The organism is Nonomuraea sp. KM90 (assembly GCF_052246675.1).
Lineage (GTDB): Bacteria > Actinomycetota > Actinomycetes > Streptosporangiales > Streptosporangiaceae > Nonomuraea.
In genome coordinates, this window is the sequence record NZ_JBQQCB010000044.1 from 1 (window position 1) to 56,876 (window position 56,876).

General features: G+C 71.8%; 46 protein-coding genes and 1 rRNA gene (1 of these 47 running past the window's edge). 22 read left to right on the forward strand and 25 right to left on the reverse strand.

What is annotated here, in order from left to right:
* Positions 1–3 precede the first annotated feature (3 nt).
* Together rrf and ACTWPW_RS33240 are read left to right on the forward strand one after the other, a co-directional pair.
* Positions 4–120: ribosomal RNA gene (gene rrf, locus ACTWPW_RS33235) — 5S ribosomal RNA — on the forward strand.
* A gap of 1,078 nt (positions 121–1,198) precedes the next feature.
* Entirely contained in the window at positions 1,199–4,324 is a 3,126-nt protein-coding gene (locus ACTWPW_RS33240) for a tetratricopeptide repeat protein (protein ID WP_443170960.1), read from the forward strand.
* A gap of 65 nt (positions 4,325–4,389) precedes the next feature.
* On the opposite strand, the gene ACTWPW_RS33245 is transcribed toward ACTWPW_RS33240, so the two are convergent.
* Positions 4,390–5,031, reverse strand: coding sequence for a LysE family translocator (locus ACTWPW_RS33245; protein ID WP_375119371.1), 642 nt, complete (start codon positions 5,029–5,031; stop codon positions 4,390–4,392).
* 99 nt (positions 5,032–5,130) lie between these two features.
* Between ACTWPW_RS33245 and ACTWPW_RS33250 the strand changes: the two genes are divergently transcribed.
* The gene (locus ACTWPW_RS33250; protein WP_375119370.1) at positions 5,131–5,589 is read left to right on the forward strand and encodes an Lrp/AsnC family transcriptional regulator; all 459 of its coding nucleotides are present in this window, start codon (positions 5,131–5,133) and stop codon (positions 5,587–5,589) included.
* A 79-nt stretch (positions 5,590–5,668) separates the two neighbouring features.
* Here the strand turns inward: ACTWPW_RS33250 and ACTWPW_RS33255 are convergent, their stop codons facing one another.
* Positions 5,669–7,138: a phosphodiester glycosidase family protein gene (locus tag ACTWPW_RS33255; RefSeq protein ID WP_443170917.1), complete on the reverse strand. Its 1,470-nt coding sequence runs from the start codon at positions 7,136–7,138 to the stop codon at positions 5,669–5,671.
* A gap of 260 nt (positions 7,139–7,398) precedes the next feature.
* Between ACTWPW_RS33255 and trpS the strand changes: the two genes are divergently transcribed.
* Positions 7,399–8,361, forward strand: a complete 963-nt coding sequence (trpS, locus tag ACTWPW_RS33260; protein ID WP_375119368.1) for a tryptophan--tRNA ligase — start codon at positions 7,399–7,401, stop codon at positions 8,359–8,361.
* Here trpS and ACTWPW_RS33265 read toward each other — a convergent pair.
* The 5 genes from ACTWPW_RS33265 to ACTWPW_RS33285 all read right to left on the reverse strand — a co-directional run bounded on the left by ACTWPW_RS33265 (position 8,324) and on the right by ACTWPW_RS33285 (position 13,821).
* On the reverse strand, positions 8,324–9,370 hold the full coding sequence (locus tag ACTWPW_RS33265; RefSeq protein ID WP_443170918.1) for a methyltransferase: 1,047 nt from the start codon (positions 9,368–9,370) through the stop codon (positions 8,324–8,326). The two genes, trpS and ACTWPW_RS33265, sit on opposite strands and share 38 nt — an antisense overlap.
* Before the next feature lie 22 nt (positions 9,371–9,392).
* Entirely contained in the window at positions 9,393–9,776 is a 384-nt protein-coding gene (locus tag ACTWPW_RS33270; RefSeq protein WP_364131748.1) for a cupin domain-containing protein, read from the reverse strand.
* Positions 9,777–9,794: 18 nt separating this feature from the next.
* The gene (locus tag ACTWPW_RS33275) at positions 9,795–11,411 is read right to left on the reverse strand and encodes a PucR family transcriptional regulator (RefSeq protein ID WP_375119366.1); all 1,617 of its coding nucleotides are present in this window, start codon (positions 11,409–11,411) and stop codon (positions 9,795–9,797) included.
* 66 nt (positions 11,412–11,477) lie between these two features.
* Complete coding sequence (locus ACTWPW_RS33280; RefSeq protein ID WP_443170919.1) at positions 11,478–13,106, reverse strand: AMP-binding protein; 1,629 nt, start codon at positions 13,104–13,106, stop codon at positions 11,478–11,480.
* Between the two features lie 13 nt (positions 13,107–13,119).
* Positions 13,120–13,821, reverse strand: a complete 702-nt coding sequence (locus tag ACTWPW_RS33285; RefSeq protein WP_443170920.1) for a TetR/AcrR family transcriptional regulator C-terminal domain-containing protein — start codon at positions 13,819–13,821, stop codon at positions 13,120–13,122.
* A 55-nt stretch (positions 13,822–13,876) separates the two neighbouring features.
* Here ACTWPW_RS33285 and ACTWPW_RS33290 point away from each other — a divergent pair, with 55 nt between their 5' ends.
* Positions 13,877–15,325: an MFS transporter gene (locus ACTWPW_RS33290; protein ID WP_443170921.1), complete on the forward strand. Its 1,449-nt coding sequence runs from the start codon at positions 13,877–13,879 to the stop codon at positions 15,323–15,325.
* On the opposite strand, the gene ACTWPW_RS33295 is transcribed toward ACTWPW_RS33290, so the two are convergent.
* Positions 15,322–16,020, reverse strand: coding sequence for an alternative oxidase (locus ACTWPW_RS33295; RefSeq protein ID WP_375115673.1), 699 nt, complete (start codon positions 16,018–16,020; stop codon positions 15,322–15,324). The genes ACTWPW_RS33290 and ACTWPW_RS33295 overlap by 4 nt on opposite strands.
* Before the next feature lie 234 nt (positions 16,021–16,254).
* On the opposite strand from ACTWPW_RS33295, the gene ACTWPW_RS33300 reads away from it, so the two are divergent.
* The 3 genes from ACTWPW_RS33300 to ACTWPW_RS33310 all read left to right on the forward strand — a co-directional run bounded on the left by ACTWPW_RS33300 (position 16,255) and on the right by ACTWPW_RS33310 (position 20,289).
* Complete coding sequence (locus ACTWPW_RS33300) at positions 16,255–17,535, forward strand: aspartate aminotransferase family protein (protein ID WP_375115674.1); 1,281 nt, start codon at positions 16,255–16,257, stop codon at positions 17,533–17,535.
* A complete protein-coding gene (locus tag ACTWPW_RS33305) occupies positions 17,532–19,040 on the forward strand; it encodes a CoA-acylating methylmalonate-semialdehyde dehydrogenase (protein WP_375115675.1) in 1,509 nt (502 codons plus the stop codon). Before ACTWPW_RS33300 ends, ACTWPW_RS33305 begins: the two co-directional genes overlap by 4 nt.
* Before the next feature lie 85 nt (positions 19,041–19,125).
* On the forward strand, positions 19,126–20,289 hold the full coding sequence (locus ACTWPW_RS33310) for an extracellular solute-binding protein (RefSeq protein ID WP_443170922.1): 1,164 nt from the start codon (positions 19,126–19,128) through the stop codon (positions 20,287–20,289).
* 112 nt (positions 20,290–20,401) lie between these two features.
* Here ACTWPW_RS33310 and ACTWPW_RS33315 read toward each other — a convergent pair whose 3' ends face one another.
* On the reverse strand, positions 20,402–20,602 hold the full coding sequence (locus ACTWPW_RS33315) for a hypothetical protein (protein WP_443170923.1): 201 nt from the start codon (positions 20,600–20,602) through the stop codon (positions 20,402–20,404).
* Between the two features lie 208 nt (positions 20,603–20,810).
* Complete coding sequence (gabT, locus tag ACTWPW_RS33320; RefSeq protein WP_443170924.1) at positions 20,811–22,139, reverse strand: 4-aminobutyrate--2-oxoglutarate transaminase; 1,329 nt, start codon at positions 22,137–22,139, stop codon at positions 20,811–20,813.
* 92 nt (positions 22,140–22,231) lie between these two features.
* Here gabT and ACTWPW_RS33325 point away from each other — a divergent pair, with 92 nt between their 5' ends.
* Complete coding sequence (locus ACTWPW_RS33325; protein WP_443170925.1) at positions 22,232–23,953, forward strand: PucR family transcriptional regulator; 1,722 nt, start codon at positions 22,232–22,234, stop codon at positions 23,951–23,953.
* Here the strand turns inward: ACTWPW_RS33325 and ACTWPW_RS33330 are convergent.
* On the reverse strand, positions 23,919–24,545 hold the full coding sequence (locus ACTWPW_RS33330) for a TetR/AcrR family transcriptional regulator (RefSeq protein WP_364131778.1): 627 nt from the start codon (positions 24,543–24,545) through the stop codon (positions 23,919–23,921). The two genes, ACTWPW_RS33325 and ACTWPW_RS33330, sit on opposite strands and share 35 nt — an antisense overlap.
* 293 nt (positions 24,546–24,838) lie before the next feature.
* On the opposite strand from ACTWPW_RS33330, the gene ACTWPW_RS33335 reads away from it, so the two are divergent.
* Positions 24,839–26,266, forward strand: a complete 1,428-nt coding sequence (locus ACTWPW_RS33335; RefSeq protein ID WP_443170926.1) for an aldehyde dehydrogenase family protein — start codon at positions 24,839–24,841, stop codon at positions 26,264–26,266.
* Between the two features lie 51 nt (positions 26,267–26,317).
* Here the strand turns inward: ACTWPW_RS33335 and ACTWPW_RS33340 are convergent, their stop codons facing one another.
* Complete coding sequence (locus ACTWPW_RS33340) at positions 26,318–27,400, reverse strand: trypsin-like serine peptidase (RefSeq protein WP_375115680.1); 1,083 nt, start codon at positions 27,398–27,400, stop codon at positions 26,318–26,320.
* Positions 27,401–27,455: 55 nt separating this feature from the next.
* Positions 27,456–28,454, reverse strand: coding sequence for a peptidase (locus tag ACTWPW_RS33345; protein WP_375115681.1), 999 nt, complete (start codon positions 28,452–28,454; stop codon positions 27,456–27,458).
* A 196-nt stretch (positions 28,455–28,650) separates the two neighbouring features.
* Between ACTWPW_RS33345 and dxr the strand changes: the two genes are divergently transcribed.
* Both dxr and ispG read left to right on the forward strand, forming a co-directional pair.
* Positions 28,651–29,841, forward strand: coding sequence for a 1-deoxy-D-xylulose-5-phosphate reductoisomerase (gene dxr / locus ACTWPW_RS33350; protein WP_375115682.1), 1,191 nt, complete (start codon positions 28,651–28,653; stop codon positions 29,839–29,841).
* 39 nt (positions 29,842–29,880) lie between these two features.
* Positions 29,881–31,044 carry a flavodoxin-dependent (E)-4-hydroxy-3-methylbut-2-enyl-diphosphate synthase gene (gene ispG, locus ACTWPW_RS33355; RefSeq protein WP_375115683.1) on the forward strand — a complete coding sequence of 388 codons (1,164 nt, stop codon included), beginning with the start codon at positions 29,881–29,883 and terminating at the stop codon, positions 31,042–31,044.
* A gap of 54 nt (positions 31,045–31,098) precedes the next feature.
* Here the strand turns inward: ispG and ACTWPW_RS33360 are convergent, their stop codons facing one another.
* A complete protein-coding gene (locus tag ACTWPW_RS33360) occupies positions 31,099–32,265 on the reverse strand; it encodes a hypothetical protein (protein WP_443170927.1) in 1,167 nt (388 codons plus the stop codon).
* A gap of 239 nt (positions 32,266–32,504) precedes the next feature.
* On the opposite strand from ACTWPW_RS33360, the gene ACTWPW_RS33365 reads away from it, so the two are divergent.
* From ACTWPW_RS33365 to ACTWPW_RS33375, 3 genes are all read left to right on the forward strand, one after another.
* Complete coding sequence (locus ACTWPW_RS33365; RefSeq protein WP_375115685.1) at positions 32,505–34,094, forward strand: alpha/beta hydrolase; 1,590 nt, start codon at positions 32,505–32,507, stop codon at positions 34,092–34,094.
* Between the two features lie 72 nt (positions 34,095–34,166).
* Positions 34,167–35,009 (forward strand): GNAT family N-acetyltransferase, encoded by an 843-nt coding sequence (locus tag ACTWPW_RS33370; RefSeq protein ID WP_364131834.1) that lies wholly within the window; start codon positions 34,167–34,169, stop codon positions 35,007–35,009.
* 10 nt (positions 35,010–35,019) lie between these two features.
* The gene (locus ACTWPW_RS33375; protein WP_443170928.1) at positions 35,020–35,847 is read left to right on the forward strand and encodes an NAD(P)H-binding protein; all 828 of its coding nucleotides are present in this window, start codon (positions 35,020–35,022) and stop codon (positions 35,845–35,847) included.
* An 83-nt stretch (positions 35,848–35,930) separates the two neighbouring features.
* On the opposite strand, the gene ACTWPW_RS33380 is transcribed toward ACTWPW_RS33375, so the two are convergent.
* The 6 genes from ACTWPW_RS33380 to ACTWPW_RS33405 all read right to left on the reverse strand — a co-directional run bounded on the left by ACTWPW_RS33380 (position 35,931) and on the right by ACTWPW_RS33405 (position 40,281).
* The gene (locus ACTWPW_RS33380) at positions 35,931–36,308 is read right to left on the reverse strand and encodes a DUF3037 domain-containing protein (RefSeq protein ID WP_443170929.1); all 378 of its coding nucleotides are present in this window, start codon (positions 36,306–36,308) and stop codon (positions 35,931–35,933) included.
* A complete protein-coding gene (locus tag ACTWPW_RS33385) occupies positions 36,305–37,117 on the reverse strand; it encodes a HipA family kinase (RefSeq protein WP_375115687.1) in 813 nt (270 codons plus the stop codon). Before ACTWPW_RS33385 ends, ACTWPW_RS33380 begins: the two co-directional genes overlap by 4 nt.
* A gap of 77 nt (positions 37,118–37,194) precedes the next feature.
* Positions 37,195–37,497, reverse strand: a complete 303-nt coding sequence (locus tag ACTWPW_RS33390; RefSeq protein WP_375115688.1) for a winged helix-turn-helix domain-containing protein — start codon at positions 37,495–37,497, stop codon at positions 37,195–37,197.
* Positions 37,497–37,967, reverse strand: a complete 471-nt coding sequence (locus ACTWPW_RS33395) for a hypothetical protein (protein WP_443170930.1) — start codon at positions 37,965–37,967, stop codon at positions 37,497–37,499. Before ACTWPW_RS33395 ends, ACTWPW_RS33390 begins: the two co-directional genes overlap by 1 nt.
* A gap of 197 nt (positions 37,968–38,164) precedes the next feature.
* Entirely contained in the window at positions 38,165–39,037 is an 873-nt protein-coding gene (locus tag ACTWPW_RS33400) for a TIGR03619 family F420-dependent LLM class oxidoreductase (protein ID WP_443170931.1), read from the reverse strand.
* Positions 39,034–40,281, reverse strand: a complete 1,248-nt coding sequence (locus tag ACTWPW_RS33405) for an LLM class flavin-dependent oxidoreductase (protein WP_375115691.1) — start codon at positions 40,279–40,281, stop codon at positions 39,034–39,036. Before ACTWPW_RS33405 ends, ACTWPW_RS33400 begins: the two co-directional genes overlap by 4 nt.
* Positions 40,282–40,371: 90 nt before the next feature.
* Here ACTWPW_RS33405 and ACTWPW_RS33410 point away from each other — a divergent pair, with 90 nt between their 5' ends.
* The 4 genes from ACTWPW_RS33410 (at position 40,372) to ACTWPW_RS33425 (ending at position 45,443) form a co-directional block, all read left to right on the forward strand.
* Positions 40,372–41,181, forward strand: coding sequence for a TIGR03619 family F420-dependent LLM class oxidoreductase (locus ACTWPW_RS33410; RefSeq protein ID WP_375115692.1), 810 nt, complete (start codon positions 40,372–40,374; stop codon positions 41,179–41,181).
* 41 nt (positions 41,182–41,222) lie between these two features.
* Positions 41,223–42,893, forward strand: coding sequence for a serine/threonine-protein kinase (locus ACTWPW_RS33415; protein WP_443170932.1), 1,671 nt, complete (start codon positions 41,223–41,225; stop codon positions 42,891–42,893).
* A gap of 107 nt (positions 42,894–43,000) precedes the next feature.
* Positions 43,001–45,217, forward strand: coding sequence for a protein kinase domain-containing protein (locus tag ACTWPW_RS33420; protein ID WP_443170933.1), 2,217 nt, complete (start codon positions 43,001–43,003; stop codon positions 45,215–45,217).
* Positions 45,218–45,254: 37 nt separating this feature from the next.
* On the forward strand, positions 45,255–45,443 hold the full coding sequence (locus ACTWPW_RS33425; RefSeq protein WP_443170934.1) for a DUF6203 family protein: 189 nt from the start codon (positions 45,255–45,257) through the stop codon (positions 45,441–45,443).
* A 605-nt stretch (positions 45,444–46,048) separates the two neighbouring features.
* On the opposite strand, the gene ACTWPW_RS33430 is transcribed toward ACTWPW_RS33425, so the two are convergent.
* Both ACTWPW_RS33430 and ACTWPW_RS33435 read right to left on the reverse strand, forming a co-directional pair.
* Positions 46,049–48,064: a hypothetical protein gene (locus ACTWPW_RS33430; protein ID WP_443170935.1), complete on the reverse strand. Its 2,016-nt coding sequence runs from the start codon at positions 48,062–48,064 to the stop codon at positions 46,049–46,051.
* Between the two features lie 114 nt (positions 48,065–48,178).
* A complete protein-coding gene (locus tag ACTWPW_RS33435) occupies positions 48,179–49,462 on the reverse strand; it encodes a Gfo/Idh/MocA family protein (RefSeq protein ID WP_443170936.1) in 1,284 nt (427 codons plus the stop codon).
* A 100-nt stretch (positions 49,463–49,562) separates the two neighbouring features.
* On the opposite strand from ACTWPW_RS33435, the gene ACTWPW_RS33440 reads away from it, so the two are divergent.
* Positions 49,563–50,660, forward strand: a complete 1,098-nt coding sequence (locus ACTWPW_RS33440; protein ID WP_443170937.1) for an ROK family transcriptional regulator — start codon at positions 49,563–49,565, stop codon at positions 50,658–50,660.
* A gap of 26 nt (positions 50,661–50,686) precedes the next feature.
* On the opposite strand, the gene ACTWPW_RS33445 is transcribed toward ACTWPW_RS33440, so the two are convergent.
* A complete protein-coding gene (locus ACTWPW_RS33445; protein WP_364131824.1) occupies positions 50,687–51,211 on the reverse strand; it encodes a helix-turn-helix domain-containing protein in 525 nt (174 codons plus the stop codon).
* A 100-nt stretch (positions 51,212–51,311) separates the two neighbouring features.
* On the opposite strand from ACTWPW_RS33445, the gene ACTWPW_RS33450 reads away from it, so the two are divergent.
* Positions 51,312–53,528, forward strand: coding sequence for an MMPL family transporter (locus ACTWPW_RS33450; protein WP_443170938.1), 2,217 nt, complete (start codon positions 51,312–51,314; stop codon positions 53,526–53,528).
* Positions 53,529–53,615: 87 nt separating this feature from the next.
* Here ACTWPW_RS33450 and ACTWPW_RS33455 read toward each other — a convergent pair whose 3' ends face one another.
* A complete protein-coding gene (locus tag ACTWPW_RS33455) occupies positions 53,616–54,272 on the reverse strand; it encodes a response regulator transcription factor (RefSeq protein ID WP_375115700.1) in 657 nt (218 codons plus the stop codon).
* Positions 54,260–55,489, reverse strand: coding sequence for a sensor histidine kinase (locus ACTWPW_RS33460; RefSeq protein ID WP_443170939.1), 1,230 nt, complete (start codon positions 55,487–55,489; stop codon positions 54,260–54,262). Before ACTWPW_RS33460 ends, ACTWPW_RS33455 begins: the two co-directional genes overlap by 13 nt.
* A 229-nt stretch (positions 55,490–55,718) precedes the next feature.
* Here ACTWPW_RS33460 and ACTWPW_RS33465 point away from each other — a divergent pair, with 229 nt between their 5' ends.
* On the forward strand, positions 55,719–56,876 hold the 5' portion of the coding sequence (locus tag ACTWPW_RS33465; RefSeq protein WP_443170940.1) for an alpha/beta fold hydrolase. 240 nt of this gene lie beyond the right edge of the window; the window shows 1,158 of its 1,398 coding nt (coding positions 1–1,158); it begins with the start codon at positions 55,719–55,721; its stop codon lies beyond the right edge, outside the window.

Below are 56,876 nucleotides of genomic sequence, written 5' to 3' on the forward strand. Positions count from 1 at the left end.
GGTTACGGCGGTTATGGCGGGAAGGAAACACCCGGTTACATTCCGAACCCGGAAGTTAAGCTTCTCAGCGCCGATGGTACTGCACTCGGGAGGGTGTGGGAGAGTAGGTCACCGCCGGACAATCTTTATAGAAAGAGCCCCGATCGGCTATGATCGGGGCTCTTTTTATTTCCCCATGCATAGGGTGTTTTCCGGGCATGACGCAGTTTCGGTGGCGTCGGTCAGAGTACGCCGTCACCCTGGATGAATGACGGCGTCACCCCCTTCAGAGCCGACCTCCGGATCGGCACGACATAAACACCGGCGTTCGCGGCTCCTCACCTGGATGGTTGTCCCGGTTTCGCTCACTTTGTTGGCCGCCGGGGCGGCGGACGTCATGGCGGACGCGTTGGGGATGCCGGGCACGCTGCTGATGTTTCTGGACGAGCAGGACAGCCTGATCAGCATCTCCCTGGGGAGCGTCGGGTTGCTCGTCGCAGGTGCGCTGGCTGCGTCGCATCGCCGACGCCGGCGTCCCACTTCGGCCAGGATGCCGCCGCCGCACGGATCGTCGCTCGCCGGATGCGGTTCCGGCCCTGCGAAGGCTCCCGGTGGCGCGGGTGATCCTGAGCGGCCCCATGTGCCCTCCCCGCTGGCCGCCCCCACGCCGGACGCGCCCCCGCTGGCGGGTGGCGTCGATCCGAGACCGACTGACGAGCCTGGCCAGGTGGTCGGTGCGTCTGGTGAGTCGCCGGAGTTCGACTCTCCGTCGGGGTCCGACCCGCGAACGGGGTCCGACCCGCGAAGGGGAACGGGCGCCCAAGCGGAATCCGACTCGCGAGCGGGATCCGGCACCGGATCAGGGATGGGTGCACAAGCGGGGTCCGACGCTCGCGCCGGGTCCGAGGCGCGTGCGGGGTCCGAGGCGCGTGCGGGGTCCGACGCCTGTGCGGACGCCGACACTGCGGGGAGCGACGCCCACGCGGAGTCTGACGCTCGTGCAGAGTCCGGCCCTCGTGCGGGGTCTGGCGGGCGGGGGCGGACTGGCGCGTCGTCGGGGTCCGAGCCCCGAGTGGGGGCCGACGCGGGTGCGGGGGCAGACGTCCCTGCGGGTGCCGGGGCCTCGGGGGATGGGCGGGCGGCGGGCCGTGGGTCAGCTGTAGTCGCAGGGGATATGGAACGTTCCATTGCTGTGGGTGGGGATAACGCCGGGGTGGCGATGACCGGGGACGGGGCGACCGCCGTGACCGTCGGTCATGTGGACGTCGTCGGTGACGTGCGTCTGCCGCCCCGCCCCCCGGTGCCCACCCGCCCCGTGCAGCTCCCGCCCCGTCCTCCGCGGCTGCTCGGGCGCGACGAGGTGGTGGCGGGGCTGCGGGAGCGTCTCATCGCCGGGCCGGTCGAGCCGTGCGTGGTCGCCGTGTACGGGCTCGGCGGCGTGGGCAAGACCAGCCTCGTCCTCGAGTACGCCCACCGCCACCACCAGGACTACCAGCTCGTCTGGCAACTGCCCGCCGCCGACCCGGCCGTCCTGTCGGCCGCGTTCGCCCGGCTGGCGGCGTTGCTGGGGTTACGGGACATGGTCGACGCCGCAGATCCGGTCGATCAGGTGCATGCCGTGCTCGCCGCCCACGCCGGCCCCTGGCTGCTGATCTTCGACAACGCCCCGGAGGCCGATGCGCTGCGCCCGTACCTCCCTCCGGCGGGACCCGGGCATGTGCTGATCACCAGCCGGTCCGGGAGCTGGCCTCGGGAGCAGGGGCTGGAGCTGCCGGTGCTGGAGCCGGAGCCGGGGGCGGCGCTGGTGCTGGCGCGCTCCGGGCAGGACGACGGCGCCGCCGCCTCCGCCGTGGTGGCCGAGCTGGGCGCGCTGCCGCTGGCGCTGGAGCAGGCCGCCGCGTACATGGCCGAGACCGGCCTGACCCTCTCGGAGTACCTCGACCTGCTGCACGACCAGCGCGCCGAGCTGCTCGCCCAGGGCCAGGCGTGGGGATACCAGGAGCGCGTCACCACCACCTGGCAGCTGTCGTTCAGGAACCTGGCCCGCACCAGCCCCCAGGCGATCGCGCTGCTGCGCGTGCTGGCCTGCTACTCCCACGAGGCGATCCCGTACCACCTGCTGCTCTCGCAGCTCGAACGGTGCAGCCCGCGCGAGTTGCTGGCCGCGGACGTGCGGCGGCAGCGGGCGTACGGGCGGTTGCCGAACCCGCGGCTGTTCCGCGACGTGCGCCCCTGGCTCAGCGCGCTGGGGGTGTTGCAGCGGCTGCCGCGCGACACCATCACGGTCAACGCCGCCGTCGCCGCGCTGCGCGGCCACAGCCTGATCGGCCTTCCGGCGGAGGGGAACCTGTCGGTGCACCGCCTGGTGCAGGCCGTCACTCTCGACCAGCTTCCACCCAACGAGCAGCAGCGCTGGCGCGACGCGGCCGCCGTGCTCCTGGAGTCCGTGCTGCCCGACGACCCCGCCCACGCCGGCACGTGGTCCCGGTACGCCCACTTGCTGCCGCACATCCTGGCCGTGCTCGTCCCGTCCTCGCCCGGGATGGCCAAGACCGCGCAGTATCTCGGGGCGAGCGGCGACTACCGTACGGCGAGGGCGTTGTTCAGGGAGATCAGCGAGGCCCTGACCGCGAGGCTGGGCGCCGAGCATCCCGCCACGCTGACCGCCCGGCACGAGCTGGCCCGGTGGACCGGCGAGCTGGGGGACGCGGAGTCGGCGCGGCGGCAGTACGCGGCCCTGCTGCCCATCCGCGAACACCGGCTCGGCCCCGAGCACCCGATCACGCTGACGATCCGGCACGAGCTGGCGCGGTGGACGGGTGAGCTGGGGGACGCGGTGGCGGCGCGGGACCAGTACGCGGCATTGCTGCCGGTCAGGGAGCGGGTGCAGGGTCCGGAGCACCCCAACACGCTGACCATCCGGCACGAGCTGGCGCGGTGGACCGGCGAGCTGGGGGACGCGGAGTCGGCGCGGCGGCAGTACGCGGCATTGCTCCCGATCTACGAGCGCGTGCTCGGTCCCGAGCACCCCGACACGCTGACCACCCGCCACAGCCTCGCGCAGTGGACCGGGCGGGCGGGCGATCCGGTGGCCGCCCGGGACCAGTACGCCGCGCTCCTCCCCGTACGCAGCCGCGTGTCCGGACCCGAGCACCCCGACACCCTCATCACCCAGGCCAACCTGGCCCAGTGGACCGGCCAGGCGGGGGACCCGGCGGCGGCCAGGGACCAGTACGCGGCCCTGCTCCCCATCCGCGAGCGGGTCCAAGGCCCGGACCACCCCTCCACCCTGATCAACCGGCACGAGCTGGCCCGGTGGACGGGCGAGCTCGGGGACGCGGTGGCGGCGCGCGATCAGTACGCGGCCCTCCTGGTCGTGCGCGAGCGCGTGTCCGGCCCCGAACACCCCGACACGCTGACCATCCGGCACGAGCTCGCCCGGTGGACGGGTGAGCTGGGGGACGCGGCGGCGGCCCGTGATCAGTACGCGGCCCTGCTGCCCATCCGGGAACGCGTCCAGGGCCCCGATCACCCCGACACCCTGACCGCCCGCGCCAACCTGGCGCAGTGGACCGGCCAGGCGGGGGACCCGGCAGGGGCCCGCGACCACTGCGCCGCGCTGCTGCCGGTCCGGGAACGCGTCCTCGGCCCCCAGCACCCCGCCACCCTGATCACCCGCCACGAGCTGGCCCGGTGGACCGGCGAGCTGGGCGACGCGGTGGCGGCCAGGGCCCAGTACGCCGAGCTCCTCGTCCGCCGCGAGCGCGCCTCCGGCCACGAGCACCCGGACACCCTCACCACCCGGCACAACCTCGCCTTCTGGACCGGCCAGGCCGGGGACCCGGCGGCGGCCCGCGACCAGTGCGCGATGCTGCTGCCGGTCAGGGAACGGGTGCTCGGCCCCGAACACCCGGACACACTGATCACCCGGCACAACCTCGCGTACTGGACCGGCCAGGCCGGTGACGCGGTGGCGGCGCGCGCCGAGTACGCGGCGCTGCTGCCGGTCAGGGAGCGGGTGCTCGGGCCCGAACACCCCGACACGCTGACGATCCGGCACGAGCTGGCCCGGTGGACGGGTGAGCTGGGGGACCCGGTGGCGGCCAGGGACGCGTACGCCGCCCTGCTGCCCCTGCGCGAGCGCGCCTCCGGCCGCGAGCACCCCGACACGCTGACCGCCCGCGCCAACCTCGCGTACTGGACCGGCCGCGCGGGTGACCCGGCGGCGGCCCGCGACCAGTGCGCGGCGCTGCTGCCGGTCCGGGAGCGCGTGCTCGGCCCCGGCCACCCGGCGACCCGCACCACCAGGGAGCAACTCGCCTACTGGGGGGAGCAGGCCCGATGAAGCGGCGGGCGTGGCCGTGATGGAACGGCCCACGGGGCGAGCGGTCCGGCTGTCGTGGAAGGGGGCTAATGGGTGCTGAGCGTGGCCGCCGCGACCACCAGCAACATCGTGCCCGACACGGCCGAGATCCGCCGCGCCGCCTTCGGGGTGCCGGCCAGGGCGCGGCCGGCCCGGGCCGTGGCGACGGCGGCCAGGCCGTAGAGCAGGCCGCAGTTCACGACGTGCAGCAGGCCGAGCGCGGTCAGCTGGACGCCCAGCGGAAGTCCCGTGCCGGGCGCGATGAACTGCGGCATCAGCGACAGGTACAGCAGCAGGCCCTTCGGGTTGAGCAGGGCCGTGAGCATGCTCTGCCGCAACACCCGGCCCGCAGGCTGGGCCGGCGGCTCGGCCGGTGGCGAGCCGGGTGCGGGGCCGGTGCGGCTCCTCAGCGACATCAGCGTCCTGACCGCGAGGAACACCAGGTACGCGGCCCCGGCGTAGCGCATCGCGGGCAGGGCGGCGGGGACGGCGCGCAGCGCGGCGGCCAGCCCGGCGGCGGCCAGGACGGTGTGCACGGCGTAACCGCAGCAGATGCCCGCCACCGCCGTCAGCCCCGTCCGGCGGCCCGCCCCGAGGGAGCGGGCCGTCACGTAGAGCAGGTCGGGGCCGGGGGTGCAGATGAGCAGCAGATCCATGCCCAGGAAGAGCAGCAGGAGCCGGGTGTCCACGACGATGTACCTCCTCCGTGGTGACGGTAGCCGGGGAGGGTTGGCAGGCGATGGTGGATTCGTGCCGACACGGTGGGCTGCGTGGCACGATGTTGCGTCATGGACAGGATTGACCGCAGGATTCTCCAGGAGCTGCAGCGGGACGGGCGGCTCAGCAACACCGAGCTGGCCGACAGGGTGGGGCTCACGCCGTCACCGTGCCTGCGCCGGGTGCGGCAGCTGGAGGAGAGCGGCGTCATCCGCGGCTATCGGGCGCTGCTCGACGGGGGCGCGGTGGGGCGCGGGTTCCAGGCGTTCGTCACGGTGGTGATGCGGTACGAGGACCACGACACGGTGGCGGAGTTCGAGCGGCGGGTGGCGGAGATGCCCGAGGTGGTGGAGGCGCACCGGCTCTTCGGGGATCCGGACTTCCTGCTGCGGATCGCGGTGGCGGATCTGGCGGCCTACGAGCGGTTCTACTCCGAGACGTTGTCCGGGTTGCCCGGGGTGGCGCAGGTGACCTCGCACCTGGCGATGAAAGCCGTGAAGGCGGACACCGGCCTGCCGGTGATCGGCTGAGCTCGCACGGAGGGGTCGAGGGCGCGTACGCCGGTGACGGGGCTGAGGGCCCGCACACGCCGGTGCGGGCCCCGGCGGCTTACTGGGGCAGGACCAGGAGGGCGTCGCCGACGGCGCGCTCGGCGCCGTCGGACGGGCGGTTGACCAGCTTGTTGCCGACCACCATGGCCGTCGAGCCGCCGCCGTCGAAGTTGATCGCCTGCGTCGCGCCCAGCCAGCGCATGAACTGGGCGGCCTCCACGAAGTTCGCCCCGATCGTCACCCCGGGCTGCCGCCCGTCGATGGTGACCAGGATCAGGCTGCCGTTGCGGGTGGTGCCGAGGAGGGTGCGCGGGTGGCGGCGCAGGATCATGTTCATCGAGTCGTGCCCGTCGCGCTTGGCGGTGATCTTCACCCTGCCGTTGCGTACGAGGCCGACGCCGCCCGCGATCACGTTCAGGTCGGGGGTGAGCTTGAGCGCCCGCTTCGTCCGCAGGTCCACGACCTTCGTATCGATCTTGACCGTCCACTCCTGCCAGGCGTGCTCGTTGAGCCAGTCGGAGGCCACGCCGTTGCCGTGCAGCACTCGCATGCCGGCGGTCACCGCGCCGCCCGAGGCGCGCAGGCCCACGACCCTGCCGTTGGCGTCGAGGACGGCGTCGGTCCCGCCGGTGGGCGTCTTGGCTCCGTACTCCTCCGTGTACAGCACCAGCTCGTCCGTCGTCGCGGCCCGGTTGACGCCGTTGACCTCGACCCGCTCGCCGTCCTGCGAGATCGCGGTGATGTCGGTCTTCAGCTCGGTGATCTTGGCGGTGCGGCCCTTGAGCACGACGGCCGAGCGGCCTTCGATGGCCTCGCTCAGCAGCTTGCCGCCGACCACGGACGCGCCCACGGGCTCGCCGCGCAGCGCCTTGTCGGTGTGGATGTTGAAGAAGCCGCCGTTGAGGCCGACGATGGCGTTGCGGGCCTTGGCCATCGACGAGACGGTCTCCCGCTTGGCCACGCTGGTGCCGAGCGAGGCGGCGTACGAGCCGCGGAACGTCTTGACGTCGATCATGAGGACTCTGGCGTCCCACGGGCCGGTGGTCTTGAGACCGTCGTCGCCGAGGTAGTCGACCTTGACCTTCAGGCCCGCGTCCTTGAGCTGCTTCGCCTTCTCCTCGGCCTTCTTCTTGTCCTTGAAGGACCACAGGCCGACGCGGACCATGTACTCGGTCTTGGCGGGGGCGTCGGCGACCGCCGGCCGGACGATCTTCTGCAGGCTGGCGGCCTCGCCGGTCGCCTCCACCTCGGCGACCTTGGTCTCGGCGTTCGGGAGTGTCCCGGTGTCGCGGCCGTTGGGCATCAGGACGGTCACCGTGTAACCGTCGGTGTGCGAGCCCGCCTTCACGTCGTACAGGTCGATGCCCTGCGTCACGGCGGTCATCGTCTTGGTCGGCACGGGCCGGGTGCCCAGCGGGAACTTGGCCGACGGGAACCTCACCGACAGCTGCTCCGCTGTCGCGGGCAGCGCGGTGAGGGTGAGCGCCGCGGCTATGGCCAGGCCGCCGGCGAGGGTGCGTCGAGACATGAACTCTCCAGAGGGCGGAAAAGGGACCGCACCATAGTGGCGAGATCAAGGTCTCCGGGTCAGGGGAACACGCCAAACGAGTAAAGAGGTTACGAGATTGACACCACGAACCGATACCATTCGTATATGACTCGCATCTGCATGTGGTGGCGGCCGACAGACGGCCGCTGAATTCCCATGCGTGGGCCGTCCCCGAGACGGCCCCGGCAAGCGGGGTGGCTCCTCTCCGGGACGGCATGATCCCAAAGGAGAGAGACCTCATGAACGACGTCGTGCTCACGGGTGACCGCCCGACGGGCCGCCTGCATCTCGGCCACTATTTCGGCTCGCTGGCCAACCGGGTGGAGCTGCAGGACCGCTATCCGATGTACGTGCTGATCGCCGACTATCAGGTGATCACCGACCGTGACGTACCTGGCGAGATCCGGCGGCACACCACCGAGCTGCTGCTCGACTATCTCGCGGTCGGCATCGACCCGGCCAAGGTCACGATCTTCCAGCACAGCGCGGTTCCCGAGCTGAACCAGCTCCTGCTGCCGTTCCTGAGCCTGGTGTCGGTGGCCGAGCTGCGGCGCAACCCCACGGTGAAGGACGAGATCGCGCACAGCTCCCAGCAGGCGGTGAGCGGCCTGATGTTCACCTATCCGGTGCACCAGGCGGCCGACATCCTGTTCTGCAAGGGCACGCTGGTGCCCGTGGGCAAGGACCAGCTGCCGCACCTGGAGGTGACGCGGCTGGTCGCGCGGCGCTTCAACGAGCGCTACGGCGCGGTGTTCCCGCTGCCTGACGCCCTGCTGGGGGAGCAACCGCTGCTCAAGGGCCTGGACGGCGGCAAGATGAGCAAGAGCCGGGGCAACGCGATCGCCCTGTCGGCCACCGAGGACGAGACGGCCGCCCTCATCCGCGGGGCCCGCACCGACTCCGACCGGCTGATCACTTTCGACGAGGTACGCAGGCCGGAGGTGGCCAACCTGCTCACGCTGACCGGCCTGTGCCTGGGCCGCCCGCCGCACGAGCTCGCCGACGAGATCGGGGACGGCGGGGCCGCCACGCTCAAGCGCGTGGCGACCGAGGCGGTCAACGAGTTCCTGCGCCCGATCAGGAGGCGCCGGGCCGAGCTGGCCACGGCCGACGTCCGGCAGATCCTGGCCGACGGCAACGCCAGGGCCCGCGAGCGGGCGGTCCTCACGCTCGACGAGGTGAGGGCCGCGATGGGGTTCTAGCCACGGCCAGCTCCGTGGCGGGGGAGCCGAACGGGCGGCGGTGCCGGACCCCGCGGAAGCCGGCCGCCCGCAGCAGGCCCGCCACCTCGCGCAGCGCGCGTACCCTGCCGCCCACGGCGACCAGGTAGTTCAGGTCCAGCAGGCGCAGCAGGGTACGGCTGGCCCGGCCCGGCATGACGCTGTCGGAGAACTGGTCGCCGACCACGATGGTGCCGCCCGGGTTCAGCGCCGCCGCCACGCGCCGGAACAGCTGGGCCGCCTCCTCGTCGGTCAGCCCGTGCACGATGTTGAACAGCATGACGACGTCGTACCCGTCGCCGAGGTCGTCGTCCAGGAACGACCCGGCGCGCAGCGTCAGCCGGGGATGCTCGGCGGCGGCCTCCAGCGCCCGCGGCAGGTCGATCACGGTGGCCCGCAGCCCGGGGTGGCGGCGCAGCAGCTCCACGCTGAACAGGCCGTGCCCGCCCCCCACGTCGAGCACCCGGCGGGCGCCGCGTGGCACGGGGATGGCCCGCGCCGTGGCCGGGGCCTGGCGGCCCGCGACCGCCGCCGTCCACGCCTGGAACGAGCGCGACAGCTCGGGGTCGCTCTCCAGCAGCGCGTAGAACGGCGTGACCGGCGATCCGTCGCGCACCGCCTTCTCCAGCCTGGGCCAGATCACGCAGGCGGTACGCTCCCAGAACTCCAGCCCCGCCACCAGCGACGTCGGTGAGTCGGTCGTGAGCCACAGCCGCGCGGTGCGGGTCAGCCGGTAGCGGCCGCCGCCGGCTCTCAGGTAGCCGAGCCCGGCCAGGGCCCGTAACAGCGCGTCGGCCGCGCGGGGATCGAGCCCGAGCGCGGCGGCCAGCTCGACGCCGGTGGAAGGTCGCCGGCGCAGGGCGTCGAAGACGCCGATCCGGGCCGCCGCGACGACCGCGTGCAGACCCAGGGCGCCGAAGTAGTCGAACATGGGAGGCACGATCGCCAGCCGGTGGGCCGCGGCCTCGAAGGGGTTGAAGAAGAGGGGCACACTAGCGACGGTAGGTCGCGAACTACGCGGACCGCCGGGTCTGATAGACCTTGCGCAGCGTCTCGTGCACGATCCACGTCGTCCTGGCGCCCTCGGCCAGCAGGCAGACGTCCCCCGGGCCGACCTCGATCGTGGTGCCGCCCTCGACGGCGATCGTGGCGCGGCCGGACAGCACGACGAAGATCTCGTCGCTCTCCACGTCGGTCACGACGCCCGGCGTGATCTCCCAGATGCCCCGTCCGTCGCCCAGCTCCAGGGACGACGTGGCGGGATCGCCCGCGACGATCTGCTCGGGAGCGAGCTCGTCGGGGGTCAGCCGTACGTCGTGTACGGGCACGGAGAAGGCCCCCGCGGTGGCGATCATGCGGCCGAGGTCGGCCACGTCGGGCATCAGCACGTCAGACATATCGCCCATTTCAGCACATTAACGGCTCTCCCTGCGGAACGACTCCAGCGCCAGCAGTGCCACGTGCAGGGAGAGGCACGACTCCACGTCGTCGAGGTCGGTGTCGAGGATGCGTTCGAGGCGCCGCAGGCGGTCGTAGAAGGCCGGCCTGGACAGGTGGGCCTTCTGTGCGGCGACGGCCTTGTTGCGCCCGGAGTCCAGGTAGACGCGCAGGATCCGGGTCAGGTCGCCGCCCCGCTGCGCGTCGTGGGCCAGCAGCGGCCCCAGCTCCCGCTCGGCGAACGTCTGTATCCTCGCGTCGTCGCGCAGCAGGTGGAGCAGGCCGCGCAGGCGCAGGTCGGGCAGCCGGTAGAAGGGCCGGCCGTCGGGCTGGCGGACGGCGACGTCGGCCACCTGCTCGGCCTCGAGGAAGCTGCGGCGTACGTCCCTGATGGACTCCACCACCGAGCCCGCCGCCAGCACGAACGCCGAGCCGGGCCGCCACAGCACGCGCAGCCGCTCGGCGAGCGAGGTCAGCGCGGTCTCGGCCTGCGTGCGCGGCGGGAGCGGCAGCAGCACCCCGACCCGCTCCTGGTCGAGCGCGCCCACCAGGGCGGGCAGGCGGGCGTCGCGGCAGGCGGCGGCGGTGGCCTCGGCCAGCTCGCCGAGCTGCGCCTGGCCGTCCAGCGCCTGGTCGATGGGCTCGGTCGGCCTGATCACCACGCTGATCAGCTTGCGCCCGGTGAGCGGCACGCCCACCGCGCGGGCGCGGGCGGCGGCCTCGTCGGGGTCGGAGTAGGCGTGGGTCAGGATGCCGGTGATGATCGTGCCGTGCGCCTGGCGCTCCAGCGACTCCTGGTGGCGCTCCAGCAGGCGGCCCAGGGCCAGCGTGGTGGCGGCGCGCTCGGCCAGCACCATGTCGCGCGGCGACGGCTGCCCGTCGCAGAGCAGGATCAGCCGTCCCCAGTCCTGCCCGCGCGCCCCGACCGTGGTGACCAGCCAGCCCGAGGCCGGGTCGTACGCGGTGCGCTCCGCCGGGGCCACCGCCCGCGACCTGGTCTCCCATCCCGCCAGCAGCGTCCCCGCGTCGCGCCCGGCGGACTCGCAGGCCAGCACCTGGTGCGCGAGGTTCTCCAGCAGCACCGGCCGGCTCGACAGCCGGGCCACCTGGGCCAGCACCTCGGCCGGCGAGGCGCCCTCGACCGACAGCTCGGTGAAGACCTCGTGGAGCTGCTCGGAGGCGCGCAGCTCCTCCAGCTGGATGTCGATGATCCGGGCGTGCACCGACTCGGTGATCTGCACGAACGGTGTCTCCCGGGTCAGCACGACGACCGGCAGGCCGTGCTCCTCGGCAGACTTGACCACGGCCCGCGGCAGCTCGCGGACGAACCTGCGGCCCAGCTCCACGATCAGCCCCGAGGCGCCCACGGAGGAGAGCTCGCCGATGTAGTCGGCGAGCTTCTCCGGGTCCTCGGGCAGGGCGACCCCCGTGGTGAGCACCAGCTCCCCGCCGCGCAGCAGGTGGGCGATGTCGGCTATCTCGCCGACGTGCACCCACCGCACCTTGGTGTCGAGCCGGTCGGCGCCCGCGACCACGCGCGGGCCGCCCCGGCGCACGGTCTCAAGAGCGAGGACATCGGCGATGGTGGGCAACACGGGGCAGAGCCTAGCCGATCAGCCTGTAAGAACGGCCATAGGTGAATTTACACTTTGCCCCCATTGTCATGGGTTGAGATCCTCTTCGCGGTATTCCCGCCGGGGTTCGCGTACGCGCAGCTCAACGCGGCGAATCTTGCCGGAGATCGTCTTCGGCAACTCGTCGAACTCCAGCCGCCGCACCCGCTTGTACGGGGCCAGCTCCCGCCGGCAGTGCTCGAAGATCGACCGCGCGGTCGACTCGTCCGGCTCGAACCCCGGGGCGAGCGTCACGTACGCCTTCGGCACGGCCAGGCGTACCGGGTCGGGGGCGGGCACCACGGCCGCCTCGGTCACGGCGGGGTGCTCCAGCAGGACGCTCTCCAGCTCGAACGGCGAGATGCGGTAGTCGGAGGCCTTGAAGACGTCGTCGGTGCGGCCCACGTAGGTGATGTAGCCGTCCGCGTCTCGGGTGGCGACGTCGCCCGTGTGGTAGAAGCCGCCGCGCATGGCCTCCGACGATCCACCGACATATCCGGACATGAGGCCGAGGGGGCGGCGGCCGTCCAGCGGCAGGCAGATCTCTCCGTCGTCGCCCTGGTCACCGGAGACGGGGTCGATCAGCACGACCTCGTAGCCGGGCAGCGGCCGCCCCATGGACCCGGGCCGGACCGGCTCGTCGGGGGCGTTGCCGATCTGCGCGGTGGTCTCGGTCTGGCCGTACCCGTCCCTGATCGTCAGGCCCCACGCCTTGGCGACCTGGTCGATGATCTCGGGGTTGAGCGGCTCGCCGGCGGCCACGGCCGTACGCAGGGGCAGCTTCCACGCGGCCAGGTCCTCCTGGATGAGCATCCGCCACACGGTCGGCGGGGCGCAGAACGTGGTCACCCGCTCGTCGCGCAGCACCTCCAGCAGCGCGGGCGCGGAGAAGCGCTGGTAGTCGTGGATCAGCACGGTCGCCCCGGCGTTCCAGGGGGCGAACACGTTGCTCCAGGCGTGCTTGGCCCACCCGGGCGAGGACACGTTGAGGTGCACGTCGCCCGGCCTGACCCCGATCCAGAACATCGTCGACAGGTGCCCGGCCGGGTAGGAGGCGTGGGTGTGCTCGACCAGCTTCGGCTGCGAGGTGGTGCCGGAGGTGAAGTAGAGCAGCAGCGTGTCGTCCGCGCGGGTCGGCCCGTCGGGGGTGAAGCTCTCCTGGGCCTCGTACGCCTCGTGGTACGGCAGCCAGTTGTAGGCGTCACCCACGCCGATCCGGGTGTATTCGCCGGCCCCGAACTTGCCGGCGTCGGCGGCGTTGGCGATCACGTGGGAGACGCCGCCGCGCTCGATCCGCTCGGTGATGTCCTTGGCGGTCAGCAGCGTGGTGGCCGGGATGACGACCGCGCCCAGCTTCATCGCGGCCAGCAGCGACTCCCACAGCTCGGCCTGGTTGCCCAGCATGAGCAGGATCCGGTCGCCCCGGCGCACCCCCTGCTCGTGCAGCCAGTTGGCGACCTGGTTGGAGCGGGCCGACAGCCGGGCGAAGGTGTAGGTGGCGCCGCTCGCGCCGACGATCTTGAGAGCGACGGCGTCGGGGGTCTCGGCGGCCAGCACCCCGTCGAACCAGTCGAGCGCCCAGTTGAACTCGGTCAGCTCCGGCCAGCGGAAGTCGCTGCGGGCGGTGGCGGGATCGGCCCCGAGCAGGAAGTCGCGGGCGGCACGGAAATCGCTCATGCCTGGGATCCTGCTACGTCGCCAGCCGCCGCTCAAGGCCGTCGAGCATCGACAGCAGGCCGAAGTCGAAGGCCATGGCGCGGACGGCCTGCGGATCCTCGTAGCCGGCCATGTTCACGCTCTCCAGCATGTCGGGGTAGTCGGCGGCGGCCTGGGCGACCGCCGCCCGCATCTCTTCGGGGTCGTATTCCCGGTTGCCGGTCGTGGTCTTCCAGGCGATCTCGGGAATCGTCATGCCGAAGACGTAGGCCGTCAGGGTGGCGATGGCGAAGTCGGTGTCCAGCCCGGTGAATCCGGCGCGCTTGAACATCCTGCGCATCTCGTTGGCGACGTGCAACGCGTTCGGGCCGAGCGCGGGCAACCGGCCGATGAGGCCGGCCGCCCACGGGTGGCTCAGGATGGCCTGGCGCATGCTGTAGGCCAGCGTGGTGGCGGACGCGCGCCAGCCCACCTCGTCGGGGTCCTGCACGGTCATATCCGCCCACACCTCGTCGTAGAGCAGCTCCAGCAACTCGTCCTTGTTGGCGACGTACCAGTAGAGGCTGGTGGCCCCTGCCTGCAGCTTCGCGCCCAGCTTGCGCATGCTCAGCCCGGACGGGCCCTCCTCGTCCAGCAGTTCGAGCGCGGCCCGGACGATCTCCTCCCGGCTGCGGCCCGGGCTGGTGGCCTTGCGGGACTCGCGGAGCCACACCGAGGAGAACGCCTTACTGCTCATACCCCAAGGATAAATCCCCTCGCACACTGTACGAGTGTTGTCGTACGCTGTGCGAGTGAACTCGAACACTGTACGAGACCCCCGCCGCTGGTGGATCCTCGTCGTCCTCTGCCTGGCGCTCCTGGTGCTGGTCATCGACAACACCGTGCTCAACCTGGCCATCCCCTCCCTGAGCCGGGAGATGGGCGCGACCCCCTCGGACATCCAGTGGATCATTGACGCCTACGTGCTGGCCTTCGCCGGCCTGCTGCTCACCTCGGGCAGCCTGTCCGACAAGTACGGCCGGCGCCTCTTCCTGATCATCGGCCTGGCCTTCTTCGGCGGCGCGTCGCTGCTCGCCGTCGTCGTCACCGAGCCCTGGCAGCTCATCGCCGCCCGCGGCCTGATGGGCATCGGCGGCGCGCTGCTCATGCCGTCCACGCTGTCGATCCTGATGACCGTGTTCGACGAGAGCGAGCGGCGCAAGGCCATGGCGGCCTGGAGCGCCGTGGCCCTGGTCGGCATGGTGTCGGGCCCGACCCTGGGCGGCTTCATGCTGGAGCACTACTGGTGGGGCTCGGTCTTCCTGCTGAACATCCCCGTGGCGGCGGTCGCCATCGTGGCCGCCGTCGTGCTCATGCCCGAGACCCGCAGCACCGGGCGGAGGATCGACCCGGTGGGCGTGGTGCTGTCGATCATTGGCCTGACCGCGGGCGTCTACGTGATCATCGAGCGGGAGTGGAACATCCCGGTCATCGCGCTGGCGGTCGTCGCGCTGGCCGCGTTCGTGGTCTGGGAGCGCCGGCGGGAGGAGCCGATGTTGCCGCTCCACCTGTTCGCCAACCGGAACTTCAGCGGCGCGTCCTTCTCGATCCTGCTCATGTCGTTCGGCGCCGGTGCCGTGATGCTGATGCTGACCCAGTACCTGCAGTTCGTGCTGGGCTACGGGGAGATGCAGGCCGGGCTGGCCATGCTGCCCTACGCCGTGGCGGCCGCGATCTTCAACGGCGTGGGCGCCGGACTCGGGCAGAAGCTCAGCAACCGGGTGCTGATCGGCGCCGGGCTGCTGCTCATGGCCGGGGGCTTCGTCGTCATGGCCATGACCACCGGCTACCTGCCGCTGCTCGTCGGTCTCGTGATCATGGGCATCGGCGGGGGCCTGGCCGGACCGTCCGCCTACGCCTCGCTCATGGGCGCCATCCCGGTGGACCACGCCGGCGTCGGCTCCGCGCTGAACGACACCGTCCAGCAGGTCGGCATGGCGCTCAGCATCGCGATCCTGGGCAGCGTCCTGGCCGGGAAGTACACCTCGGAGATGCCCGCCGACCTGCCCGCGGCCGCCAGGGAGTCGATCGGCGCCGCGCACCCGCTGGGCCTGGCCGAGGTGGCCAACGAGGCCTTCACCTCCGCCATGCACCTCGGCTCGTGGGTCGGGGCCGCGTTCTGCGTGGCCGCCGCGTTGCTCGCCGTCACCGTGCTGCGTCCGGCCAAGCCCGCCGCGGCCCCCGAACCCGTGCAGGTCTAGCGGACACGGGGTTCCTTCATGCTCTCAAGGCTGTCCAGCTTGTGGGTGCGCTCGTCGTGGCCGATCTGCCGGAGCAGGTCGGCCACCGAGCGGTAGCGGCCGTACTCGGCGGCGTACGTGCCGGGGTCGGGCACCAGGTCCAGGTCCGGGTTCTCGGCCACGAAGGTCATGTATTCATGCTCGGCGTGGTCCTCGAACTCCGCGTTGAGCCGGTAGCTCCAGTCCGGCCTGACCAGGAACAGCACCCAGGACACGTGGTAGTAGAAGAACGCGATCAGCCACGGCGCCGCCTTGTGCAGCAACCACGTCTGTCTCTGCCCGGTGCGCTGCACCAGGTCCTGCATGATCAGCAGGTGCCACTGCTCGTTGTCCTGGTCGGCGCGGGCCTCCACGATCCGCTCGAAGATCCTCCTGGCCAGCCCGGAGCGCCCCGCGTGCCGGTGGACGGCCCAGTAGCCCATCCGTTCCCACGCCTGGTACGGCACCCGGGCGATGATCTCCAGCATGGCGAACTTCGTGTACGACCCCTTCACGCCGTACATGAGGTCGACCGGCTTGAACATCATCTTGGCCAGGAGGCTGTAGTCCATGCGCGGGGTGGCCAGGGTGTCCCGCTGGGCCTGGAGGAGCTGGGCCCGGTCGAGCTTCGGCGGGCCGGACGGGGCTTCGGGGCGGTGGTCGGCGATGACGGTCATCTCTGTCTCCTTCGTTCCTCGGATGTACCGATCGTCGGTGACAGAGGGGCCTCCGGTCGTCGGCCGCCAGGGGTCTTTTCCGGTGATTCCGGCGGTGTACTGGGCACGGGATGCGTACGTCTGGAGGCGGACGGGTAATCCCCTAGGGGATATTCCAGTATGTAAGGCAACGGGCCGCCCTTCCGACAGGTTGTAGGTAGGAGCGGCATGGCGGGAAAAGGGATACTCGGTAGCATGTCGGAGCTTCTCGCGCGCCACCGGGCAGTGATGCCCAACTGGCTGGCCCTCAACTACACCGAGCCCATCGAGATCGTCAGCGGAAAGGGCAACCGCGTCGTCGACGCGGACGGCAAGAGTTACCTCGACTTCTTCGCCGGGATCCTGACCAACATGATCGGCTACGACGTGCCCGAGGTGCGCGAGGCCGTCGAGCGCCAGCTCGCCACCGGGGTGGTGCACACCAGCACCGTCTACCTGCTGCGCGGCCAGATCGAGCTGGCCGAGAAGATCGCGCGGCTCTCCGGCATCCCCGACGCCAAGGTGTTCTTCACCAACTCCGGCACCGAGGCCAACGAGACGGCGCTGCTGCTGGCCACGTACGCGCGCAAGAGCGACCAGGTGCTGGCCATGCGCCAGAGCTACCACGGGCGCAGCTTCGGCGCGATCAGCGTGACCTCCAACCGCTCCTGGAAGAACAACTCGCTCTCCCCGCTCAACGTGCACTTCCTGCACGGCGCCGACCGGCACCTGACCCAGTTCAAGGGCCTGTCGGACGCCGACTACGTCCAGGCGTGCGTGGACGACCTGCGCCACGTGCTGGCCACGACCGTGTCCGACGACGTGGCGGCGCTGATCGCCGAGCCGATCCAGGGCGTGGGCGGGTTCACGATGCCCCCCGACGGGCTGTTCGCCGCGTACAAGGAGGTGCTCGACGAGCAGGGCATCCTGTTCATCTCCGACGAGGTGCAGACGGGGTGGGGCCGGACCGGCAGCGCGTTCTTCGGCATCCAGAACCACGGCGTGACCCCCGACATGATCACGTTCGCCAAGGGCCTCGGGAACGGCTTCGCGGTCGGCGGCATCGTGGCGCGCGGCGACCTGATGGACGGCCCGCACGCCGTGGGCCTGTCCACGTTCGGCGGCAACCCGATCTCCATGGCCGCGGCCAACGCCACCCTCGACTACGTGCTCGACCACGACCTCCAGGCCAACGCCGCCCGTACCGGTGAGATCATCATCGGCGGCCTCAAGGCCGCGGCCGGGCGCCTGCCCGTCGTCAAGGACGTGCGCGGCAAGGGCCTGATGTTCGCCGTCGAGCTGGAGAGCCCCGCCCAGGCCGCCCGCTTCATGGAGCTGACCAAGCAGGCGGGCCTGCTGGCGGGCAAGGGCGGCCTGTACGGCACCGCCATCCGCATGGCCCCGCCCCTCACCCTCACGGTGGACGAGGCCACCGAGGGCCTCGGCATCATCGTCACCGCCCTCGAAACCATCAACGCAGAGGCAGCAGCTCAGTGAAGTCGGTCAAGCACTGGATCAACGGAGCCCTCGCGGACGGCGACCCCGCACGTACCGCCGAGCTCTACAACCCGGCCACCGGCGAGGTCAGCGGCCACGTCGCGCTGGCCTCGGCCGCGGACGTGGACGCCGCCGTGGCGGCGGCCGTCGCGGCCTTCCCCGCCTGGCGGGACGCGTCGCTGGTCAAGCGGGCACAGGTGCTGTTCCGCTTCCGCGAGCTCATGTACGCCCACCGCGACGAGCTGGCTGCGCTGATCTCCGCCGAGCACGGCAAGGTGCACTCCGACGCGCTCGGCGAGGTGGCCCGCGGGCTGGAGGTCGTGGAGTTCGCCTGCGGGATCCCGCACCTGCTCAAGGGCGGCTACTCCGAGGGCGTCTCGACCCGGGTGGACTCCTACTCGATGCGCCAGCCGCTGGGCGTCGTGGCCGGGATCACGCCGTTCAACTTCCCGGCCATGGTGCCGATGTGGATGTACCCGATCGCGATCGCGTGCGGGAACGCGTTCGTGCTCAAGCCGTCGGAGAAGGACCCGTCGGCCTCGCTGCTCATGGCGCGGCTCTGGCAGGAGGCCGGGCTGCCCGACGGCGTGTTCAACGTGGTGCAGGGCGACAAGGTGAGCGTGGACCGGCTGCTGGAGCACCCGGACGTGCGCGCGGTGTCGTTCGTCGGCTCCACCCCGATCGCGCAGTACGTCTACGAGACCGGCACCGCCCACGGCAAGCGCGTCCAGGCGCTCGGCGGCGCCAAGAACCACATGCTCGTCCTGCCCGACGCCGACCTCGACCTGGTGGCCGACTCGGCCGTGTCGGCGGGCTTCGGCTCGGCGGGGGAGCGGTGCATGGCGATCTCCGTCGTGCTGGCCGTGGACCCGATCGGCGACGAGCTCGTCCAGAAGATCGTCGAGCGGGTGGACAAGCTGGTGATCGGCCCCGGCGACGACCCGAAGTCCGAGATGGGGCCGCTGGTCACCGGGCCGCACCGCGACAAGGTGGCCTCCTACCTCGACCTCGGCGTCGAGGAGGGCGCCAAGCTGGTCGTGGACGGCCGCGAGACGGAGGTGCTGGGCGGCGGCAAGGCGTCGGAGGCGCCCGGCTTCTGGCTCGGCCCGACCGTGCTCGACCACGTGCCCGTCGGGTCGCGTACGCACACCGACGAGATCTTCGGCCCCGTGCTGTCGATCGTGCGCGTCTCCTCGTACGAGGAGGGCCTGGAAGTGATCAACGGTGGCCTGTACGGCAACGGCACCGCGATCTTCACCAACGACGGCGGCGCGGCCAGGCGCTTCCAGAACGAGGTCGAGGTCGGCATGATCGGCATCAACGTGCCCATCCCGGTGCCGATGGCCTTCTACAGCTTCGGCGGCTGGAAGTCCTCCCTGTTCGGTGACACGCACGTGCACGGCACCGAGGGCGTGCACTTCTACACCCGGGGCAAGGTCGTCACCTCCCGCTGGCTGGACCCCTCGCACGGCGGCGTGAACCTGGGCTTCCCCACCAACAGGTGAGCGGCGATCGCGGCGCCGGGAGGGACTGGCGTCCCTCCCGGCTCTGTCCCCGGTAAGCTCCAGCACACGGACAAGGGGGGACTTGGTGAATCGTCGTCGTGCTTTTGCCCTGGCGCTCGCCGCATCGGCGCTGGTCTCCGGCATGGGCGCGGCCCGTCCCACACCCTCGCCCTCGCCCTCGCCCTCGCCCTCGCCCTCGCCCTCGCCCTCGCCCTCGGCTTCGCCCACTCCCACCCCGAGCCCGAGCGCCACGCAGAGCGACGGCACGCTGCAGATCCTCACCTACCGCGGCTACGCCGAATACGGCGGCACCAGCCCCAAGGCCAACTGGGTGGGCTCGTTCGAGAAGGAGACCGGCTGCCGGATCGCCCGGATCGACACCGTGCAGACCGCCGACGAGATGGCCGCCAGGGTCGGCCAGCGCCCCTACGACGTGATCACCGCCGGGCCCGTGCTGGCCGCCGGCCTGATCGAGGCCAAGCAGGTGCAGGCCATCGACCCGGCCAAGGTGAGCGGCTACGACGACCTCGACGAGCGCTTCCGCGACATGGCCACGGTGTCGGGCAAGGTCTACGGGGTGCCCTACCTGTGGGCCTACGACGAGTTCGTCTACGACTCGGCCAAGGTCAGAGGCGGCGGGCTGGGGCAGGCGTTCGCCTCCGACCGGGTGGCGCTCAGGGACAGCCCGCTGACGATCGCCGACGCGGCGCTGGCCGAGGGCTCGGCGAAGGACCCGTACGAGCTGAGCGAGACCGAGCTCGGCAAGGCGATGACGCTGCTGGAGCGCAACAAGGACCGCACCTACTGGCGCAACCCGGTCGACCTGGTCAAGGGCTTCGCCACCGGGTCGCTCGACTACGCCCAGATGACCCCCTACCATCGCCTGCTCCTGCAGACGGCCGGCAAGCCGGTCAAGGTGATCGAGACGCGTAAGACCACCGGGTGGGTCGACTCCTGGATGCTCGGCGCGAACGTCCCCGACACCACCTGCGCCTACCGGTGGCTCAACTGGGTGACCGAGCCGGACGCGCAGCGCGACGCGGCCGCGTGGGTGGGCATGGCGCCCGCCAACGACAAGGCGTGCAAGGGGCGGGCCAGGACGATGTGCGAGACCTATGGGGTGGGCGACGACAAGCGGCTCGACCGCGTCGTGTTCGCTGTGCGGCCGCCCGGGGGTTGCGGCGCGGAGGACGGGGAATGCACTGACTACGCCGCATGGACAGAACGGTGGCGCGAGCTCGCCAAGTGAGTGGGAGCCGCCGATCCCCACGTGACCGTGCCGCGGACCCGCCCCTTCCCCCCGCTGGGCGCGGCCCGTCAGAGGCGCCCCGGGCCTTCCCCCCCCGTCCCGGGGCGTCTCGCTATCGAGACGGGAAGGCCACCACGGTGGCCATGGGAGCGGGGATGAGCGCTTCGGCGCAGTCGCCGCAGGCCAGCACGGGCGAGTCGTCGGGCAGGCGGCCCACGCGCACGCGCGGGCGCGGCCACCTCTTGTGGCAGACGACGCAGGCGTCGCCGTCGCGCTGGGCCCAGGTCAGGCCCTCAGGGTCGAACGTCAACATGTTCCGCGCCGTTCTGGTCGGACCCCAGTTCATCACGCTCCCAGCAGCCATCGCCCCTCCGTATGTCGGAACCGTTATAACCCTGACCGAGGCCGTGAGCGTCTAGCTGAGCGTCAAGTCAGGGTGAATTCTCTACCCGAGTGGCACCTGTTACACCGCAAAACGGGCATCCAGCCGCAAGCTGGATGCCCGTTTCGTAGGGGTTCGTCTAGAGCTCGGCGATCGCCTTCTCCAGGATGCCCAGGCCCTCCTCGAGCAGGTGCTCGGGGATGACGAGCGGGGGCAGGAAGCGCAGCACGTTGCCGTACGTGCCCGCCGTCAGCACCAGCAGGCCCTCGGCGTGGCAGCGCTTGACGATCTCCTGGACGGCGGTCGGGTTCGGCTCCTTGGTGCCGGGCTCGACCAGCTCGATCGCGATCATCGCGCCCCGCCCGCGCACGTCCCCGACCACGTCGAAGCGCTCCTTGAGCGCCTCCAGCCGGGGGAGCATGATCTCGCCGATCCGCCGGGCCCTGGCGACCAGGTCCTCCGACTCGATGGTCTCCAGCACGCCGAGCGCGGCCTCGCAGGCGAGGGGGTTGCCGCCGTACGTGCCGCCCAGGCCGCCGACGTGCACCTTGTCCATGATCTCGGCCCGCCCGGTCACCGCGGCCAGCGGCAGGCCGCCCGCGATGCCCTTGGCGGTGGTGATGATGTCCGGCACGACGCCCTCGTCCTCGCACGCGAACAGCGTCCCGGTACGCGCGAAGCCCGTCTGCACCTCGTCGGCCACGAACACGATCCCGTTGGCCCGGCAGAACTCGGCGATCCGCGGCAGGAACCCCCTGGCCGGCACGATGAACCCGCCCTCGCCCGCGATCGGCTCGATCACCACGGCGGCCACGTTCTGCGCGCCGATCTGCTTGGTGATCATGTCGATGGCCTGCTCGGCGGCCTCCTCCGCGCAGTTCTCCGGGCCGCTCGGCCAGCGGAACGGGTAGGCCAGCGGCACCCGGTACACCTCCGGCGCGAACGGGCCGAACCCCTGCTTGTACGGCATGTTCTTGGCCGTCAGCGTCATCGTGAGCAGCGTGCGGCCGTGGTAGCCGTGGTCGAACACCACGACGCCCTGCCTGCCGGTGGCGTGCCGGGCGATCTTGACGGCGTTCTCCACGGCCTCGGCGCCCGAGTTCACCAGGAACGTACGCTTCTCGTGGTCGCCCGGGGTGAGCTCGTTGAGCTTCTCGCACACCTCCACGTACGACTCGTACGGGGTGACCATGAAACAGGTGTGGGTGAAGTCGGCGACCTGCTTCCGGACGCGCTCGACGACCTTCGGGGCGGCGTTGCCCACGTTCGTCACCGCGATGCCGGAGCCGAAGTCGATCAGCGAGTTCCCGTCGGCGTCCTGCACCACGCCGCCGCCGGCGCGGGTGACGAAGACCGGCAGGGTCGTGCCGATGCCGGGCGGGACGGCGGCCTGCTTGCGGGCCAGCAGCTCCTGGGACTTGGGGCCTGGGATCGCGGTCATGACGCGCCGCTCCTGGGGAATGGTCATGGCTCTGACGCTACGGCGGGCTCTCACCAGGACCGATACGTCGATATGTCACACTAGGAGTGCTCGTCTTTGCCGGAATGGACAAAACTCGCATGCCGCCTTCCCTGCAGATCGTCGTCCGCCGCATGAACCTGCGGCCGGTGGCCGGGACGTCGGGCCAGGGGGTGCTCGACGCGCCGGTGCGCTGGGTGGCGGTCAGCGAGCTCGCGGACCCGACACCTTACCTGGAGGGCGGGGAGCTGCTGCTCACCACCGGCCTGCGGATGGAGGGCGACCTGACGGGTTACGTGGCCCGCCTGGTGACCCGCGGCGTGGCCGGGCTCGGCTTCGGCGTCGGCGTCTCGCACGAGGAGGTGCCGCCCGCCCTCGTCACGGCCGCCGAGGAGGCCGGGCTGCCGCTGCTGGAGGTGCCGCGTGAGACGCCGTTCATCGCGGTCGGCAAGACGGTCAGCGAGCTGCTGGCGGCCGAGCAGTACGAGGAGATCAGCCGCGCCTTCGCCGCCCAGGGCCGCCTGACGCGGGCGGCGCTGCGGCCGGACGGCCTGCACGCGGTCATCGACCGGCTGGCCAAGGAGGTCGGCGGCTGGGCCGCGCTGCTGGCGGAGTCGGGCGAGGTCCGGCACGCCACGAGCGGGGCCAGGACCGACGAGGTCGCCGGGGAGCTGTCCCGCCGCCGCGGCCGCCTCCCGGCCCCCACCGCCTCCCGCCCGTCCGATCCGGGCCCGCCCGCCACCCCCGAGGCCGAAGAGACCGGCGACGGGGTGCACGCGGGCACCGGCGGGCCCCGTGGAGCGGGTGGCGGAGTGCAGGCCGGCCGTGCGGGTGGCGAGCGGATGCCGGCCAGCCTGGCGCTGTCCGGGCCCGGTGAGCACATCGTGGTGCAGCCGCTGGGCGGCGGGGGGCGGCCGCGCGGGTTCTTCGCCGTCGGCGCCGGGCACGCCTTCTCGCCCGTCACCCACACCGTGATCAACGCCGCCGGCTCCCTGCTGACGCTGGCCATGGCCCAGGGCAGGACCCAGCTGGCCGCCGAACGCCGCGTCCGCACCGCCGTGCTGGAGCTGCTGCTGGCGGGGGAGGAGGCGCGGGCCCGCGACGTGCTGCGGCCGCTCGGCGGGCGGCTGCCGGAGGAGCCGCTGGTGGTCCTGGCGGCCGGCCCCGACGCCCTGGAGGCATTGGAGCCGCACACGTTCGCGGCCCTGGCCGGCGACGGGGACGGGGTGGGGCGGACGGCCGTCGCGATCGTGGCCGGGTCCGCGGCCGAGGAGGCGGCGATGAGCGCGGAGGCGCCCGTGGGTCTCAGCCTGCCTGCCGGATACGCCGCCACCTCCCTGCACAACGCGCTCGACCAGGCCAGACGCGCCCTGGAGGCGGCCCGCAGCGGTGCGGCCCGTCGCAGTGAGGGGCCGGGGGACGGCGAGGAGCCCGAGGCCGGGCCGCGCGGGATCACCGGGCCGGCCGTTCCGGGGATGGTCGTCAGGTTCGGGGAGCTGGCGGGGCAGGGCCTGCTCGGCCTGCTCGACCCGGCCGCCGCCCAGGCGTTCTCGGCCGCGATCCTGGCCCCGCTCAACGCGTACGGCTCCCGGGCCGACCTGGTGGAGTCGCTGCGCGCGTACCTGGAGGGGAACGGCCACTGGGACGCGGCGGCGCAGCGGCTGGGCGTGCACCGGCACACCCTGCGCTATCGCATGAGACGCGTCGCGGACCTGCTCGGCCGCGACCTCGACGACCCGGGTGTGCGCGCGGAGCTGTGGCTGGCCCTGGAAGTGGCCCGCCGGCCCGTTACTTCTGCTTGTCCACCAGATAGCAGCAGATGATCGCGGTCGTGACCGCCTCGTAGGTGCGGCCGTCGCGCAGGTGCCCGGCGCGTTCCAAGCTGATCGCGCCCTGCGCCGCCGACCACAGAGCGTCCGCGATCTTGCGGGGCTGCGTGGGGATCAGGTAACCGGCCGAGATGCAGTCGGCGATGACCCGGTCGAGGATGTTGAGCGCGGCGCGGGCCAGCGTCCTGGCGCGCTCGCTCGGCTCGAAGCCGGGGATCGCCCGCTCGAACATCAGGCTGTAGTAGCCCGGCTCGGCCAGGCACGCCTGCCGGTAGGCGGGGCCGAGCGCGGTCAGGTGCTCGAACGGGTTGCGCCGCTGGGGCACGGCCTCCAGAAAGCGGCGGAAGCGCTCGAACCCCTCCAGGTAGAGCGCCTCCGCCAGGCCCTCCCGGTTGCCGAACATCGTGTAGATGACGGTCGTCGTGCAGCCCGCCTCGGCGGCGATCCTGCGCATGGTGAGGCTGTCGGGCCCGTCCGTCCGGAGCAGGTTGACCGCCACGTCCAGGAGGCGGGAGCGGAGTTCGTCGTGGCTGGCGCGCTCACCGAGGAGGTAGGCGCCCTGCAGTCCCAGCGGCGCCGAGGTCATGAGACCTCCCTGGTGGCCAAGGACCAGCTATGCGTCCTTGTGACCTCACGTTGTTCGGTCACGGGGCCCACGCCTTTCTGATCGGGGGCCCGCCGCGCTGGAGACCCGCACCGATGACTTAGCCATAGCGGAGATCGCTCAAACCACTCCGCATGGTAAACATCCCGAATTGGGTCTACTTCTGTTACATCATGGGTATACAACGGGGCTTGTACTTAACGGTGAGCCCTCGTGGGAGTCTTGTGCATCGTGGTGTAAATCCCCGATGTACGCCTTGGCATAACGTCGTGGGTATGGACGTGCGTACCTTCTGGCTGGCCGGCCGCGCCGCGACCGGGGACACCGAGCTCACTGTCACCAACCCGCATGACGGCCGCGAGGTCGGCCGGCATTCCGTGCCTACCGACGCCCAGGTCGAGGAGGCCGTGGCGGCCGCGCACGCGGTGGCCAGGGAGGCCGCCGCGCTGCCCGTGCACGTACGGGCCGAGGCCCTGGCGCACGTCTCGCGCCGCCTCGCCGAACGGGCCGACGAGATCGCCCACCTGATCACGGCCGAGAACGGCAAGCCGATCGTCTGGGCGCGCGGGGAGGTCGGGCGGGCCGTGGCCACGTTCCGCTTCGCCGCCGAGGAGGCCCGCCGCTGGTCGGGCGGCGTGCAGCGGCTCGACACCGAGCCGGCGGCGGCCGGGCGCCTGGCGTACGTTTCGCGCGTCCCCCACGGTCCCGTGCTGGCGATCACCCCGTTCAACTTCCCGCTGAACCTCGTCGCACACAAGGTCGCCCCGGCCATCGCCGTCGGCGCCCCGGTCATCGTCAAGCCCGCCCCCGCCACCCCGCTGTCCTCGCTGCTCCTGGGCGAGATCCTGGCCGAGACGGACCTGCCGGCCGGCATGTTCTCGGTCCTGCCGATCGAGAACGACCGCGCGTCCGGCCTGGTGCTTGATCCGCGGCTCCCGGTCGTGTCATTCACCGGCTCGGCGCCCGTCGGCTACGCCATCGCCGACCAGGTGCCGCGCAAGCACGTGACCCTGGAGCTGGGCGGCAACGCGGCCGCGGTCGTGCTGGCCGACGCCGACCTCGACTGGGCGGCCCAGCGCATCGCCCTCTACTCCAACTACCAGGCCGGCCAGAGCTGCATCGCCGTGCAGCGGGTCATCGTCGAGCGGCCGGTCTACGACGCGTTCGTCGAGCGGCTCCTCCCGGCGGTGGACGGCCTCGTCACCGGCGACCCCGCCGACGAGAAGACCCAGGTGGGCCCGCTGGTCTCGGAGGCCGCGGCCGAGCGGGTCGAGCAGTGGGTCCAGGAGGCGGTCGCCGCCGGGGCCCAGGTGCTGGCGGGCGGCACCAGGGAGGGCGCCACGCTCGCCCCGACGGTGCTGGCCGACGTCCCGCACGACGCCAAGGTCGCCTGCGAGGAGGTCTTCGGGCCCGTCATGATCCTCCAGCCGGCCGCCTCGGTCGACGAGGCGTACGCGATGGTCAACGACTCGAAGTACGGGCTGCAGGCCGGGGTGTTCACGCGCTCGCTGGACGCCGCCTTCCGGGCGAACCGGGAGCTGGAGGTGGGCGGCGTGATCATCGGCGACGTGCCTTCGTACCGGGCGGACCAGATGCCCTACGGCGGGGTGAAGGACTCGGGGGTCGGGCGCGAGGGGCTGCACTCGGCCATGGAGGACTACACGTACGAGAAGGTCATGGTCCTGACGGGGCTGACGCTCTGACCTCTGGCGATGGGGCCCGCCGCGGCGCCCGGATCGCGGCGGCGGGCCCGGTCACGCGTGCTGCGCGGTGTTGAAGAGGGCCTTGACGGAGTCGCCGAAGTACGGGCCGTACATCGTGCGCTGGTCGTCGCTGTACTTGAAGCTGCTCAGCGACGTGATCGTGCCCTTGCCGGTGCCGGCGTCGAACCCGGTCATCCAGGGGCCGCCGCTGGAGCCCGCCGTCATGTCGCAGCCCAGGCCCTGGTCGCGGGTCTGGCCGTACGGGTCGTCCTTGAGCCGGCCCGCGCAGTAGACCAGGTCGCCCCCGTCGTACGGCGGGTCGGCGGGATAGCCGAAGCCGAACGCCTGGCCGCCGCGTCCCGGGTTGAACGCGATCTCCTGCGTGCCCACCGCGTCCGCCACGTGCTTGCCGCGCGAGGTGGCCAGGGCGACCATGCCCACGTCGTAGTTGTCGTCGCCGCTGCGCGACCAGGGGCCGGCCACGAACATGCGGCGGGCGGTGTACTGGCCGTAGGGGTGCTCGCCGGCCGTGCCGTAGCCGGGGACGAACGTCCAGTTCGCCGCCCACTCGCCCGCTCCGTCCTTGACGCAGTGGCCCGCGGTGACCACGACGTCCCTGTTGGCGCTCTTGACCGTGCTGGCCGAGCAGACGAAGTCCGCCCCGGCCACGGTGAGGAACACCCGGCCCGTGGTCCTGGCCACCAGGCCGCCGGTGATCCACCGGGAGCCGATCGTGCTGGCGTCCGGTCGGGCCGCCGACAGGTGGCGCGAGCCCATGAGCCTGCGCGGGACCGACAGGTCGGCCTTCCTGCCCGACAGGTCGGGGGTGGTGCTCAGGTCCGCCCGGCCGGTCAGGCCGCTCAGCAGGTCGTCGCCGTTCGTCACGATGTCGAGCAGGCCGATCGGCAGGGCTTTGGCCATGCGCTCGGGCGTCCAGTAGTCGAGCACGCGCTGCTGATCGGCGGCGGTGCGGGCGGCCACGTGCTCGACTATGTCGCTCCGCTGGACCGTGCGCACGGGTGCGACGGCCGGTGGTGCGGCCTGCTGGCGGCCGGGAGCCGCGCCGAGCAGCGCGGGGCCGACGAGCCCCGCGAGGAGCGGAGCGGCCGCAAGCAGGGGGGTGCTCAGGGTCATGCCCACCGAGTGTGCACTACGAGATGTGTTCTTGTGACTACTTTCGGTAAATTGCTTAGAGTGCGTTGGCGCTTTGTGCTGCTTGGTAGACGGACTGAGCCTCGTTCCCGAAATATGGGCCGAACATCCAGTTGGGGGCGAAGTTGTATTTGAAGCTGTTGACCGAATTCTGGGTGCCGAGGCCGGTGGACTCGTTGAAATTCAGCATCCAGGGGCCGCCGCTCGAACCGCCGGTCATGTTGCAGGTGAGGCCGTGGTCGTCGGTCGCGAGGAAGTCGTCGAAGGTGCGGCCGCTGCAGTAGATCAGCTTCGAGCCGTCGTACGGGGCCGCGGCGGGGTAGCCGAAGGCGTACATCTGCTGGCGTCTTTGCTGGTTGAACGCCACGCCCTGGCCGCCCACCACGTCGACCAGCGTCCTGCCCTCCAGCGGCGCGACCACGGCGGCGGCCACGTCGAAGTTGACGTCCTCGCGGGCGTTCCACTGCTGCGTGGTCAGCAGCCTGGTGGCGGCCCAGGTGCCGAAGGGGCGGTTGCCGCCGGCGTAGCCCGGGACGAAGACCCAGTTGGTGTGGAAGGCGCCGTTCATCTTCACGCAGTGGCCGGCGGTCATCACCACGCTCTTGTTGGCACTGGTCACCGCCGTGCCCGAGCAGGAGGCGTTGCGGCCCTGCGTGGTGAAGAAGACCCGTCCCGTCGTCCGCGTGACCGCGCCGCCCCCGGTCCACGCCTCACCCGAGCTCCTGGCCGCCTGCAGGTCCACGCCGCCACCGGCCTGCCCGCGCGTGGGTGGAGCGGTCCAGGCGCTGCCCTGCTCGGGCTCGGCCGCCGTCAACTTCTGCTTGGGACCGGGCGCGTCCAGGGGCTGGGCGGCCTCCATCCGCCGCTCGGTCCAGTACGTCAGGACCTGCCGCTGCTCCGAGGTCGTGTCGGCGGCGGCTTGCTGGGCGGGCTTCGGCCGGGCCCGCGTGTCAGCGGCCTGGGCTCCACCAGCGGGAAGCAAGGCGGCACCGATGGCGAGCGTGGCTACGGAAAGCAGGGCGAAACTGCGGTTCATTACGTACCTCCCTAAACCGGACTTGGGCTTGGAAGGTAGCCGCCTCAATATCCAGATTTCTCAAGATTTGCGCATACCGATATAGCAATATTCCGGCATGAATTCACTGGCTCACCTCGTGTCACATAAGGAGGGGAATTTTAGGACGTCCGGTGCCGCGTGCCCGAGCGCGCCGCACAGCGGGGACAATGGACGGGTGCATGAAGAGACCCTCCGCTCCGTCGTCGTGCTGGGCTCCACCGGTTCGGTCGGCACCCAGGCCCTCGACGTCGTCGCCGCCAACCCCGGCGGGTTCAAGGTCGCCGGGCTGGCTGCCGGGGGCGGCAAGGTCGAGCTGCTGGCCAGGCAGGCGGCCGAGTTCGGTGTCGAGGTGGTGGCGGTGGCCGACGCCTCGGTCGTGCCCGAGCTGAAGGAGGCGCTGGCGGCGCACGGCGCCGGCGCCACGGTTCTCGGCGGTCCCGAAGGGGTCGCGGAGGTGGCCGGGTGGCAGTGCGACATGGTGCTCAACGGCATCACCGGCGCGCTCGGGCTGACCTCCACCCTGGTCGCGCTCGAGGCGGGCAGGACACTCGCGCTGGCCAACAAGGAGTCGCTGATCATCGGCGGGCCGCTGGTGAAGCGGCTGGCCCGGCCGGGGCAGATCCTCCCGGTCGACTCCGAGCACTCGGCGGTGCAGCAGTGCCTGTGGGCCGCCGGCCCCGACGGCTACGACCCCTCCTGCGTCAGGCAACTCGTGATCACCGCCAGCGGCGGGCCGTTCCGGGGCATGAAGCGCGAGGAGATGGCCGACGTCACGCCGGAGATGGCGCTGGCCCACCCCACCTGGTCCATGGGCCCGGTCATCACGATCAACTCCGCCACCCTGGTCAACAAGGGGCTGGAGGTGATCGAGGCGCACCTGCTGTTCGACCTTGGCTTCGACCGGATCGAGGTCGTGGTGCACCCGCAGTCGATCATTCACTCCATGGTCGAATACGTCGACGGCTCGACCATCGCCCAGGCCAGCCCGCCCGACATGCGCCTGCCGATCGCGCTCGCGCTCGGCCATCCCCGCCGCCTCCCCGGCGCCGCCCGGCCCATCGACTGGACCAGGGCGCACACGTGGACGTTCGAGCCCCTCGATGACGTGGCGTTCCCGTCGGTCGCGCTGGCCAGGCACGTCGGCACCGAGGGCGGCACCGCGCCCGCCGTCTACAACGCCGCCAACGAGGCGTGCCTCGACGCGTTCATGCGGGGCGAGCTGCCGTTCCTGGCCATCGTCGACACGGTGGCCAAGGTCGTCGAGGAGCACCAGGTGACTCCCGCCGACTCCGTCGAAGAGGTGCTGGCGGCCGACGCCTGGGCTCGGGCCCGTGCGGCCGAACTCACATCCGGGCAGTCCCGCTAGCTACCTAAACTGGAAAGCGTCGTCACATTAAGGGTTGAAATGTCTTCTGTAGCTCTCGGCATCCCGACAGTCCGCCCCAAGCCGCTGGCCGAACGCCGCCACTCCCGCCAGATCATGGTCGGCAGCGTGCCCGTGGGCGGCGACGCCCCGGTTTCGGTGCAGTCGATGACGACGACGGTCACCGCCGACGTCAACGCCACGTTGCAGCAGATCGCCGAGCTCACGGCGTCCGGCTGCCAGATCGTACGCGTGGCGGTGCCGTCCCAGGACGACGCCGACGCGCTGCCCATCATCGCCAGGAAGTCGCAGATCCCCGTGATCGCCGACATCCACTTCCAGCCGAAGTACGTGTTCGCCGCCATCGAGGCGGGCTGCGCGGCTGTCCGGGTCAACCCCGGAAATATCAAGAAATTTGACGACAAGGTCGGCGAGATCGCGCGGGCGGCGTCCGACGCCGGCGTGCCGATCCGCATCGGCGTCAACGCCGGCTCCCTCGACCCGCGCCTGCTGCAGAAATACGGCAAGGCCACCCCCGAGGCGCTGGTGGAGTCCGCGCTCTGGGAGTGCTCGCTCTTCGAGGAGCACGGCTTCCGCGACATCAAGATCTCGGTCAAGCACAACGACCCGGTCGTGATGATCAACGCCTACCGCCTGCTGGCCGCCAGGTGCGACTACCCGCTGCACCTGGGCGTCACGGAGGCCGGCCCGGCCTTCCAGGGCACGATCAAGTCCGCCGTGGCCTTCGGCGCCCTGCTCGCGGAGGGCATCGGCGACACCATCCGCGTCTCGCTCTCGGCCCCTCCGGTGGAGGAGGTCAAGGTCGGCGCCCAGATCCTGGAGTCGCTCGGCCTGCGGGAGCGCGGCCTGGAGATCGTCTCCTGCCCGTCGTGCGGTCGCGCCCAGGTCGACGTCTACACCCTGGCCGAGCAGGTCCAGGCCGGCCTGGAGGGCATGAAGGTCCCGCTCCGGGTGGCCGTCATGGGCTGCGTCGTCAACGGCCCCGGCGAGGCCCGCGAGGCGGACCTCGGCGTGGCCTCGGGCAACGGCAAGGGCCAGATCTTCGTCAAGGGCGAGGTCATCAAGACCGTGCCGGAGTCGCAGATCGTCGAGACCCTGATCGAGGAGGCCCTGCGCCTGGCCGACGAGATGGGCGTCGAGGTGGACCTGGAGGAGGACTCCGGCCCCACGGTCACGGTCGGCTGACGTCCCGTCCAGCGGAAGGTGTGAGCTCGGCGCCCGGGCTCACACCGTGCGCCCTCATCGGCCGGTCCAGATCCGGCCCAGGTCCGGCCAATCGCCGCCGCGCCGCCGCACGTCCGCCGCCACCTCCTCCACCGACCGGCCATCGGTGTCGACGCACAGCCCTTCGGCTCCGGTACGGTCCAGCGCCGCGGCCTCCCGCGCCGCTCGCTCGGCGGCACGGTGCAGGGCCTCCGGGCCGAGCCCCCTCAACTCGTCACCCGGTATGGCCGGCCCGCCGCCCCGCCCACGCCACGCCACCCGCTCGGCCAGCGTCGCCGGCCCGGCATCCAGCCGGCACACGGTCAACGCGGTTCCGGGCAGCAACGCGGCGTAGCGCCGTACCGTGTCGTCGGAGTCGGCCTCCCCGGACACGACCAGGCACCGGGCCCCCGCCGCGCGATACCCGGCCCAGACGGCCGCCAGGTTGCGCGCCTTGAGGCGATGACCGTCCACATCGTCATCCGCGACGGGCCGCAGCGCACCGATCTGCTTCACGTCGACATAGGCGGCCCGCACGCCGCTCCGGCAGACCTGCGTGAAGATCTCGTAGCCGACCGTCGACTTGCCGACCGCCGTGGCACCGCGCAGCCACAACACCGGCACCGCACCGGAACCGGCAGCCGCCGCCGGCCGCGGACCGAGCCCGTGCCCGGCCGCGGAGAGGTCGCCCGGCCACCCCTCGGCCCGCTCCCGCACCACCCGAGCCGCCTCGGACACCGCCAGGCCACCGGTGTCCACGACCAGGTCGGCGTACTCGCTCCGGTCCAGCCTGCCGGCCTCCGCGACCGCCTCCGCCACCAGCTCCGGCCGCCACCCCCGCCCGAGGAACCGCTCCCTGAGCTCAGCACTGTCGACCCGCAACCGGCACAACGTGAACGCGGCCTCGGGCAGCAGGGCCGTGTACTCGCGCACCTCCTCAAGCGTGTCGACGAAACCCGAAAGAACCAGGCACCGCATCCCCTCCAGCCGGAAATGCGGCCACATCGCCGCCAGACTCCGCGCCCGGACACGATGCGTCATCGCCTCCGGCATGGGGTAGCACAGGCTGATCTGGTCGGTGTCGACGAAGGCCGCCTTGACGCCATCGCGAGTGAGCTGCGCGAACACCTCCCAGCCGACCGAGGACTTCCCGACCCCGGTCGGCCCCGACAGCCACAGCACGGGCAGCGGAACGTCACGCATCCGCGTGACCCTAGCGAGGGCACGGTGAGGCGAGCGAATGTATTTCGCCCGCACATCTCACGCGGCTGATTTCGGTGTGGCTCGCCGGTCCGAAGACCTCCTCGCAGGATGCCGGCTCGCCGGTCGGTTACCGCATGCCATCCGACGATTACAGAATGGCAAGCGTTTCCCCATACCCACCGTCATCGCCCTGTCACTTAGGGGAATATCGCAACGCCTATGAAAGTGAAGGGGGCCGGGTGAAGCGGGTAGTTGGGGTTGTCGCCGGACTGGTGGTGCTCGTCGCCGGGGTGGGCGGCGCGGATGGGGCGGCGGTGGCCAATCGAGGGGCGCCGGCGGCCGTGGTGTGGGGGGCCTGCCCGAAGGTGGCGGGGAAGACCGCGTCGGCGGCGCTCGAATGCGCCTCCGTACGCGTGCCGCTCGACTACCGCGAGCCCATGGGGCAGTCGATCGAGATCGCGCTCAACCGGATCAAGGCCAAGGTGTCCAGGGACGCCAACCATCTGGGCACGCTGCTGCTCAATCCCGGGGGGCCGGGGTCGTCGGGGCGGGATCTGACGGAGCTCGTGGCCACGTCACTGCCCGCCGACGTGTCCGAGCGGTACGACATCGTGGGCTTCGACCCGCGGGGCGTCGGCGGGAGCGAGCCGTCGGTGCACTGCGTGGATCCGGCCACGTACTACAAGGCCCCGAGGCCGGACCAGGTGCCGCACGGGCAGGCGGAGGAGCGGGTGCTGCTGGGCCGGGCCGCCGAGTACGCCCAGCGCTGCGGCCACTTCTGGTCCTGGCTGCTGCCGCACCTCACCACCGAGAACTCCGCCAGGGACATGGACGTGATCCGCGCCGCCCTCGGTGAGGAGAAGATCAGCTACCTCGGCTACTCGTACGGCACCTACCTCGGCGCCGTCTACGCCACCCTCTTCCCGCACCGCGTCAAGCGCCTGGTGATGGACAGCGCGGTGGACCCGACCGGCGTCTGGTACGAGTCGAACCTCAAGCAGGACCGCGCCTTCGAACGCCGCCACCGCCAGTTCCTCGCCTGGACCGCGAAGCACCACGACGTCTACAAGCTGGGCGCCACGCCGAAGCAGACGTCGTTCGCCTACTACGCGATGCGCGACCGGCTGCGCGCCCGACCGGCCGGCGGCGTCGTGGGCCCGAGCGAGCTCGACGACACCTTCACCGTGGCGGGGTACAGCGACAAGATCTGGCCCCAGTTCGCCCAGGCCTGGTCCTCCTACGTACGCCAGGGCGACGTCACGGGCCTCACCGAGATCTACAACAGGCACGGCAAGAACGACGCCGCGGACGAGAACGGCTACGCCATCTACCTCGGCGTCCAGTGCCGCGACGCCCGGTGGCCGCGCCAGTGGGACCGGTGGCGGACGGACATGACCGCGATGCACCGCAAGGCGCCGTTCCTGACCTGGCCGAACGCCTGGTTCAACGCCCCGTGCGCGTTCTGGCCGGTCAAGGGCGGCACGCCGGTGCCGGTGAAGGCGTCGCCGAAGCTGCCGCCGTTCCTCATCCTCCAGTCCCGGTACGACGCCGCGACCCCGTACGAGGGGGCGCTCAACATGGCCGAGCGCTTCCCGCGCGCCCGCATGGTGCTCGACGGCGGCGGCAACCACGGAGTCTCGCTGACCGGCAGCCAGTGCATGGACGGCCACCTGGCCGCGTACCTGCGGGACGGCAAGCTGCCGGGCCGCGGCGCGAAGTGCGCCGCGCCGCCCGAGCCCCGTCCGGCCGCGCACATGACGTCGGGGAGCCCTCAGACCCACGAACTCCTCGGCATTCTCGGCGTGCTGGAAAGGCTCAGCGCCGGCTGATGTCAAGAAAGGGTTACCGTGGGCATTGCCGGATGAGTTAATCGGTAACCCTTCGCGTAGTCTGACCGTGTGATGCTGCGTACATCGGCGTCGCGCGTGCTCGACGACAACGACCGGGACGAAGTTCTCGCACTGCTGGACTCCGACCCGGTCGCCAACGTCTTCGTCTCCTCCCGGGTGCGGGCCGTCGGACTCAACCCGGCGAGGCTCGGCGGGCAGATGTGGGGATTCGGGACGCGCGGCGGCCTCGTGTCACTCTGTTACGCCGGTGCCAACATGGTGCCGGTCAACGCCGGTCCCGAGGCCGTGCACGCGTTCGCCGACCGCGCCCGCAAACAGGGGCGGCGGTGCTCGTCCATCGTGGGCCCGGTCGACGCGGTCTCCCTGCTGTGGGAGCGGCTGGAGCCGCACTGGGGGCGCGCCCGCGCGATCCGCTGGGCGCAACCGGTCATGGCGACCTCGCGCAAGTCACCCGTGCCGGCCGATCCGCTCGTCCGCCGGGTGCGGCCGGAGGAGTTCGACATCCTGCTGCCGGCGTGCGTGGCGATGTTCACCGAGGAGGTCGGGGTCTCGCCGAACCTCGGTGACGGCGGCGCGCTCTACCGGACCCGGGTGGCCGAGCTGATCCGCATCGGGCGGTCGTACGCGCGGATCGACGACGGGCGGGTGGTGTTCAAGGCGGAGGTGGGTGCCGTCACGCCGCACGCCTGCCAGATCCAGGGCGTCTGGGTGGCCCCCGAGCTGCGGGGGAAGGGCCACGCGGTGGCGGGGATGGCCGCCGTGGTGGAGGCCGCGATGAGCTGCTTCGCCCCCGTGGTCTCGCTCTACGTCAACGACTTCAACCATTCGGCGCGGGCGGTCTACCGGAAGGTGGGCTTCCACGAGGTCGACACCTTCATGTCCGTTTTGTTCTAGCATCCGGGGCATGATCCTTGTTACGGGTGCCACGGGGAACGCGGGCGGGGCGCTGGTGCGCACCCTGGCCGGGGCGGGCGAGCCGGTCCGGGCTCTGGTGCGGCGCGAGGTCGACCTGCCGGCCGACCTGCACCTCGGTGATCTGAACGACCCCGAGTCGGTGGCGGGCGCGCTGGGCGGGGTGCGCGGGGTGTTCCTGCTGAGCGGCTACGACCGGATGGACGAGACGCTGGCCGCCGTGTCGCGGGCCGGGGTCGAGCACGTGGTGCTGCTGTCGGCGAGCGCGGCGGAGGCCGCCGACCTGGGCAACCCGATCTCGAAGTACCACGTGGAGTCCGAGGCTCTGGTACGGGAGTCGGGGGTGCCGTGGACGATCCTGCGGCCGCGTACGTTCATGTCGAACACGCTCCGCTGGGCCGACCAGATCAGAGCCGGAAATGTCGTGCGAGACACCTTCCCCGGCGTCGCCGTCGCGACCGTCGACCCGCTCGACATCGCCGCCGTGGCCGCCGCTTCCCTGCTGGAGAAGGGGCGGCACGACGGCCAGGTCTACGGGCTGACCGGGCCCGAGGCGCTGCGCCCGGCCGACCGGGTGCGGATCCTGGGAGCGGCGCTGGGCAGGGAGCTGCGGTTCGAGGGGCTGACCGACGCCGAGGCCAGGGAGCAACTGCTCGCGGGGATGCCGGAGGCGTACGCCGAGGCGTTCCTCGGGTTCTTCGCGCGCGGTGAGCTGGACGAGTCGGTGGTGCTGCCCACCGTCGAGCAGGTCACGGGACGGCCGCCGCGCACGTTCGAGGAGTGGGCGGCGGCCAGCACCGAGGCGTTCCGCCAGAGCTAGCCCGCCGAGTTCCGCGTCGCGGCCGCCTCCGCCAGAGTCGGCTCCGCCAGAGTCGGCTCCGCCAGAGCCGGCCTCCGTCAGCGCTAGACGCGTACGAGCTTGTCGAACAGCCGGGCCAGCTCGGTGCCGGGGTCGGTGGTCAGGCCCACGTGCACCGGCCCGGTCTGCACGATCGTGCTGCGCGGTGCCGTCAGCCAGCGGAACCTGCCGCCCAGCGGCTCGCCCGCGAGCGGGCCGCACTCGTCGCCGCAGGCCAGCTCGTACGCGCTGAGCGCCCGCCGCACCCCGTCGACGTCGGCGCCCGGGTCGAGGGCCCGCAGCCGGCCCGGGTCGAGCTCGACCCGGGCGCACAGGTAGTCGCGCGGCTGGCAGTAGAGCAGCACGCCCGCGTTGATCAGCTCGCCCCGCTCGACCTTGGGCACCACGCGGATCGTCGCGTATTCGTAGACGTCCCTCGTCATCGGTCGCCGCCTCCCCGCCAGAACTCGCCGACCGACCCCGGACCCGTCTTGTGCCCCTTGGGCTGCTGACTGGTGAGCCACTCACGGGGACCGTGCGCCCGCTGGAGCAGATGTTCGACGTACGCCGCGCGCACGTCGTCGGGGGAGTCGAAGCCCGGTTCCCCGGCCAGCCACTCGTCCGGCACCAGCGCCGTCACCGTCTCCAGCAGCTCTGTCGTGATCTTCTCCGCCAGCTCCTCGCCCGCCGCCGCCACGTCGCCGGCGTAGGGCGCGAGCACGTGATCGCCCGCGTCGAACGGCCGCTGCGGGTCGGCGGTGCGCCAGTTGTGGTGGAACCAGAGCGCGGCCCCGTGGTCGATCAGCCACGTGTCGCGGTGCCAGATCAGCAGGTTGGGGTTGCGCCAGCTCCGGTCGATGTTGTGGATGAGGCCGTCGAACCACACCACCCTGGCCGCGAACAGCGGGTCGGGCACCCAGGCCAGCGGCTCGAACCCGAGGGCGCCGGGCAGGAAGTCGACCGCCAGGTTGAGGCCGGTGCTGGCCTTGAGCAGGTCCTGCACCTCCTCGTCCGGCTCCCTGATGCCGAGCTGCGGGTCGAGGTCGATGAGCTTGAGCTCGGGGGTCTTCAGGCCGAGGCGGCGGCCCAGCTCGGCGGCGATGATCTCGGCGACCAGCACCCGCCGGCCCTGACCGGCCTCGCGGAACTTCACGACGTAGGTGCCGAGGTCGTCGGCCTCGACGACGCCGGGCAGCGACCCGCCCTCCCGCAACGGGGTCACATAGCGGGTGGCCGCGATCTTTTCGAGCACGAGATGAGGCTATCGTTCCCGGCCCGGCGCCGAGGACCGGGCACTGGAACGGGCACTGGGCGCGGGCCGGGCGCGGGCTACTCGGCGGACTCGCGGGCGAGGGCGACGATCCGCTCCAGGGCCGCGGCGTGCCGCTGGAAGGCGAGCCGTCCATGAGGGGTGAGCTGTACGTACGTGCGCCGCGCCCGCTTGTCCTGGTCCTTGCGCACGGTGACGTATCCGGCCGCGGCCAGCGCGGACACCTGCTTGGACAGCGCCGAGTCGCTGGTGCCGACGGAGTCCCTGAGGAAGCCGAAGTCCACCCATTCGGCCGGCACCAGCAGGGCCACGATCGACAGCCGCGCCGGGACGTGCAGGAACTCGTCGAAGAGCGGGTCCATCAGGCGCGCCCGCCCTGCTGGACGATCGACTTCAGCACCGAGCGGTTCACCGGCGTGGCCGCGACGTACGCCACCGCCGCCACGATCGCGCCCCCGGCGGCCTGTGACAGCAGCCCGTGGGGCGGCAGGTCGAACAGCGCGAAGGCGGCGATCCGGCCGACGGCGAAGGCCACCATGATGCAGGCGATCAGCCCGCCGTGGAACAGGGCCTCCTGCGTGGTGGTCTTCCGGCGGACCGAGGCCCGGTGCTCGCAGACGATTCCCACGCCCGCGTACACGGCCAACCCGAGCACCATGAAGCTGAGGTTCCAGGGGCGCGGGAGGTCGATGGTCGAGAACGCGACGAACAGGCTGAGCGCGGAGATGATCACGCGGGGCAGGGTGAAGCTCTGGCGGACGATCTCCTCCCGGGTCCTGTCCTGGAGGCGGTGGATGTCGTCGAGCGAATTCTGTGCGTCGTGCGGGTTCATGGGACGTTCCCCCCGGAAGTCGGCTACTTTCCTATGAGGAAAGTAGCATCTACTTTCCTCATAGGAAAGTGGCCCGGGGCGAAAGGCCGGTCGGCGCTGCTGGAGCGGGCCTTCGGCGACCGGCACGCCGCCGCCGTCTCCTTCCGGCTGATCGGCGAGGCCGGCGACCCCGCGGCCTGCCGTGGCCGGACTCGGGCTCACATCTTCGCGATGACCTCCTCGGCGAAGCGCTCCATGGTGGCGATCTTGAGGTCCAGCGTGCCCTCGCCGTACCGGGCCTTCTCCTCGGGGGTGGCCAGCCACCACGGGGCGGCCATCGTCCCCGTCACGCCCTTGGCGGCGAACCGGCGGTAGGTGTCCGCGTCCGGCATCACCGCGAGCGGGGCGATGATCTCGAAGCCCTCGCCGGTCCTGCCGTTCGCGTCGAGGTGGCCGCGCAGGGCGTCGAGCACGCCGTCGAACTGCTCCTCGGTGTAGATGCGGTTGCCGATCCAGCCGTCGCCGAGCCGCGCCGCGCGCCGCAGGGCCGCCTCGCTGTCGCCGCCCACGTACACGGGGATGGGGCCGGACGGGGTGGGTGAGATCGACAGCGGCGGGAGGTCCTCGATCGTGACCGTCTCGCCCGCCCACAGCGAGCGCAGCACGGGGAGCATCGCGTCCAGGCGTCGCCCGCGCGTGTGGAAGTCCTGGCCGGTGCCGGTGAACTCCTCCTTGCACCACCCGACCCCCACCCCGAACGTCACCCGCCCGTTCGACAGCACCGCCGCCGTGGAGACCTGCTTGGCCACGGTGAACAGGTCGCGGGCGGGCGCGATGTAGACGTTGGGGGAGAAGCGCAGCGTGCTCGTCACCGCCGCCATCGCGCCGATCGTCACCCAGACGTCCGGCCAGTGCGTACGCGCGTCCCACCGCGGCCGCCCCGACCGCGAGTACGGGTACGGAGAGGCGAAGTCGGCGTAGAAGAGGTGGTCGGACAGCGTCAGCGTGTCGAACCCGCAGCGCTCGGCCGCCCGCGCGAGCTCGATGAACTGGTCGGTGTCGACGAACGAGGCTCCCAGCCAGAATTTCATCGGAACTCCGGTGCGACCTTGGTGGCGAACAGTTCGAGGTTCCGCTTGACCGTGTCGAGCGGCAGCACACCCTGCTGGCCCTGCATGTACAGCCCGAACCACTCCAGGTCCGGCATCCGGTCGAGCATGCGCTGGATCCCGCGCTTGACGTCGTCCGGCGTGCCGAACAGCGCCATCTCGACGTCGTTCATGCGCTTGGCGTCGCCCTTCTCGGGGGAGATGGGCTTGTGCTTCTCGTCCTCCTTCTTCCGCAGCACCTCCAGGTAGCCGAACGGGCCGAAGAACGCGGCGAAGTCCTTGGGGATGCTGCGGCCGAAGGTGTTGATGGCGTCCTCGGTCGTGTCCGAGATGCCGACGATCTTGAGGATGCCGGTGTGCTCGCCCAGCTTGTAGTGGCGGCCCTGCTTGGCCGACTCCTCCTGGTAGAGCTTGGCCTTGGCGGCGTGGTCGTCCGGGTTGGGGGTGAACATCCACGGCAGGATGTTCTCCTGCGCGGCCCTGATGACCGACCGGTCGGAGATCGTGAACGGCTGCCACAGCTCGGGGTACGGGTTCTGGTACGGCCGGGGGCAGACGGAGACGGCCTGCACCTTGCCGTCCTCGGAGATCTCGCCCGGCGCGCCGAACGTCTTGGTCCACTCCAGCGCCGGCCAGCCCTCGATGCCCTCGTAGGGGTAGGGCACCTGGTAGTCGAGCACGTCCGACTTGTAGCGGAGGGTCTCCTCCGTCCAGGCCAGCTTCATGATCTTCAGCACCTCGCCGAAGACGTCGAAGTTGCGCGTGTCGCTCGCCGAGCCGTCGGAGCGGGCGGCGGCGGCGTGCCAGCGCTGGCCCAGGACGTTCATCCAGCGGTTCTGGTAGCCCCGCGCCACCCCCAGCCGCAGCCGGCCCTTGCAGAACTGGTCGAGCAGCGCCACGTCCTCCGCCGCCCGGATCGGGTCCCAGGCCGGCAGCACGAGGCCGAGCGGCGCGAGCAGGATCCGCTCGGTCCTGGCGGCCAGGTCGGTGAGGAACATCAGCGGGTTGACCGAGAACTCCATGCCCTCGGAGTGGAAGTGGTGCTCGGTCATCATCAGCGCGTCGAACCCGAGCTGGTCGGCGTGGACGGCTATCTCCCGTACTTCGTGCAGCAGCCTCTGGTACGACTCCGTGTCGCGCCCGATGGGTCGTTTGGCCTTGGCATTCTGCTCGGCCGCGTAACCAGAGCCTGGAATTTGCGGATTCAGGAAGATAGAAAACTTCACCGGGGACCTCTTTCCGCGGGATGGTCTTCTGCAAGGTACTCTGGAAATCTTAACCGAGCAATCGCTTGGTTCGCTGCCTTTGGGGGTCGCATGAGGCTCGGGGTCACGATGTTCACCACGGATCTGGCCATGCCGGTGCAGGACCTGGCCAGGGCGGCGGAGGAGCGCGGCTTCGACTCGTTGTACGTGCCCGAGCACACGCACATCCCGGTCTCGCGGCGCACGCCGTACCCGGGAGGGGCGGGCGAGCTGCCCGACGAGTACCGGCGCACGCTCGACCCCCTGGTCGCCCTCTCCTTCGCCGCCGCCGCGACCAGCCGCCTGCGCGTCGGGACCGGCATCCTGCTCGCCGCCCAGCGCGAGCCCATCGTCACCGCCAAGGCCATCGCCACCCTCGACCGGTTGTCGGGCGGGCGGGTCGTGGTCGGGGTCGGGTTCGGGTGGAACGTGGAGGAGATCGAGAACCACGGGGTCCCGTACGGGCGGCGGCGCGAGGTGGCCCGGCGGAACGTGCTGGCCATGCAGGCGTTGTGGCGCGACGAGGTGGCCTCCATCGACGGGTGCGAACCCTGCTGGTCCTGGCCCAAGCCGCTGGCCGGGCTGCCCGTCTACGTGGGCGGGGCCGCGGGGGCGAAGTTGTTCGCGCACGTCGCCGAGTACGCCGAGGGGTGGATGCCGATCGGCGGGCACGGGATCAAGGCCGCGCTGCCGGCGCTGCGCGAGGCGTGCGACAAGGCGGGGCGGCCGATGGCGAAGGTCATCCCCTTCGGTACGCGGCCCACGCAGGAGAAACTGGAGTATTTCGCCGGGCTCGGGGTCGAGGAAGCGGTGGCCACGTTGCCCAGCGGGCCGGCCGAGGTCGTGCTGCCGCTGCTGGACAAGTACGCCACGCTTCTCTGAACGGACAGTTCAGCGCCGGGTGGCGGGCATAATGGCGGGATATGTCCGAGCTACGTGCCGATGATCCGCGGCAGCTGGGGTCGTACCGGCTGACACGCAGGCTCGGCCAGGGTGGCCAGGGGGTCGTCTACCTCGGCCACTCCCCGCAGGGATCGCAGGTGGCGGTCAAACTCCTGCACGCCAGCCTCTCCGGGGATGCGGACGTGCGGCGCCGGTTCCTGGGCGAGGTCGAGGCCGTGCGGCGGGTGGCCGCGTTCTGCACGGCGCAGCTCCTGGACGCCGACCTCGACGGCGATCGGCCGTACCTGGTGAGTGAGTACGTCGAAGGCCCCTCGCTGCGCGAGCACGTGATCGCGCAGGGGCCCCGCCGGGGTGGCTCCCTCGACCGCCTGGCCATCGGCACCGCCACCGCGCTGGGGGCGATCCACCGGGCCGGGGTGGTGCATCGGGACTTCAAACCCGGGAACGTGCTGCTCGGCATCGACGGGCCGCGGGTGATCGACTTCGGGGTGTCGCGGCTGGTCGACACCGCCACCACGACGAGCCACCTGCCGATGGGGACGCCTGCCTACATGGCGCCCGAGCGGATGAAGGGCGAGCCGGCCGGGCCGCCTGCCGACATGTGGGCCTGGGGGCTGACTGTCGTCTATACCGCTACGGGGCGGAACGCGTACACGGCTGATACGCATCAGGAGGTGCTGGCTCGCGTCCTTTACGGCAAGCCGGACCTGGGAGCGCTGGGCGGGACGCTGCGGGAGATCGTGCAGGCTTGCCTGGCGACGGATCCGGGGGAGCGGCCGGATGCGGAGGAGGTGCTGCGGCTGCTGCTGGGGCAGAGCGTGGGCGGGGCGGACGCGCTGCTGTCGACCGGGGCCATGGCGGCCGTCGAAGGGCCGGCCCGCGAGACGGACGCCCCGGAGGAGGGCGGCTCGGAGGAGGGCGATTCCACAGAAAGCGATTCCGCAGAGGGCGGTTCCGAGGCCGGGAAGGCCGGTCGAGGTGGGGCGAAGGGGCGCGGGAAGGGTGGTGGCGGTCTGAGGTCGCTCACCGCTCGTCCTGGCGCGGTCCTGGGGCTCGGGGCGGCCGAGGCCGAGGCCGGTGTGATCACCGATCCCGATCCGACCACGAGCTTCCCCGCGATCACCGCGCCTCAGCTGGCCGCCAGGGCCAAGCGGGACGCCGAAGCCGCCGCCGCAACCACCCCCGACGACACCACCATTCCCGACGCCGCCACCACCCCTGACGACACCACCACCCCGGACGCCGCCCCCGGCGTCGCCACCACCCCCGGCCCCAGGCCCGTTTGGCGGCGGGTGCGGGGCTGGCAGGTGGCCGTGCTGGTCGCCGGGCTGCTGATGGGGGTCGGCGGGTTCGTGTTCTGGCTGCGCAGCGCTCAGGGGCCGGGACTGGAGGGGACGTGGTCGGGGTCGGCCGAGCACTTCTCCGCCCGGCGGGTCTTCCCGATCGAGGTGCGGCTGGGCGGCGACGGCGGCGGGTTGATGCGCTGGGGAGCGGACCTGCACTGCACGGGCCGGCTCGGGCGGGTCGGGAGCGGGATGGTCTTCGTCCTCGATCAGGTCCAGGGCGCGGAGTGCTACCCGGGGACGTTGCGGATGTTCCCCACCGCCGACGTGGACCAGATGGCCATCAAGGTGACACGCGATGGTAAGGACGAAGTGACGTATTCCGGCAAGGTCGTGCGTACATCCTGACCGGCTGTGTCACGGTCAGGCAGCGATTGTTCTGAGCACCGTTGACTGTTCGCGGCCTGTTGCGTTCAGTAGAGAGCAGAAGGGGTTGCGGCGAGGGGAGGCGCCCCGTGCCAACGGCGCAGCCGCTCAGAACGGGGGATCCGCAGCGACTCGGGGAGTACCACCTTTCCGGGCGCCTCGGTGAGGGCGGTCAAGGCGCGGTCTTCCTCGGTTCCAGGGGCGGCGAGACGTACGCGGTCAAGCTGCTGCATGGGCCCGTGGGGGACGAGCGGGCGGCGTTCCTGCGGGAGGTCGAGCTGGCCAAGCATGTGGCGAGGTTCTGCACCGCCCAGGTGATCGACGCGGGGTTCGACGAGGGCCGGCCGTACATCGTGAGCGAGTACGTCGACGGGCCCTCGCTCCAGCGGGAGGTCGCGCTCACCGGGCCCCGGCGCGGTGGAGGGCTGGAACGCCTGGCCGTCAGCACGGCCACTGCGCTGGCCGCCATTCACCGGGCCGGGATCGTCCATCGGGACTTCAAGCCGCAGAACGTGCTGCTCGGATCGGACGGGCCGCGCGTGATCGACTTCGGCCTGGCCAGGGCGCTGGACGCGGCGGCGACGGTGAGCGGGCGGGGGGTCGGCACGCCCGCGTACATGGCGCCCGAGCAGATCACCGCGTCGGCGGTCACGGGGGCGGCCGACGTCTTCTCGTGGGGCGCGACGATGTGCTTCGCGGCCAACGCCTCCGCGCCGTTCGGTCAGGACTCGGTGGCGCCGGTCCTGCACCGCATCCTGACCGCGCCACCCGATCTGGGGCTGCTGGACGGGCGGTTGCGTACGCTGGTGGAGGCGTGCCTGGACAAGGACGCGCGCAACCGGCCGACGAGCAGGGACCTGCTGTTCGAGCTGCTGGGGGAGTCGACCGGGGACGTGCCGCCCGAGGTCCTCCGCTCACCACCGCCCCACATCCTCCGCGCCCCACCACCCCTGATCCCCGAACCCCGCCCGCCCGTCGCCGAACCCGAGTCGCGCCCGCCGGGCGGCGAGCCGGGAGGATGGCCGCCGATGGCCGAGCCGGAGGAGACCGGCGCACCTGACGCCTACCGGCTGCCCGACTCGCACCCTTCGGGACCCCGGCCGCCGGATGGCGAGCCCTGGCCCCCCACCGGCGACAGCGGCTCTGGCAATGGGCGCGGCTCCGGCAATGGGAGCGGACCTGGCAATGGGAGCGGACCTGGCAATGGGAACGGACCTGGCAATGGGAGCGGTCTCGGCCGGGGCAGCGGGCATGACGGTGGTGGCGGCGGCGCGCAGCCGTACGTCGCGAACCCCGCCCACTCCGTCTTAGCCGATCACTCGGACGGTGGCGGCGACCCGAGCCAAGGCGCCGGATCCCCGGCAGGGGACGGCAACGGCCGTGGCAAGGGCTGGCCCAGAGCCGCCATCGCGGTCTGCGTCGCCCTGCTGGTCACGGCCGCCGTCCTCCTCACCGTCGTCATCCCCTCCCTGACCGGCAACGACACGGCCACCGGCCCCCAGGCGGCAGGCCCCTCCGTCCCCCCGAAGTCGGAACCACCGAACCCGGAGACCTCCGCCCCCGAGACCGACAAGGCCGAACCCCCCACCAAACCCGCGGAGACCCACGGCCCCCGCGAACCCACGGCCAGTCCACCGGTGGTACGCCCACCCGTAACCGTCGCCATCCCCGCCCTGACGGGGCTGAGCAAAGCCGACGCCACCAAGGCCCTCAAGCGCGCCGGTCTGACACTCGGCACGGTCTCCCAGGCCGACTCACCGCAGAAGATCGGCCAGGTCCTGTCCAGCAAGCCCGCCTCCGGCACGTCCGTGCCCAGGAACAGCACGGTGTCGCTGCAGGTGTCGGCAGGCCTGCCCGTACCAGCCGTCACGGGCATGCAACGCAAACCCGCCGAAGCCGCGATCACGGCCGCCGGCCTCAAGGTCGGCGCCATCACCCGCTCCTGCTCCCCGCAGCCGAACGGCCAGGTCCTCTCCACCCAACCGCAAGCGGGCCGCCGCGTACCGGGCAGCACCCCGGTGGCCCTCACCCTGGCCCGCACCGGCACCCCCGTCCCCTCAGTCGTCGGCCAGGCGAGAGAGGACGCCCGAGCCGCCCTGATCGCCGCCGGCTTCACCGTCCGCGTAAGAGACCAGGTGGTGGACGACGAATCCCGGGTAGGCGTCGTCCTCTCCCAGAGCCTCCCACCAGGCACCTGCGCCAGACCCACCAGCCAGATCGTGATCGCGGTAGGCCTCGCCGGCCAGTCGGGCCCCGACCCCCACGAACCCACAGAGACCCCGACCGGCCCGGTCACCGGAGACTGACGGGCGTGCACCGCCTGTTCAAGGGCAGTTGGCGTCCATGCAGAAATTCCTGAAGTTGGTGGTGGCGCGCTGGCTGGCCCGCACCCCGATCGGCCTGGTCGCCCTCGGGATCGGCTGGTACCTGGCCCGACGCCGGCGCAGACGACAGCAACCGCCGCACGACACCCAGCACACCCGACGCCACCCGGCGAGAACCAAGCACCACGCACACCACGGCCCTAGGTAGATCCATAAGCGCACCGGCGTCGAACCGCCCTCGCGTATGAACGGCGGGGGAGGATCTCCCGCCCGACCCGATCACCTGTGATCAGCGTCGACTTCCTGTGCGTGCTCTCCGTGAGCACGGAGCACCCGGCGCGGGGATCGCCTTGCCTGGCTTCGCGAAGGTAGGAACGCGTGAACGTAGAGGCACGGCTGCTGGAGCTGATGTCGCGTCTCCAGGCGCTGCGGGTCGGCGCGCGCCGGCGACAATGTCGTCGCCGGTATGTCCCTGATCCTGGCGGACGTGGTCCACTGACCCTCCGTCCAGGGCGAAGTGATCGACCAGCAGCCTCGGCTGTTTGCTGGACGTCGGCCTGATCTGAGCCGTTCGGCTAGGAAGGCTTCAGAGCTGGCCGGTCCGCCGCATCCTGCGTGCTGTCAGGCGTCGGAACAAGGACGCCCCTAGATCCAGCGAACCTGCGTGGGGCCGGGGGCACGGGGCGAGCGCGAGCGAGCGGGGTTTTCGGGGGATCGAAAGGGGGCGGAGCCCCCTTGGGAGGCGCTGTCTGGAACCGAACGGCGCGCAGCGCCCCCTTGTGGAAGGCCTTGCCTTTCGGACTGGGAGCCCTCTCAGCGCCTGCGCTTCTTGCCTGTGCCCTTGGGGCGGCCGCGTTCGCCCGGTGATGCGCTGTGGACCAGGCGGAGGCGGTGGCGGCCGGCGCGCAAGGGTTCGGCGACCAGGTCGCGCATCTCCGCCAGGCCCTCCGCATCGTGGTGCCCCGAGGCCAGCACCGCCTCCGCGAACTCGTACGCGTCCTTCCCCGCCATGGCCCTGAGCTGCTCGATCAACGGCTCAGGACCCCCGAGCTCCAGCAACGTGAGGAAGTTCTCCGCCCCCAGCAGCAGGTGATCGCGCTCCCCGAGCGTCCCCGGGTCGATCTCGCCCTCGTCCATGAGGAAGGTCAGGGCGGTGGGGCCGAGGATGGGGTCTTGGCGGAGGCTGCGGAGGAGGGCGGGGCCCTGGGGGAGGGTTTCGGTGAGGACGCTGAGCATGGCGGCGGTGCGGGTGCGGAACGGGCAGGCTCTGATGGCCTCCAGGAGGGTTTCGACGTCCTGGCCCGGGTGGGACAGCCAGGCGTTGAGTTCGGCGGCGGCTTCCTGGGGCGGGTAGTGCTGGGTGAGGACGCCCAGGAGTTCGGCGGGTGGGGCGGTGGCGAGCTCGCCGATCAGAGGGGCGTCGCGGCCTTCCTCCAGGAGGCGTTCGCGGACGGCGCGCAGGCCGAGGGGGGTGAGGGTGGCCAGGAGGAGGTCGGGGGCCGCGAGGCCGGTGCGGAGGCGGTCCACGGCCTCCGGGGGGAGCTCCTGGTCCTCGTGGTCGAGGTCGCTGGAGTAGAGCTCGTCCGCCGGGCCTCGGGTCAGCTCCACGGCGCCCAGGTCGGACAGGACGGCGAAGGTGCTTTCGAGGTCATGGGCCACCTGTTCGCGCCACAGGTCCCGGAGGTGGGGCTCGGCGTCGTCGAAGACGAAGGACGTCTGGCAAGCCAGCCACACCGTCTCCGCCAGGCGGGTCACCGGCATGTCGTCCATGCCGTACAGGGTGTTGAGGATGTCCGGGAGGATCTCGTCGAAGAGCTCCGCCAGCAGGGCGGCCGGTCGCCAGGTGGCGACGGGGGTGGTGATCACGCCGCCCAGGTGGGGGAGCACCGCGAAGGCGCGGCTCCACAGCGCCTCCGGGTCGCGGAGGAGAGGGGCGGCCTTGGCGACGCGGAGGAGGCGGCCCTTGCTGACGCGGATCAGGCGGGCCTCCTTCGCCCAGGCGAGGAGGAGGCTCAGGTGCGGGAGCTCGGCGCTGCTGCGGACGTGCAACCGCTCCTCGCCGGTGCCGAGCAGCTCTGACAGCCGGCGGGCGGCCGTGAGGGGGAGGTGGCCGGCCTTGGTGAGCTGGCGGCCGTCCTTGCCCAGCCAGTCAGCCAGGGTGACGAGCCGCTGGACGATCTTGCTGTGGGCGGCGGCCTCGGTGAGGTCGGAGGCCGGGGGAAGGGCGATGGGGGGCTGGACGTAGGCGCGTTCGTCGTCGGCGTCCAGGGCCGACTCCGTGAGGCGGGCTTCCAGGATCTTGTCGAGCACGCCCTGGTCGTAGCGGATGCGGCCGGCATCGAGGTCGTTCTTGAAGTCCTCGAAGGTGCCGGGGTCGGTGAGGTTGAGGCCGTGGTCGAGGGCCGTCTGCGCCCAGAACTTGGCCAGGCCCTGGCGGTAGGGGTCGTCGAGGGCCTTCTGGAACTCGGCGGCGGCCTGGGTGATCGCCTGGTCCGTCTCGGCCTCCGTGGCGCCGCGCGGGTCGCGCAGGCCGGTGGCGGCGAGGTAGCGCAGGTAGGTGCGGAGGATCTCCGGGGCCGTGTCGAGGATCTCCCTCGGGGCCACGACGTTACGCGGGATCCAGGACAGGAGGAAGCGCCGGATCTGGCGGGCGTCCCAGTAGGCCAGGCGGCCGTCGCGGCTCTGGTGGCGGGCGTCGATGGCAGCGGTGATCAGCAGGTCGTCGGCGGGGAGGCCGTGCCGGCCCGCCCAGGAGAGGCAGCGCCGGATCAGCACGGTCTTGGCCGCCTCGAACTCCTCGGCCTCCTCGGGCTCGAACCAGGTACGCAAAGCACGAACTCCCTGCTGTGCTGGGGGGAGGGGTGAAATGAAAGTCTGGCGTACCAGTATTCCGGTTCGTACGGCTCGATGGGCTGCTCTTCGGCTACTTCAGTGCGCCTGCGGTCAATCCGGCGACTTTCCGGCGTCGGACGTACAGCCGGAGACGACCCGGGCGCCGGCGCTGGGAGTTCCTTCCAGGGAGACGGTCTCACCGGTCAGCCGTGACCGCTCGGCGGCCCAGGCGATGAGGTGGCTGTGCAGGCTCTCGCCGGGCGAGGAGAGGATCGTCGAGCCGTCCCTCGTGGCGACCGCCGTGAGGAACGCCTCGACGAGCGCTTCGTCGCCGCCCCCGTGGCCGCCCCTGGCCGTCGCGTCGCCCGTGGGGGACGTCTCGACGGTCTCGGTGCGGCCGGTGACGAAGTCGTGGACGGTCAGGCGGTCGCCGTCGCCGTCGATCGAGCCGCGGGTGCCGAAGATCCGCGTCTGCCGGTGGAGCGCCGGGGTGAACCCGGTCATGGTGAACGACGCCGTGCCGCCGCCCTCGAACTCGAGGTTCACGACCTGGTGATCGACCACGTCGTTGTCGCAGGCGTACACGCACCTGCCGTACGGGCCGGTCCTGAGCGCCTCCAGCAACCCCTGCTCGGAGACGTCGTCGGTGAGGACCGACACCGGCCAGACCTCCTTGCCCGCGAGCGGGAGGTAGATGCGCCTGGCGGAGTACGGGCAGGAGGGCTCGACCGCGCAGTCGAGGCAGCGGTCGGCGGCGCCGTCCGGGCGGTTCTCGGGGCGGAAGTGCTTGAGGCCGCCGAAGGAGGAGACGCGGGTGACCTGCCTGCCGGTCAGGTGGACGAGCCAGTCGAGGTCGTGGCAGGACTTGGCGAGCAGCATGAACGTGGACTCGTCCGTCCGCCGCCAGTTGCCCCGCACGTACGAGTGCGCCTGGTGCCACCACCCCACCGGCTCCAGGTGCTGCACGCTGACGATCTCGCCGATCCGCCCGCCGTCGAGCAGCGCCTTCAGGGCCTGCGTGTACGGGGTGTAACGCAGCACGTGGCACACCGCGAATATCGCGCCGGAGCGCTCGGCGGCCGCCACGATCTTCCGGCAGTCGTCCTCGGAGACCGCCATCGGCTTCTCCAGCAGGACGTCGTAGCCCAACTCGGCGAAGCGCACCGCGGGCTCGACGTGGTCCCGGTCCTGGGTCGCGATGATCACCGCGTCCGCCCGGCGGGGGAGCGCGGCCAGCTCGCGCCAGTCCGCGTACTGCTCGGCCCCGGGGAACCTGCCGCGGCGGCCGTCCAGCGGGTCCGCCACCGCGACCACCCGCGCCCGGCCGCTCGCGACGGCGTGGCGGGCATAGGAGGTCCCCCGCGAACCCGCGCCGACGACGGCGAGCGTCACCATCGTTTCCTCCAATTTATGTAACCAATTCACGTATGTCGGCCGATGCTAGGATCCGGGCTGGTAGTCGTCAATAGGGAAGTTATGGGAAAGGGTCTCATAAGTGACCGAGCTCCGGCCGGGTGACGCGTCGCTGCTGCGCAAAGTGAACACTCAGGTCACGCTCAGAGCACTGCGCCGCGCGGGCGTGGCCACGCTGACCCAGCTCGGCCGCGTCGCCGGGCTGTCCAGGCAGACGGTGGAGGCGGTGCTCGACGAGCTGGGCGAGCGCGGCTACGTGCGGGAGGTGCCGCCCGACGAGGGCGTGATGGGGCGGCCGGCGCGGCGGTTCGGGTTCCGCGCGGACGCCGGCTACGTGGTGGGCGTGGAGATCGGCGCCGAGGCGATCGTGGCCGCGCTGGCCGACCTCAACGGCGAGGTGATCGCGTGGGAGCGGGCCGGGGTCTCCGGCGACGCCGCGGCCCACGAGCGGCTGGAGGTGGCCGAGCGTACGGCGCTGACGTGCGTGGACGCCGCCGGCGTGGCGCGCCGGCGGGTCTGGGCCGTGGCCGCGGGCACCTCCGGCATCGTGGACCGCAGCGGTCGCGTGTCCCTGTCGATCACGCTGCCCGGCTGGACGGGCGTGGACCTGGCCGGACTGGCCGGGCGCTGGTTCGGCTGCACCGCGCTGGCGGCCAACGACGCCAACCTCGCCGCGCTGGCCGAGCACTGGCGCGGCGGCGCGCAGCACGCCTCCGACGTCGTGTACGTCCTGATCGGCCACCGGGCGGGCGCCGGCGTCCTGATCGGCGGGCGGCTGCATCCCGGGCGCAACGGGGCCGCCGGCGAGATCGGCACGCTGCGCCAGGTCGGCTGGGAGGACGCCGCCCGCGAGCTGGTCAAGGACGCCTCGGCGGCGGAGGTGTTCGAGGCGGCGCTGGCGGGCGACCGCGACGCGCTGCGGCGGGTGGACCGCTACGCCGAGAACCTGGCCGTCGGCGCCTCGGCGCTGGCCCTGGCCATCGACCCCGACCTGCTGGTGCTCGGCGGCGGCTACGCGCGGGCCGGTGACGTGCTGCTCGAACCTCTGCGGCGGCACCTGGCCGAGCTGTGCGTGAGCGCCCCGGAGGTGGTGGCCTCCACGTTCGGGGACGAGGCGGTGGCGCTCGGCGCGGTACGGCTGGCGCTCGACCACGTCGAGCGCGAGGTGCTCGGGCTGTAGTACGCCCGGGCGGCCTCGAGGAGGCTCTAGTACGCCCGGGCGGCCTCGAGGAGGACGGCGTGTACCTGCTCCTCCGGCAGGTCCATCGTCCTGACCGCGCCCCACTGCAGCGCCCCCAGCAGCGCCCAGCTCTTGAGCCTGGCCTCCGGGCCGGGGTCGTCGCCCACGAGCTTGGCGTAGATCTCGTCCCGGAACGTCCGGACCGTGTCGCGTTCCGAGCCCGGCGTCGTCGCGGCGTCGTCCGCGGCCAGGTCCTCCATGAACAGGCGGATCACCGAGCGATAGCGCACCGCGAACCCGACCAGCGCCTCGACGAACTCCCCCCGGCTCGCGTACGAGGTGTCGAGCAGCGCCAGCATGTCACCCGCCGCCGGCGACAGCAGCTCGGCCGCCAGGCGGTCCTTCGGGTGGAAGTGGTAGGCGACCGCGGTCTTGGTCAGGCCGACGGCGGCGGCGATGTCGGCCAGCGACGTCGCCGCGTAGCCACGCTCGGCGAACAGCTCTCTGGCGGCGGCCAGGATCCGGGTGCGGGTGTCGTCGGGTGTGGTCATCGTCTCATTCCCTGTGGAAGACAACCTTCCGGATATTTCCCGTTTTATCGTATGTCCTGTACGACCGTACAGGACGGTCGTCGAGCCGGGGGACTGAGCGATGACGCGGTTACTGGGACGTCTGGGTGGCTGGTGCGCGCGACACGGCTGGATCGTGCTGATCAGCTGGGTGCTCGCGGCCGCCGCGCTGATCGGCGGCAGCCTGGCCTTCCCCAGCCCGACCAGCAGCGACGCCAGCATCCCCGGCACCGACGCGCAACGCGCCCACGACCTGATGAAGACGGGCTTCGGCTCCGGCTACGCCACGGGCGGAACGGTACAACTCCTCCTCTACTCCGCCGACGGCCCTCTCACCGAGGACTCCCGCAAGAAGGCTGTGGAGCAGTCCGTCGACCGGCTGCGCACGATGCCGCACGTCGAGCGGGTGGACACCCCGTACCGCGTCGGCGGCATCGCCTCCAACCTGCAGATCGGCCTCATCACCATCCGCCTGGAGGGCAACGACTCCGACAAGATCGCCGAGACCACGCAGGCCTTGTCGAAGGCCGCGGACCCGGCGCGGGCCGCCGGCCTGGAGGTCGTGCCCGCCGACAGCTCCACCCCCGCCGACAAGGAGATCAAGACGGGGCCGAGCGAGATCATCGGCGTGGCGTGCGCGCTGCTGGTGCTGGTGTTCGCGTTCGGGACGCTGGTGGCGGCGATGATCCCGATCTTCGCCGCGCTGGTCAGCGTGGCCTCGGGGCTCGGCATCATCGGGCTGCTCGGGTGGGTCGTGGACATGCCCAAGCAGGCCGGCATCATGGCCACGATGATCGGGCTCGGCGTGGGCATCGACTACGCGCTGTTCCTGCTGTCCCGCCATCGCCGGCTGCTGGCCGAAGGAGTGCCGGTCGCGGAGTCCGTCCGCCGTACCGTGGCCAGTTCGGGCGGGGCGGTCGTGTTCGCCGGCGGCACGGTGATCATCGCGTTGAGCGCCCTGATGCTGGCCGGCTTCCCCCTGCTGGCCACGCTCGGCTGGGTCACCGGCATCTCGGTCGTGGCCGCCGTGCTGACCTCGATCACGCTGGTGCCGGCCCTGCTGGGGCTGCTCGGCCACCGCGTCAACGCGCTCAAGGTGCCGTTCCTGCGCGGCGCCGGCTCGTCCGGCTCCGGCTGGGCGGGCCTGGGGTCGTGGGTGGCGCGCCGCCCGTGGCAGGTGCTGCTCGCCAGCGTCGTCGTGCTGGGCGCGCTGGCCGCCCCCGCGCTGGCGCTCAAGCTCGGGGCGCTCGACGAGGGGTACGGCACGAAGGGCTCGGAGCCGCGCCGCGCGTACGAGCTCATGGCCACCGGCTTCGGCCCCGGCTCCAACGGGCCGCTGATCGTGGTCGCCGAGCTGCCCGCCAAGGTGGCGGACGCCGCGGACCCCGTCGTCGAGGACCTGGTCCGCGAGGTGAAGGCCGTCGAGGGCGTGGCCCACGTGGCCGACCCCAAGGTCAACACCTCCGGCCGCTCGGTGCTGCTGCAGACCGTCACCGAGTACGCTCCCAGCGACGACCGGGCCGCCCAAGTGGTCAGGGACGTCCGGGCCATCTCGCTGCCGGGCGTGGACGTGCACGTCGGCGGCAAGGTCGCGGCCCTGACCGACGCCGGGGACCGGATGGCCGAGCGCACCCCGCTCGTGATCGGCGTCGTGGTGCTGCTCAGCGCCCTGCTCCTGCTGCTGGCCTTCCGCGCGCCGGTCATCGCGGTCAAGGCGGCGGTGATGAACCTGGTGTCGCTGGGGGCCGCGTTCGGGGCGCTGGCGATGGTGTTCTCGATCGGGCTGGGCAGCGGGCTGGTGGGCATGGACGCGCCGGCCAGCGCCTCGTACGTACAGACGATCTTCTTCTCGGTGCCGATCGAGAGCTACGTGCCGCTGATGTTGTTCGCGGTGCTGTTCGGGCTGTCGATGGACTACGAGGTGTTCCTGCTGACAGCGGTGCGGCAGTCGTACCTGCGGCACGGGCGCAACGCGCGGTCGGTGGCCGAGGGGCTCGGCTCGACCGGCCGGGTCATCACGTCGGCGGCGCTGATCATGGTGGCGGTGTTCGTGGCGTTCATCGCCTACCCGGATGCGATGGTCAAGACGTTCGGCGTGGGGCTCGCGGTGGCCATCGCGGTGGACGCCACGATCATCCGCGGCTTCCTGGTGCCGGCCACGATGGTGCTGCTGGGACGGCTCAACTGGTGGTGCCCGCGGTGGCTGGACCGGATCCTGCCGAACCTGTCGGTCGAGGGGCACGAGGAGGACGACACGCCCGCCGTGGAGCGGCGGGAGCCGGTCAAGCTGGGCGTTTAGGGTCGGCCCCGGCTGACCTTGCCGCTCACCTCGCCGCGCCGGGTGCCCAGCCAGGCGACCAGCACCGTGGCCCCTCGGGTTGAACGGTCACGAGCCGGAACCTACCTGGAGATAGCGCAGGACGGCCAGCACCCGGCGGTGGTCGCCGTCCGAGGGCGCCAGGCCGAGCTTGGTGAAGATCTGCGTCACGTGTTTCTCCACCGAGCCGTACGACAGGAACAGCGCCTCGGCGATGGCGCTGTTGGAGCGGCCCTGCGCCATCATGGCCAGCACCTCCCGCTCCCTGGGCGACAGCAGGGCGAGGGCGTCGGTGCGCCCGCTGGCGCCCATGATCTGGGTGACCACTTCCGGGTCGAGCACCGTCTCCCCGGCCGCGACGCGCTCCAGGGCGGTCAGGAAGTCCCTGACGTCGGCGACGCGCTCCTTCAGCAGGTAGCCGACCCCCCGCGCCCCGCCGGCGAGGAGCCGGGCGGCGTAGCGGGTCTCGATGTACTGCGAGAACACCAGCACGCCCAGGTCGGGGTGGTCGCGGCGGATCCGGATCGCGGCGCGCAGGCCCTCGTCGGTGTGGGACGGCGGCATGCGGACGTCGACCACGGCCACGTCGGGGCGGTGCTCGGCCACGGCCGCCACCAGGGCCTCTCCGTCGCCCACGGCCGCCGCCACCTCGTGGCCGCGCGAGGTGAGCAGCAGGCACAGGCCGTCGCGGAGCACCACGGCGTCCTCGGCGATCACGATGCGCATGCCTGCTCCGTCCGGGAGTGCAGCGGGAGGTCGACGGTGACCACCGTAGGGCCTCCGGCGGGGCTGTGGATCACCAGTTCGCCGTCCACCACCCGTACGCGGTCGGTCAGCCCCCGCAGCCCCGACCCGGCACCCACCACCGCGCCGCCCTCGCCGTCGTCCCACACCCGCAGGCGCAGCAGCCCGTCCTCCGCCCGCACCCGGACGGCGGCCCGCCGGGCGCCGCTGTGCTTGGCCACGTTGGCCAGCAGTTCGGTGGTGCAGAAGAACGCGATGGTCTCGATGGCGGGCGAGGGCCGGTCGGGCAGGTCGGCGTCGAGGTCGACGGGCAGCGGGCCGCGCGCGGCCAGCGTGGCCAGGGCGACCTCGAGGCCCTTGTCGAGGGCGGGCGGGTGGATGCCGCGGATCAGGTCGGTCAGCTCCGACAGGGTCTCCTTGGCGTTGCGGTGGGCGCCGTCGAGGAGGGTACGGGCGCGGTCGAGCCGGACGGGGTCGTCGGCCGCGGCCAGCTCCTCCCTGGCCATGCCGATGCTCATGGCCAGGGCCACCAGGCGGGCGGCCGTGCCGTCGTGCAGGTCGCGCTCGACCCGGCGGAGCACGGCGGCGGCGTCGTTCACGGCCAGCGCCCGGGTCTCCTCCAGCGCGCGGATGCGGGCCTGACCGGGAGCCGGGCCGAGCAGCGTACGCGCCAGCAGCCGTTCCGGGGCCAGCGCCACGTGCACCGCCCACGGGGCCACGAGCAGCAGCACCGCCCCCGCCGCGCTCATCAGCAGCGCGCCGGGCCAGCCGCCGGGCGTCAGGACCGGGATCGCGGACGTCCGCCACCACAGCGGGCAGGCGAGCAGGACCAGCCCGAACCCCCACGACCCGGCGGCCACCGCGACGGCGAGGACGGCCGCGGGCAGCCGGGCGAAGGCGTGTACGAGGGCTCGCCAGCCGGTGACGTCGCCGAGCGCCGAACCCAGCCGGTTCACCAGCCCCCGGCCGGGCCGGAACGGCTCGGGCGCCGCCACCCGCACCCCCGCCAGCCTCCCGGCCAGCCCCCGGTTGACCGCGCCGAGCCGCCGGGCGCCCAGCACGCACAGCGCCAGCACCGGCAGCCCGACGACGTAGGCCGAGGCGACCGCGCTCAGCAGCACGACGACCAGGTGGACCAGGCCGACGCCCGCCAGCAGCGGCAGCGTCAGCGTGTAGGCGAGCTCGCGCCAGATCCGCACCGGCTTGCTCCTCTCTCCTCCCCTACAGCGTGACGACCCCGTCCGGGGACGGCCACCCGGTGAGCCCCCGGGGGATGTCCCGAACGGATCCGGCGGACGCCCCCGTGGTCCGCGGCCGGGCCCGCGAACGAGGGTGGGGAGGTGATCACAAGTCGGATGGAGGAGACACATGTTCGGCAGAATCAGTGGGGCGGTGGCTGTGGCTGGGGCTGTGGCTGGGGTCCTGGCGATGACGCTGACCGCCCCGGCGAGCGCTGAGACGCCCCGGCTCCCGTGGCGGCCGTGCGCGGGCGGGAACGTGCCGGCCGGGATGGAGTGCGCCACGATCGAGGTGCCCGTGGACTGGGCCCGGCCCCAGGGCCCGAAGGTCCGGCTGGACCTGGCCCGCCTGCCCACCACCGGGTCCACTACTGGGCGCCGCGTCGGGAGCGTGCTCGGAGTGCCCGGCGGCCCCGGGGCCAACGGCATCGACGACCTCAAGCACGCGGCGGACGACCTCACCGAGCTGCGCCGCCGCTTCGACCTGGTCGCCTACCGGCCGCGCACCACCGTCTGGCGCGAGTCCATGCCCGCCTCGTGTGCCCGAGCCCCGCTCGCGCTGTACGAGCCCCGCGACCGGAAGCAGTACGCCGCCCTGGCCGCGACCATGGCCAGAGCCTTCGCCGCGTGCCGGGCCGACGACCGCACGGGCCTGTTCGCGCACCTGGACTCCCTGTCCGTCGCCAGGGACATGGACGCCGTCCGCCGGGCGCTGGGCGAGGAGCGGCTGAGCATCATGGCCAACTCGTACGGAGGCGTCGCCGCGGCCGCCTACATCCGGCTGTTCCCGCAGCGCATCCGGGCCATGTACGTGGACGGGGTGATCAACCAGACCGAGGGCTGGCCGGCCGCCGGCCTGGTGGCGTTCCGCGGCGCGGAGGAGGCGCTGACCCGGTTCGGGCGCTGGTGCGCGGAGACGCCCGCCTGCGCGCTGCACGGGGAGGACGCCGCGGAGGTCTGGCGCGAGCTCACCCGCGCCGCCGACCGCGACCCGATCCCGGTCACGTCGGAGCAGTTCGGTGCGGGCGAGCTGACGGGCTGGCGCCTGCGCAGCTTCAGCTTCGTCCCCGATCCCGGCCCGGACGCCGCCAACTGGCTGACCCTGGCGACGGCCGTCGACCGGGCGCGGCGCGGTGACGGGTCCGGATTCGCCGAGTGGGTGCTCGGCAACGCGCACGTGTGGGCCATGCCCGGGATGCTGGCCATGACCTGCGGCGACGAGCGCGGCTACACCGGCTACGGGCAGCTCAGGGAGCATCGCCGCCAGCTGCGCGAGGTCGCGCCGAGCTTCGCCGGGGCCGCGTTCGACGCGCTGGGCTGCATCGGCTGGCCGGAGGAGGTGGCCAAC

Bases quoted from the DNA above. Each gene is read 5' to 3' on its own strand.
- ACTWPW_RS33280 (WP_443170919.1), bottom strand. From the start codon at position 13,106: ATGAGCGATTTCCGTGCCGCCCGCGACTTCCTGCTCGGGGCCGATCCC.
- gabT (WP_443170924.1), bottom strand. From the start codon at position 22,139: ATGACCATTCCCCAGGAGCGGCGCGTCATGACCGCGATCCCAGGCCCC.
- ACTWPW_RS33370 (WP_364131834.1), top strand. From the start codon at position 34,167: ATGCTGCGTACATCGGCGTCGCGCGTGCTCGACGACAACGACCGGGAC.
- ACTWPW_RS33455 (WP_375115700.1), bottom strand. From the start codon at position 54,272: ATGCGCATCGTGATCGCCGAGGACGCCGTGGTGCTCCGCGACGGCCTG.
- ACTWPW_RS33270 (WP_364131748.1), bottom strand. From the start codon at position 9,776: ATGTCTGACGTGCTGATGCCCGACGTGGCCGACCTCGGCCGCATGATC.
- ACTWPW_RS33335 (WP_443170926.1), top strand. From the start codon at position 24,839: ATGGACGTGCGTACCTTCTGGCTGGCCGGCCGCGCCGCGACCGGGGAC.
- ACTWPW_RS33415 (WP_443170932.1), top strand. From the start codon at position 41,223: ATGTCCGAGCTACGTGCCGATGATCCGCGGCAGCTGGGGTCGTACCGG.
- ACTWPW_RS33380 (WP_443170929.1), bottom strand. From the start codon at position 36,308: ATGACGAGGGACGTCTACGAATACGCGACGATCCGCGTGGTGCCCAAG.
- ACTWPW_RS33295 (WP_375115673.1), bottom strand. From the start codon at position 16,020: ATGACCGTCATCGCCGACCACCGCCCCGAAGCCCCGTCCGGCCCGCCG.
- ACTWPW_RS33395 (WP_443170930.1), bottom strand. From the start codon at position 37,967: ATGAACCCGCACGACGCACAGAATTCGCTCGACGACATCCACCGCCTC.
- ACTWPW_RS33450 (WP_443170938.1), top strand. From the start codon at position 51,312: ATGACGCGGTTACTGGGACGTCTGGGTGGCTGGTGCGCGCGACACGGC.
- ACTWPW_RS33445 (WP_364131824.1), bottom strand. From the start codon at position 51,211: ATGACCACACCCGACGACACCCGCACCCGGATCCTGGCCGCCGCCAGA.
- ACTWPW_RS33390 (WP_375115688.1), bottom strand. From the start codon at position 37,497: ATGGACCCGCTCTTCGACGAGTTCCTGCACGTCCCGGCGCGGCTGTCG.
- ACTWPW_RS33400 (WP_443170931.1), bottom strand. From the start codon at position 39,037: ATGAAATTCTGGCTGGGAGCCTCGTTCGTCGACACCGACCAGTTCATC.
- ACTWPW_RS33410 (WP_375115692.1), top strand. From the start codon at position 40,372: ATGAGGCTCGGGGTCACGATGTTCACCACGGATCTGGCCATGCCGGTG.
- ispG (WP_375115683.1), top strand. From the start codon at position 29,881: ATGTCTTCTGTAGCTCTCGGCATCCCGACAGTCCGCCCCAAGCCGCTG.
- ACTWPW_RS33250 (WP_375119370.1), top strand. From the start codon at position 5,131: ATGGACAGGATTGACCGCAGGATTCTCCAGGAGCTGCAGCGGGACGGG.
- ACTWPW_RS33300 (WP_375115674.1), top strand. From the start codon at position 16,255: ATGTCGGAGCTTCTCGCGCGCCACCGGGCAGTGATGCCCAACTGGCTG.
- ACTWPW_RS33240 (WP_443170960.1), top strand. From the start codon at position 1,199: ATGACCGGGGACGGGGCGACCGCCGTGACCGTCGGTCATGTGGACGTC.
- ACTWPW_RS33325 (WP_443170925.1), top strand. From the start codon at position 22,232: ATGCCGCCTTCCCTGCAGATCGTCGTCCGCCGCATGAACCTGCGGCCG.
- ACTWPW_RS33315 (WP_443170923.1), bottom strand. From the start codon at position 20,602: ATGTTGACGTTCGACCCTGAGGGCCTGACCTGGGCCCAGCGCGACGGC.
- ACTWPW_RS33330 (WP_364131778.1), bottom strand. From the start codon at position 24,545: ATGACCTCGGCGCCGCTGGGACTGCAGGGCGCCTACCTCCTCGGTGAG.
- ACTWPW_RS33345 (WP_375115681.1), bottom strand. From the start codon at position 28,454: ATGAACCGCAGTTTCGCCCTGCTTTCCGTAGCCACGCTCGCCATCGGT.
- ACTWPW_RS33425 (WP_443170934.1), top strand. From the start codon at position 45,255: ATGCAGAAATTCCTGAAGTTGGTGGTGGCGCGCTGGCTGGCCCGCACC.
- ACTWPW_RS33435 (WP_443170936.1), bottom strand. From the start codon at position 49,462: ATGGTGACGCTCGCCGTCGTCGGCGCGGGTTCGCGGGGGACCTCCTAT.
- trpS (WP_375119368.1), top strand. From the start codon at position 7,399: ATGAACGACGTCGTGCTCACGGGTGACCGCCCGACGGGCCGCCTGCAT.
- ACTWPW_RS33255 (WP_443170917.1), bottom strand. From the start codon at position 7,138: ATGTCTCGACGCACCCTCGCCGGCGGCCTGGCCATAGCCGCGGCGCTC.
- ACTWPW_RS33375 (WP_443170928.1), top strand. From the start codon at position 35,020: ATGATCCTTGTTACGGGTGCCACGGGGAACGCGGGCGGGGCGCTGGTG.
- ACTWPW_RS33340 (WP_375115680.1), bottom strand. From the start codon at position 27,400: ATGACCCTGAGCACCCCCCTGCTTGCGGCCGCTCCGCTCCTCGCGGGG.
- ACTWPW_RS33285 (WP_443170920.1), bottom strand. From the start codon at position 13,821: ATGAGCAGTAAGGCGTTCTCCTCGGTGTGGCTCCGCGAGTCCCGCAAG.
- ACTWPW_RS33360 (WP_443170927.1), bottom strand. From the start codon at position 32,265: ATGCGTGACGTTCCGCTGCCCGTGCTGTGGCTGTCGGGGCCGACCGGG.